Annotated in this window: 47 protein-coding genes and 1 riboswitch (2 of these 48 only partly in view); of the genes, 31 read left to right on the plus strand and 16 right to left on the minus strand. The window is 71.1% G+C overall.

Annotated elements, in window-relative coordinates:
- The 5 genes from sdhA to trpS form a co-directional block, all read left to right on the plus strand.
- Positions 1–931 carry the 3' portion of a succinate dehydrogenase flavoprotein subunit gene (gene sdhA / locus ACFVR6_RS09515; protein WP_386961844.1) on the plus strand. 875 nt of this gene lie to the left of the window's left edge, so the window shows 931 of its 1806 coding nt (coding positions 876–1806); its start codon lies off the left edge, out of view; it ends in the stop codon at positions 929–931.
- Positions 932–933: 2 nt separating this feature from the next.
- Positions 934–1710, plus strand: a complete 777-nt coding sequence (locus ACFVR6_RS09520; protein WP_386961846.1) for a succinate dehydrogenase iron-sulfur subunit — start codon at positions 934–936, stop codon at positions 1708–1710.
- Between the two features lie 68 nt (positions 1711–1778).
- Positions 1779–2978, plus strand: a complete 1200-nt coding sequence (locus tag ACFVR6_RS09525; protein ID WP_386961849.1) for a YihY/virulence factor BrkB family protein — start codon at positions 1779–1781, stop codon at positions 2976–2978.
- A 57-nt stretch (positions 2979–3035) separates the two neighbouring features.
- Positions 3036–3884, plus strand: coding sequence for an exodeoxyribonuclease III (locus ACFVR6_RS09530; protein ID WP_386961852.1), 849 nt, complete (start codon positions 3036–3038; stop codon positions 3882–3884).
- 44 nt (positions 3885–3928) lie between these two features.
- Positions 3929–4933: a tryptophan--tRNA ligase gene (gene trpS / locus ACFVR6_RS09535; RefSeq protein ID WP_386961855.1), complete on the plus strand. Its 1005-nt coding sequence runs from the start codon at positions 3929–3931 to the stop codon at positions 4931–4933.
- A gap of 383 nt (positions 4934–5316) precedes the next feature.
- Here trpS and ACFVR6_RS09540 read toward each other — a convergent pair whose 3' ends face one another.
- On the minus strand, positions 5317–6177 hold the full coding sequence (locus ACFVR6_RS09540) for an endonuclease domain-containing protein (RefSeq protein WP_386961856.1): 861 nt from the start codon (positions 6175–6177) through the stop codon (positions 5317–5319).
- Positions 6178–6385: 208 nt separating this feature from the next.
- Here ACFVR6_RS09540 and ACFVR6_RS09545 point away from each other — a divergent pair, with 208 nt between their 5' ends.
- Positions 6386–6949 carry a GNAT family N-acetyltransferase gene (locus tag ACFVR6_RS09545; protein ID WP_386961858.1) on the plus strand — a complete coding sequence of 188 codons (564 nt, stop codon included), beginning with the start codon at positions 6386–6388 and terminating at the stop codon, positions 6947–6949.
- 67 nt (positions 6950–7016) lie between these two features.
- A complete protein-coding gene (locus ACFVR6_RS09550) occupies positions 7017–7889 on the plus strand; it encodes an Fpg/Nei family DNA glycosylase (protein ID WP_386961861.1) in 873 nt (290 codons plus the stop codon).
- Positions 7890–7895: 6 nt separating this feature from the next.
- Here the strand turns inward: ACFVR6_RS09550 and glpK are convergent, their stop codons facing one another.
- The 6 genes from glpK to ACFVR6_RS09580 form a co-directional block, all read right to left on the minus strand.
- Positions 7896–9437, minus strand: coding sequence for a glycerol kinase GlpK (gene glpK, locus ACFVR6_RS09555; RefSeq protein WP_386961863.1), 1542 nt, complete (start codon positions 9435–9437; stop codon positions 7896–7898).
- Positions 9422–11146, minus strand: coding sequence for a glycerol-3-phosphate dehydrogenase/oxidase (locus tag ACFVR6_RS09560; protein ID WP_386961866.1), 1725 nt, complete (start codon positions 11144–11146; stop codon positions 9422–9424). The genes glpK and ACFVR6_RS09560 overlap by 16 nt, the downstream gene beginning before the upstream one ends.
- A gap of 2 nt (positions 11147–11148) precedes the next feature.
- Positions 11149–13842 (minus strand): glycoside hydrolase family 2 protein, encoded by a 2694-nt coding sequence (locus ACFVR6_RS09565; RefSeq protein WP_386961869.1) that lies wholly within the window; start codon positions 13840–13842, stop codon positions 11149–11151.
- A gap of 76 nt (positions 13843–13918) precedes the next feature.
- Positions 13919–15292 carry an extracellular solute-binding protein gene (locus ACFVR6_RS09570; protein WP_386961871.1) on the minus strand — a complete coding sequence of 458 codons (1374 nt, stop codon included), beginning with the start codon at positions 15290–15292 and terminating at the stop codon, positions 13919–13921.
- An 83-nt stretch (positions 15293–15375) separates the two neighbouring features.
- The gene (locus ACFVR6_RS09575; RefSeq protein ID WP_386961873.1) at positions 15376–16287 is read right to left on the minus strand and encodes a carbohydrate ABC transporter permease; all 912 of its coding nucleotides are present in this window, start codon (positions 16285–16287) and stop codon (positions 15376–15378) included.
- Positions 16284–17396, minus strand: a complete 1113-nt coding sequence (locus ACFVR6_RS09580; protein WP_386961876.1) for a carbohydrate ABC transporter permease — start codon at positions 17394–17396, stop codon at positions 16284–16286. The genes ACFVR6_RS09575 and ACFVR6_RS09580 overlap by 4 nt, the downstream gene beginning before the upstream one ends.
- 128 nt (positions 17397–17524) lie before the next feature.
- Here ACFVR6_RS09580 and ACFVR6_RS09585 point away from each other — a divergent pair, with 128 nt between their 5' ends.
- The 7 genes from ACFVR6_RS09585 (at position 17525) to ACFVR6_RS09615 (ending at position 24282) form a co-directional block, all read left to right on the plus strand.
- Positions 17525–18547: a LacI family DNA-binding transcriptional regulator gene (locus tag ACFVR6_RS09585; RefSeq protein WP_386961879.1), complete on the plus strand. Its 1023-nt coding sequence runs from the start codon at positions 17525–17527 to the stop codon at positions 18545–18547.
- 240 nt (positions 18548–18787) lie between these two features.
- Entirely contained in the window at positions 18788–19858 is a 1071-nt protein-coding gene (gene ribD / locus ACFVR6_RS09590) for a bifunctional diaminohydroxyphosphoribosylaminopyrimidine deaminase/5-amino-6-(5-phosphoribosylamino)uracil reductase RibD (RefSeq protein ID WP_386961881.1), read from the plus strand.
- Complete coding sequence (locus tag ACFVR6_RS09595) at positions 19858–20496, plus strand: riboflavin synthase (protein WP_386961884.1); 639 nt, start codon at positions 19858–19860, stop codon at positions 20494–20496. The genes ribD and ACFVR6_RS09595 overlap by 1 nt, the downstream gene beginning before the upstream one ends.
- The gene (ribA, locus tag ACFVR6_RS09600) at positions 20493–21767 is read left to right on the plus strand and encodes a GTP cyclohydrolase II (protein ID WP_386961886.1); all 1275 of its coding nucleotides are present in this window, start codon (positions 20493–20495) and stop codon (positions 21765–21767) included. The genes ACFVR6_RS09595 and ribA overlap by 4 nt, the downstream gene beginning before the upstream one ends.
- Entirely contained in the window at positions 21764–22240 is a 477-nt protein-coding gene (gene ribH / locus ACFVR6_RS09605) for a 6,7-dimethyl-8-ribityllumazine synthase (RefSeq protein ID WP_386961889.1), read from the plus strand. The genes ribA and ribH overlap by 4 nt, the downstream gene beginning before the upstream one ends.
- Positions 22241–22289: 49 nt before the next feature.
- Positions 22290–22643 (plus strand): Fe-S protein, encoded by a 354-nt coding sequence (locus ACFVR6_RS09610; protein ID WP_386961892.1) that lies wholly within the window; start codon positions 22290–22292, stop codon positions 22641–22643.
- Between the two features lie 193 nt (positions 22644–22836).
- Positions 22837–24282: an MFS transporter gene (locus ACFVR6_RS09615; protein WP_386961894.1), complete on the plus strand. Its 1446-nt coding sequence runs from the start codon at positions 22837–22839 to the stop codon at positions 24280–24282.
- A 60-nt stretch (positions 24283–24342) separates the two neighbouring features.
- Here the strand turns inward: ACFVR6_RS09615 and ACFVR6_RS09620 are convergent, their stop codons facing one another.
- Genes ACFVR6_RS09620 through ACFVR6_RS09630 form a run of 3 tightly spaced genes read right to left on the minus strand, consistent with a single transcriptional unit; the run spans position 24343 to position 27007 of the window.
- Complete coding sequence (locus ACFVR6_RS09620; protein WP_386961898.1) at positions 24343–25173, minus strand: ABC transporter permease; 831 nt, start codon at positions 25171–25173, stop codon at positions 24343–24345.
- Positions 25170–26069, minus strand: a complete 900-nt coding sequence (locus ACFVR6_RS09625) for an ABC transporter permease (RefSeq protein ID WP_386961901.1) — start codon at positions 26067–26069, stop codon at positions 25170–25172. Before ACFVR6_RS09625 ends, ACFVR6_RS09620 begins: the two co-directional genes overlap by 4 nt.
- On the minus strand, positions 26066–27007 hold the full coding sequence (locus tag ACFVR6_RS09630; RefSeq protein WP_386961904.1) for an ABC transporter ATP-binding protein: 942 nt from the start codon (positions 27005–27007) through the stop codon (positions 26066–26068). The genes ACFVR6_RS09625 and ACFVR6_RS09630 overlap by 4 nt, the downstream gene beginning before the upstream one ends.
- Before the next feature lie 115 nt (positions 27008–27122).
- Here ACFVR6_RS09630 and ACFVR6_RS09635 point away from each other — a divergent pair, with 115 nt between their 5' ends.
- Complete coding sequence (locus ACFVR6_RS09635; protein ID WP_386961907.1) at positions 27123–27338, plus strand: AsnC family protein; 216 nt, start codon at positions 27123–27125, stop codon at positions 27336–27338.
- A 27-nt stretch (positions 27339–27365) separates the two neighbouring features.
- On the plus strand, positions 27366–29270 hold the full coding sequence (locus tag ACFVR6_RS09640; RefSeq protein ID WP_386961910.1) for an ABC transporter ATP-binding protein: 1905 nt from the start codon (positions 27366–27368) through the stop codon (positions 29268–29270).
- Between the two features lie 68 nt (positions 29271–29338).
- Here ACFVR6_RS09640 and ACFVR6_RS09645 read toward each other — a convergent pair whose 3' ends face one another.
- On the minus strand, positions 29339–31228 hold the full coding sequence (locus tag ACFVR6_RS09645; protein ID WP_386961913.1) for a phosphoenolpyruvate carboxykinase (GTP): 1890 nt from the start codon (positions 31226–31228) through the stop codon (positions 29339–29341).
- Between the two features lie 104 nt (positions 31229–31332).
- Here ACFVR6_RS09645 and ACFVR6_RS09650 point away from each other — a divergent pair, with 104 nt between their 5' ends.
- Positions 31333–32775, plus strand: a complete 1443-nt coding sequence (locus ACFVR6_RS09650; protein ID WP_386961916.1) for a helix-turn-helix domain-containing protein — start codon at positions 31333–31335, stop codon at positions 32773–32775.
- Between the two features lie 116 nt (positions 32776–32891).
- Here ACFVR6_RS09650 and ACFVR6_RS09655 read toward each other — a convergent pair whose 3' ends face one another.
- On the minus strand, positions 32892–34364 hold the full coding sequence (locus tag ACFVR6_RS09655; protein ID WP_386961919.1) for an NAD-dependent succinate-semialdehyde dehydrogenase: 1473 nt from the start codon (positions 34362–34364) through the stop codon (positions 32892–32894).
- Between the two features lie 209 nt (positions 34365–34573).
- On the opposite strand from ACFVR6_RS09655, the gene ACFVR6_RS09660 reads away from it, so the two are divergent.
- The gene (locus ACFVR6_RS09660; RefSeq protein ID WP_386961922.1) at positions 34574–36226 is read left to right on the plus strand and encodes a thiamine pyrophosphate-binding protein; all 1653 of its coding nucleotides are present in this window, start codon (positions 34574–34576) and stop codon (positions 36224–36226) included.
- A 276-nt stretch (positions 36227–36502) separates the two neighbouring features.
- On the opposite strand, the gene ACFVR6_RS09665 is transcribed toward ACFVR6_RS09660, so the two are convergent.
- Entirely contained in the window at positions 36503–38386 is a 1884-nt protein-coding gene (locus ACFVR6_RS09665; protein ID WP_386961925.1) for an FAD-binding monooxygenase, read from the minus strand.
- A gap of 139 nt (positions 38387–38525) precedes the next feature.
- Here ACFVR6_RS09665 and ACFVR6_RS09670 point away from each other — a divergent pair, with 139 nt between their 5' ends.
- A complete protein-coding gene (locus tag ACFVR6_RS09670) occupies positions 38526–39233 on the plus strand; it encodes an IclR family transcriptional regulator (protein ID WP_386961928.1) in 708 nt (235 codons plus the stop codon).
- Between the two features lie 49 nt (positions 39234–39282).
- Here the strand turns inward: ACFVR6_RS09670 and ACFVR6_RS09675 are convergent, their stop codons facing one another.
- A complete protein-coding gene (locus tag ACFVR6_RS09675) occupies positions 39283–40674 on the minus strand; it encodes an MFS transporter (protein ID WP_386961931.1) in 1392 nt (463 codons plus the stop codon).
- Positions 40675–40787: 113 nt separating this feature from the next.
- On the opposite strand from ACFVR6_RS09675, the gene ACFVR6_RS09680 reads away from it, so the two are divergent.
- The 8 genes from ACFVR6_RS09680 to ACFVR6_RS09715 all read left to right on the plus strand — a co-directional run bounded on the left by ACFVR6_RS09680 (position 40788) and on the right by ACFVR6_RS09715 (position 51693).
- Positions 40788–42263, plus strand: a complete 1476-nt coding sequence (locus ACFVR6_RS09680) for a fumarylacetoacetate hydrolase family protein (protein ID WP_386961934.1) — start codon at positions 40788–40790, stop codon at positions 42261–42263.
- Positions 42260–42943, plus strand: a complete 684-nt coding sequence (locus ACFVR6_RS09685) for a GntR family transcriptional regulator (protein WP_386962848.1) — start codon at positions 42260–42262, stop codon at positions 42941–42943. The genes ACFVR6_RS09680 and ACFVR6_RS09685 overlap by 4 nt, the downstream gene beginning before the upstream one ends.
- 31 nt (positions 42944–42974) lie before the next feature.
- Complete coding sequence (gene hpaE / locus ACFVR6_RS09690) at positions 42975–44492, plus strand: 5-carboxymethyl-2-hydroxymuconate semialdehyde dehydrogenase (protein ID WP_386961937.1); 1518 nt, start codon at positions 42975–42977, stop codon at positions 44490–44492.
- A gap of 33 nt (positions 44493–44525) precedes the next feature.
- On the plus strand, positions 44526–45686 hold the full coding sequence (gene hpaD / locus ACFVR6_RS09695) for a 3,4-dihydroxyphenylacetate 2,3-dioxygenase (protein WP_386961940.1): 1161 nt from the start codon (positions 44526–44528) through the stop codon (positions 45684–45686).
- Positions 45687–45724: 38 nt separating this feature from the next.
- On the plus strand, positions 45725–46510 hold the full coding sequence (locus ACFVR6_RS09700) for a 2-keto-4-pentenoate hydratase (protein ID WP_386961943.1): 786 nt from the start codon (positions 45725–45727) through the stop codon (positions 46508–46510).
- Positions 46495–47298, plus strand: coding sequence for an HpcH/HpaI aldolase family protein (locus ACFVR6_RS09705; RefSeq protein WP_386961946.1), 804 nt, complete (start codon positions 46495–46497; stop codon positions 47296–47298). Before ACFVR6_RS09700 ends, ACFVR6_RS09705 begins: the two co-directional genes overlap by 16 nt.
- A 127-nt stretch (positions 47299–47425) precedes the next feature.
- The gene (locus tag ACFVR6_RS09710) at positions 47426–50992 is read left to right on the plus strand and encodes a S8 family serine peptidase (RefSeq protein WP_386961949.1); all 3567 of its coding nucleotides are present in this window, start codon (positions 47426–47428) and stop codon (positions 50990–50992) included.
- 116 nt (positions 50993–51108) lie between these two features.
- Complete coding sequence (locus tag ACFVR6_RS09715) at positions 51109–51693, plus strand: hypothetical protein (RefSeq protein WP_386961952.1); 585 nt, start codon at positions 51109–51111, stop codon at positions 51691–51693.
- A 205-nt stretch (positions 51694–51898) separates the two neighbouring features.
- Here ACFVR6_RS09715 and ACFVR6_RS09720 read toward each other — a convergent pair whose 3' ends face one another.
- Complete coding sequence (locus tag ACFVR6_RS09720) at positions 51899–52783, minus strand: bifunctional methylenetetrahydrofolate dehydrogenase/methenyltetrahydrofolate cyclohydrolase (RefSeq protein ID WP_386961955.1); 885 nt, start codon at positions 52781–52783, stop codon at positions 51899–51901.
- Positions 52780–54054 (minus strand): serine hydroxymethyltransferase, encoded by a 1275-nt coding sequence (gene glyA / locus ACFVR6_RS09725; RefSeq protein WP_386961958.1) that lies wholly within the window; start codon positions 54052–54054, stop codon positions 52780–52782. Before glyA ends, ACFVR6_RS09720 begins: the two co-directional genes overlap by 4 nt.
- Positions 54055–54116: 62 nt before the next feature.
- A riboswitch (ZMP/ZTP riboswitch) is annotated at positions 54117–54200 on the minus strand.
- Between the two features lie 127 nt (positions 54201–54327).
- On the opposite strand from glyA, the gene ACFVR6_RS09730 reads away from it, so the two are divergent.
- The 4 genes from ACFVR6_RS09730 to ACFVR6_RS09745 form a co-directional block, all read left to right on the plus strand.
- Complete coding sequence (locus ACFVR6_RS09730) at positions 54328–55872, plus strand: family 20 glycosylhydrolase (RefSeq protein ID WP_386961961.1); 1545 nt, start codon at positions 54328–54330, stop codon at positions 55870–55872.
- Entirely contained in the window at positions 55869–57011 is a 1143-nt protein-coding gene (gene nagA / locus ACFVR6_RS09735) for an N-acetylglucosamine-6-phosphate deacetylase (RefSeq protein ID WP_386961964.1), read from the plus strand. Before ACFVR6_RS09730 ends, nagA begins: the two co-directional genes overlap by 4 nt.
- A gap of 135 nt (positions 57012–57146) precedes the next feature.
- Positions 57147–57545 carry a YrdB family protein gene (locus ACFVR6_RS09740; protein ID WP_386961967.1) on the plus strand — a complete coding sequence of 133 codons (399 nt, stop codon included), beginning with the start codon at positions 57147–57149 and terminating at the stop codon, positions 57543–57545.
- Positions 57542–57671 carry the beginning of an FAD-binding oxidoreductase gene (locus ACFVR6_RS09745; protein WP_386961970.1) on the plus strand. Its footprint extends 1280 nt past the window's final position, so only the first 130 of its 1410 coding nucleotides appear in the window; it begins with the start codon at positions 57542–57544; its stop codon lies beyond the right edge, outside the window. Before ACFVR6_RS09740 ends, ACFVR6_RS09745 begins: the two co-directional genes overlap by 4 nt.

The raw sequence follows: 57671 nt of genomic DNA on the forward strand, positions 1-57671 counted from the left end.
CACCATCAAGGACCTCGCCCCGCGCGACATCGTCAGCCGCTGCATGGTGCAGGAGGTGGCCGAGGGCCGCGGCGCGGGCCCCCACCGCGACTACGTGCTGCTGGACTGCACGCACCTGGGCGCCGAGGTGCTGGAGACCAAGCTCCCCGACATCACCGAGTTCGCCCGCACCTACCTCGGTGTCGACCCGGTCGTCGAGCCCGTCCCGGTCATGCCGACCGCGCACTACGCGATGGGCGGCATCCCCACCAACGTCAAGGCCGAGGTGCTCGCCGACAACACCACGGTCGTCCCCGGCCTCTACGCCGCCGGCGAATGCGCGTGCGTCTCGGTGCACGGCTCCAACCGCCTCGGCACCAACTCGCTGCTGGACATCAACGTGTTCGGCAAGCGCGCCGGGCGCAACGCCGTCGAGTACGTGCAGACGGCCGACTTCGTGCCGCTGCCCGAAGACCCCGCCAAGGATGTGCGGGAGATGCTCGAGAGCCTGCGCAACAACCCCGGCACCGAGCGGATCGCGGTGCTGCGCAAGACGCTGCAGGACGAGATGGACCGCAAGGCCCAGGTGTTCCGCACCGACGAGTCGCTCGCCGAGGTCATGGACGTCATCGCAGACCTGCGCGAGCGCTACCGCAACGTCCACGTCGACGACAAGGGCAAGCGGTTCAACACCGACCTGCTCGAGGCGGTCGAGCTGGGCTTCCTGCTCGACCTGGCCGAGGTCGTCGTCGTCACCGCCCGCAACCGCAAGGAGAGCCGCGGCGGCCACATGCGCGACGACTACCCCAAGCGCGACGACGAGAACTACATGAAGCACACGATGGCCTACCTCTCGGGTGACCCGCACTCCTCGCACCCGGAGGACCACATCCGGCTGGACTGGAAGCCCGTCGTCATCACCCGGTACCAGCCGATGGAGAGGAAGTACTAGGCATGGCCGCAACAGCGATCGCCGCGTCGGACGCTCCGGTGGCCGAGGAGGCCGCCCCCGACACCGGCATCCAGTCGTTCCTCGTCACTTTCATCATCCGGCGTTTCGACCCCGAGAAGGACACCGAGCCGCGCTGGGTGGACTACGACGTGGAGCTGTACTCCACCGACCGCGTCCTCGACGCCCTCCACAAGATCAAGTGGGAGGTCGACGGGTCGCTGAGCTTCCGTCGCTCCTGCGCGCACGGCATCTGCGGCTCCGACGCGATGCGCATCAACGGCCGTAACCGCCTGGCCTGCAAGACGCTCATCAAGGACCTCGACATCTCCAAGCCGATCTACGTGGAGGCCATCAAGGGCCTGCCGCTGGAGAAGGACCTCATCGTCGACATGGAGCCGTTCTTCGCGTCGTACCGCGAGGTGCAGCCCTTCCTCATCGCCGGCACCAAGGCGGAGCCCGGCAAGGAGCGCATCCAGACGATCGCGAACCGCGAGATCTTCGACGACACCACCAAGTGCATCCTCTGCGCCGCGTGCACGTCGTCGTGCCCGGTGTTCTGGACCGACGGGCAGTACTTCGGCCCCGCCGCCATCGTCAACGCGCACCGGTTCATCTTCGACTCGCGCGACGACGCCGGCGACGCGCGTCTGGACATCCTCAACGACAAGGAAGGCGTGTGGCGCTGCCGCACCACCTTCAACTGCACCGAGGCGTGCCCCCGTGGCATCGAGGTCACCAAGGCCATCGCCGAGGTCAAGCAGGCGATCCTGCGCAAGTAGTCCCACCGCGCGCTGTACGAGGGCGGATGCTGCGACCTGCGGCATCCGCCCTCGGTACGCTGGGGCGCGTGAGCGACTCCGACCGGGACCGGCCCGCCGACGAAGCGCGCGACACGTCGTGGCGCGCGCGGTGGGACGACTCCGCGCTGCGGGGCCGACTGGACGAGCCGATCGAGCACGCCACCGCCCTCACCCGGCGGACGATGAAATGGTTCCCCGTGCGGGTGTGGCGCCACTTCCTGCGGCACAACGGGTTCCTGCTGGCGGCGAGCATCAGCTACCAGTCGCTGTTCGCCATGTTCGCGGTGCTGTACTCCGCGTTCGCGATCATCGGCATCTGGCTGGGGGGCAGCAAGCGCGCCATCGACGCGCTCATCGCGGTCGTCAACTCCTACATCCCCGACCTCATCTCCGCCGAGGGCCTCGTCACCCCGGAGGAGGTCACCGATGTCGCCCGCTCCAGCGCCAGCGCCCTCGCGGTGACCGGTTCCGTCGCGCTGCTGGTGGCGATCTGGACCGCGATCGGCTTCGTCACCTACACCCGCCGCGCCGTACGCGACATCTTCGGGCTCCCCTTCGACAGCCGCAGCTACCTGCTGCTGAAGGCGCGCGACTTCCTGGCGGCGGCCGGCTTCGGCATCTCACTGGTGCTCGGCGCGGGTCTGGGCGCACTGGCATCCGGTGCCGTGAATCTGCTGTTCGAGGTGATCGGGTGGGACACGTCGACCTGGGTCTCGGTGGCGAGCCGCGTGGGGTCGATCCTGGTGGCCTTCGTGATCAACTCCACCGCGCTCGCGCTGCTGTTCCGCTTCCTCGCCGGCGCCTCGGTGCCCTGGCGGACCATCTGGCCCGGGGCGCTCCTGGGCGGCGCCGCGATCGGCGTGCTGCAGCTGGGTGCCGGTCTGCTGCTGGTGTACACCCCCTCCAACCCGCTGCTGGCGACCTTCTCGGCCTTCATCGCGTTCCTCGTGTGGTTCCGGATGATCGCGATCGTGATCCTCGTCGCGGCGTCGTGGATCGCGGTGGTCGCCGCCGACCAGGACATCCCCCTCACCCACACCACCGAGGAGCAGCGCCGCGCGGCGGAAGCGCGGGCGCTGGTGGTCGCCGCCGAGGTGCGGCTGCGCGAAGCGGTCGCCGCGCGCGAGAAGGCGCCGTGGTGGCAGGTGTGGCGGGCCGACCGCAATGTGCGGGCCGCCGAGGACGACCTCGCCCGCGCCCAGGCGGGGGCGACCGCCGACCCGGAACGGCCCCGCCTGCTGGACTGAGCACCGGCGTCGCGGCCGAGTCGGTCGGTGTCGGTGCGGCTGGTTAGGCTTTTCGTCGTGCCCCGAACCCTCCGCATCGCCTCCGTCAACGTCAACGGCATCCGCGCCGCCGCACGCAAGGGCATGCAGCCCTGGCTCGAGACGGCGGGGGTGGACGTGCTGACCCTGCAGGAGGTGCGCGCGGAGGCCGCCGACCTCGCCGCTGCACTGCCGGGCTGGCACGTCGTGAACGACGAGGCGCTGGCCAAGGGCCGCGCCGGCGTCGCGATCGCCGCCCGCTCGCCGCTGGAGGTGTGGCGCACCGACCTCGGCGACGACACCCTGGATTCCAAGGGCCGCTGGGTCGAGGCCGAGATCGACATCGACGGCGAGCGGCTCACCGTCGTCAGCGCCTACGTGTTCACCGGCGAGGCCGACACCGACAAGCAGGTCGCGAAGTACGCCTTCCTCGACGCGATGGAAGCGCGCATGCCCGCACTGGCATCCGACGGCTCCCTCGCCGTCATCACCGGTGACCTCAACGTCGGGCATCGCGAGTTCGACATCCGCAACTGGAAGGGCAACGTCAAGAAGGCGGGCTTCCTCCCCCGAGAGCGGGCGTACTTCGACCGATTCGTGGGCCCCGCGGGTCGGCCGGTGACCGGAGTCGACGGCTCCACCGGGACGGGGCTCGGGTGGGTCGACGTGGGGCGCACCTTCCACGGCGAGGTGGACGGCCCGTACACGTGGTGGTCCAACCGCGGCAAGGCGTTCGACAACGACACCGGGTGGCGCATCGACTACCACCTGGCCTCCCCCGCCCTCGCGGAGCGGGTCGTGGACTACCGCGTCGTCCGGGCACCCTCGTGGGACACGCGCTGGAGCGACCACGCGCCGGTGATCGCCGACTACACGATCGGGTCCTGACGGCGGCGGCGGGAGCGGTGGCATCCGCTCCCTAGACTGGAGGGGTGACCAAACCCCGCCTCTACTCCGGAATGCAGCCCTCCGCCGATTCGCTCCAGATCGGCAACTACATCGGCGCGCTCATGCAGTGGCGCGATCTGCAGGAGTCGTACGAGGCGTTCTTCTCGGTCGTCGACCTCCACGCCCTCACTCAGCCCAACAACCCGTCGGAGCTGCGTGAGAAGACCCGCCGCACCGCGGCCCAGTACATCGCCGCGGGCATCGAGCCGTCGCGGTCGACGCTGTACGTGCAGTCGCACGTGCGCGCGCACGCGGAGCTCGCCTGGATCCTCTCCACCATCACCGGGTTCGGCGAGGCGGGGCGGATGACGCAGTTCAAGGACAAGTCGCAGCGCTACGGTGCCGACTCGGCCTCGGTGGGCCTGTTCACCTACCCGATTCTCATGGCGGCGGACATCCTGCTGTACCAGACCGACATCGTGCCGGTCGGCGATGACCAGAAGCAGCACGTCGAGCTCACGCGCGACCTGGCCGAGCGGTTCAATTCGCGGTACGGCGAGACGTTCCAGGTGCCGATGCCGGTGATCCAGAAGGACACCGCCCGCATCTTCGACCTGCAGAACCCGACGGCGAAGATGTCGAAGTCGGCGGAGTCCGACGCGGGCGTGCTGTGGCTGCTGGATGACCCTGCCGTCTCGGCGAAGAAGATCATGCGGGCCGTCACCGACAGCGAGGGCGCGGTGCGCTACGACCGCGAGAACAAGCCGGGTGTGTCTAACCTGCTCGTGATCTATGCGGCTCTCACCGGCCGGCAGATCGCGTCGATCGAGGACGAGTACGCCGGGCGCGGCTACGGCGACTTCAAGAAGGGTCTCGCCGAGGTCGTGGTGAACGAGTTCGGTCCGGTGCGCGAGCGCGCGCTGGAGCTGCTCGACGACCCCGCCGAACTCGACCGGGTGCTCGCAGCGAACGCGGCGCGCGCCGACGAGGTCGCCGACCGTACGCTCGCCGACGTCTACGACAAGATGGGCCTGCTCCGCCGGGTCTGACCGCCGTCGCCGCCGCCCTCGACACTGCGCCGCCCCGGGGCGCGGTGTCGGGGGACGGTGTTCGGCGTGTCACAACTCAGCCCGCCGCGACCCGCGTCGTCCGCGTGCGCGCGCGATCCCGGGCCCGCGCGCGCACGCATCCGGCTGGCGGACTGAGTTACGGCACGCGCCACCGCGGCTGCCGAACGGGCCGGAATCCACCTCCCCGGACCGGAACTCCGCCTCCCCCGGCCCTTCCCTTCCACCCCGGCCGGGACCGCGGCCGCGGCCCTCAACCCGAGAGACCCGGCCCAGCGGGTCACAACTCAGTCCGTTAGCGCGGACGCGGCCCTCTCGCCCGCCACGACGGCCTTAGCGCGCGGGCGGACTGAATTGCGGCACGTCTATCGCGCGCATCCCGCATGCGCGGCGAGCAGCCCTCGCAGTGCGGCCACCACCTCTTCCGGGTGGTACAGGATCTGCGCCGCGGTGAATCGCGTGCAGACATAGCCGAGCGTCGCCAGCCTCAGGTCTCTCCGGCGGTCGGTGACCTGCTGCGCCCACCCCTCGTGGAACTCCTTGCCGTCGCACTCGACGACCAACCAGCCGTCCAGCAGCAGGTCGACATATCCCACGCCGTCGAAACGCACCTGCAGTTCCACCCGGCATCCGAGCGACCGCGCCATCAACCGAACGAGGGTTTCCGGCCCCGATTGCGCGCGCCCGTCCACGAGGTCGCGAAGGACGCCGAACCGGGCAGGCAGCGCGCCGAACACCTCCGCGAGGTCGGCGACGGCGATCACCCCCGTGTTGAGCGCGCTGTCGATGGAGGCGACGGCATGGCGAGCCGGCTGGCATCTGATGGCCTGGACGAGCGCGTCGACCACCCCGACGCACGCCCGGTTCGCCTCCTCGGCCTGCAGCAGTGGATGCCAGTGGAGACGAGCACGTCGCACGCCCGGTGGCCCCAGCCGACGGCCAGGATCCTCGGGCGATCGCAGCCGGCTCGACCCTCTCGCGATGTGCACGTGCGTGACGGCATTGGCCAGGACGAAGACTCCGAGGAGCTGCAGCAGGCTCACGCAGGCGAGGCGACCGCCGACGCGGACCGCCTCACGCAGCGCCGGCGGCGCGTCTGAGCGCAGGTATCGGTCGCGCCGCGCCCGGATCAATCGCCCGGCTGCGACCTCGCCGCGCAGCCCTCGCCGCGACATCCCTGCAGCCAGCAGCTCCGCGCGCGTCGCGCACTCCCAGACTCCGAACATGCCGACACCGTGGCAGCCCGGCCGCATCGCCCGCGGAACCGATACGGGCATCCGTGGACGGATCGGGGCCTGTCGGCGGGTGGGGAGGAGTCGGCAGCCCGTGCCGTAACTCCGCCGGGACCGCCGGGGCGGCACGACCGCGTGCCCGGCGCCGCTCGGCGCGGGGCCGCGGGACTGAGTTGCGGCACGGCGCGGTTAGGCTCGAATGATGCAACCGGTCACCCTCCGCACGTCCCGCCTCGAGCTGTCGCTTCCCACTCCCGCGGATGCCGACGCCGTCACCGCGGCCGCGCAGGACCCGGAGGTCCCCCGCTGGACCACCCTGCCCTCCCCCTACGAGCGCGCGCACGCCGATGACTTCATCACCAAGGCCGCCCAGTGGTGGGAGGCCGAGACCGAGCTGACGTGGGCGATCCGCCTCGACGGCCGCTGGATCGGCATGGTCGGGCTGCAGCACCTCCACATGCGCGGCGACGCCGAGATCGGGTTCTGGATGGCCGCAGAAGCACGCGGCGCCGGCTACCTCGGCGAGGCCGCGCGCGCCGTCATCGACTTCGCGTTCAGCGATGCGGTGGGCCTGAAGCGCCTGGAGTGGCAGGCGATCGTCGGCAACATCCCCTCCGCCCGCACCGCGCGCTCGCTCGGCTTCCGCTACGAGGGACTGATGCGCCAGAAGCTCGTCGACCCGCGCGGCCGCCACGACGGCTGGGTCGCCGGCCTCCTCTCGACCGACGACCGCACTCCGGTGGACTGGCCGATCCTGGCCGTCTGACCCGCACGGCGCCCGGCGCACCGCGCCCACCCGCGCCGGCCCGACCGGTTCGTGCCAGGATGCCGGTATGCCCGAGATGCCGGAGGTGCAGGGACTGGTCGACTTCCTCGGCCGGCGCACGCGCGGGCTGCGCGTGACGAAGGCGACGGTGACGAACATCGCCGCGCTGAAGACGTACGACCCGCCCGTGGAGGCGCTGAAGGGCGCCGAGATCCTCGGCGTCACCCGCCACGGCAAGTTCGTCGACCTCACCGCCCGTGCCGACGACGACGAGCTGCACCTCGTGTTCCACCTCGCCAAGGCCGGCTGGCTGCGCTGGTACGACGCACTGCCGGCCACCGTGATCAAGCCCGGCCGCACCCCGATCGCGCTGCGGGTCGGCTTCGACGACGGTTCCGGCTTCGACCTCACCGAGGCGGGCACCAAGAAGTCGCTCGCGGTGTACGTCGTGCGCACGCCCGCCGATGTCCCCGGCGTCGCGCGCCTGGGGCCGGACCCACTGGATCCCACGTTCGACCGCGACGCGTTCGCCGCCCTGCTGGCCGGCCGCCGCACCCAGATCAAGGGGGTGCTGCGCGATCAGTCGATCATCGCGGGGGTGGGAAACGCCTACTCGGACGAGATCCTGCACGCCGCGCGCATGTCGCCCTACGCCCTCGCGGCGGGCCTGGACGACGCCGAGGTCGACAGCCTGTACCGGGCGCTGCGGGAGACGATCGCGGATGCCGTGGCGACGGCATCCGGAAAGCCGCCCGCCGACCTGAAGGATGCCAAGCGTCGCGGGATGCAGGTGCACGGTCGGCGCGGCGAGGCCTGCCCCGTGTGCGGCGACGAGGTGCGGTCGGTGTTCTTCGCCGACAACTCGCTGGAGTACTGCCCGACGTGTCAGACGGGCGGCAAGATCCTCGCCGACCGGCGCCTGTCGCGCCTGCTCAAGTGACCGCGGTCACTCGTCGGTGCCCATGAGGATGCGCGCGTCCTCATCGACCCAGTCGAACGACTTCGTCACGGCCTTGCGCCACAGCCGGTAGCGACGCTCCCGGTCGTCGGGGTCCATGCGCGGCTCGAACCGCACGTCCTCGCGCCAGTGCTCGCGCAGCCGGTCGCGATCGGACCACACCCCGGTGGCGAGGCCCGCGGCGTACGCCGCACCCAGGGCCGTCGTCTCGACGATCTGCGGGCGGACCACGGGGATTCCGAGGATGTCGGCCTGGAACTGCATCAGCAGGTCGTTGCGGGTCATGCCGCCGTCCACCCGCAGCTCCTCCGGCGTGACGCCGGTGTCGGCGGCGACCGCCTCGACGATGTCGCGCGTCTGGAAGGCGGTGGACTCCAGCGCCGCCCGGGCGATGTGGCCGGCCGTGATGTAGCGGGTCATCCCGACCAGGGCGCCCCGGGCGTCGGAGCGCCAGTACGGCGCGAACAGTCCGGAGAAGGCGGGGACGAAGTAGGCGCCGCCGTTGTCGTCCACGGATGCCGCGAGGCGCTCGACGTCCTTGGAGCGTTTGATGAGCCCGAGGTTGTCACGCAGCCACTGCACGAGCGAGCCGGTCACCGCGATGGAGCCCTCCAGCGCGTACCGGGCCGGCTCGTCGCCGCACCGGTAGGCGACGGTGGTGATGAGGCCGTGCTGGGAGCGGACGAGCTCGGTGCCGGAGTTGACCAGCAGGAAGTTGCCGGTGCCGTAGGTGTTCTTCGACTCGCCCGCGTCGAACGCTGCCTGGCCGAAGGTCGCGGCCTGCTGGTCGCCGAGGATGCCGGCGATGCGCACACCGCGGGCGATGGCGGGCACGGAGACCTCGCCGACGACCTCGGACGAGGAGCGGATCTCGGGGAGGATGGCGCGCGGGATGTCCCACACCGCCAGCAGCTCGTCGGACCAGTCGAGGGTGCCGAGGTCCATGAGCAGCGTGCGGCTGGCGTTGGTGACGTCGGTGACGTGGATGCCGCCGCTGCTGCCGCCGGTGAGGTTCCAGATGAGCCAGGTGTCGGGCGTGCCGAACATGACGTCGCCGGCCTCGGCCGCCGCCCGCACGCCCGGGACGTGCTCGAGGATCCAGGCGATCTTCGACGCCGAGAAGTAGGTCGCCAGCGGCAGTCCGGTCTGATCGGCGAAGCGCTGGCTGCCGGCGTCGGACTGCGCGGCGAGCTCGTCGATGCGCCGCTGCGTGCGCGTGTCCTGCCAGACGATCGCGTTCGCCACCGGACGCCCGGTGCGGCGGTCCCAGAGCATCGCCGTCTCGCGCTGGTTGGTGATGCCGATCGCCGCGATGTCGCGGGCGCTCAGCCCGGCACGGAACATCGCCGAGGACAGCACCCATTCGGTGTTGGTCCAGATCTCCATCGGATCGTGCTCGACCCAGCCCGCGCGCGGGAAGATCTGCTCGTGTTCGCGCTGGGCGGTGGTGACGATGGCACCGGCACCGTCGAACACGATCGCCCTGGTCGAGGTGGTCCCCTGGTCGATCGCGATCACATGGTCGGCCACGGCGTCTCCTCGCTCTGGGCTGCGGGCTCGGCGGCGCGGACGGCCGCCAGGCCGCGTTCGGTCTCGTGCGCCGTGCGCTCGGCGTCCCAGCCGAGCACGGGCGCGATGGTCTCGGCCACCTCCCGCGCGGCATCCGGGGTGACGGCGCCGACGAAGGCGAGGCTCGTGCGACGCAGGAGCACGTCGTCGAGGTGACGGACGTCTTCGGATGCCGCGAGGTGGCGCAGCTCCGCCGTGCTGTACTGCGGGGCGCCGTCGAGCGGCCTGTCGTCGGGATCGGCGAGGATCGCCTCGATCACGTCCGTCGCCACCGTGCCGTAGCGCGACAGCAGCCGGTCGACCCGGTCGGTCGGCAGGGTGCGGGCGTGACCGTCGACCCACTGCACGCGGGCTCGCTGGGTGCTCGGGAAGCCGGCGCCGCCGCCGATGGGGACGCCGCGGGTGGAGCGACGGCGCGACGAGCCGAGGTGGCTCAGCACGGTGTCCGCGAGACGCTCCGCCGATGCGCGGAACGTGGTCCACTTGCCGCCGACGAGGCTGAGGACCACGGCGCGGGTGCCCGGGACCTCGGTGGCGTCGATGCGGTAGTCGCGTGACACGAATCCGGGGGCGACGTCGTCGTGGCGCGGCAGCGGGCGCACGCCCGAGAACCGGTAGACGATCTGCGAGCGGTCGACCCGGATGTCGGGCAGCACCTGGCGGACGAGGCCGATGAAGTAGTCGACCTCCGCCTCGGTGCACACGATCGGCTCGCGCATGTCGTGCTCGAGGTCGGTCGTGCCGATGAGCACGCGTCCCTTCAGCGGGTAGATGAGCACGATGCGCCCGTCCTCGTTCTCGAAGAACAGCTCGCGCCCGCCGGTGGCCTCCAGCAGCCGGGGGTTGTCCACCACGATGTGCGACCCCTTGGTGCCTCCCATCCGCAGGGCGACGTCGCCCAGCGCGGCGTTGGTGAGATCGACCCAGGGCCCCGTGGCGTTGACGATGACGGATGCCGTGAAGCGGAGCTCCTCGCCCCCCATCTCGTCGCGCAGGATCACGGCGCCGTCGGCCGCGCCGACCGCGGCGGTGTAGTTGGCCGCGCGCGCCCGGTCGCCCCCGGCCCGCGTGCCGTCGCGCAGCACGTCGATCGCGAGCCGTTCCGGGTCGTGCACCGAGGCATCCCAGTAGGTCGCGGTGTACTTCACCTTCGGGTTCAGATCCGGCAGCTCCGCCAGCGACCGCGTGCGGCCGAGGAAGGCGTGACGCGGCACCTGTCCCCCGCCGCGCGAGAACGAGTCGTAGATGACCAGGCCGATCTTGATGAGGGCGGCGCCGCGCTCGCGCGGCTTGCCCTTGCCGTGGCGGAGGAACCGCAGCGGCGCCGACAGCAGCCCCGAAAAGGTGGTGAAGATCGGGATGGTCGTCTGCAGTGGGCGTACGTAGTGCGGTGCGATCTTCAGCAGCGAGTTGCGCTCGGTGACCGCCTCGTGCACGAGCCGGAACTCGCCGTTCTCGAGGTACCGCACGCCGCCGTGGATCATGTGCGACGACGCCGCCGACGCCCCGCTGATGTAATCGGCGCGCTCGACGAGGGCGACATCGACGCCCTGCATGGCGAGGTCACGGAACGTCGCCAGTCCGTTGATCCCTCCGCCGAGGATGAGGACGTCGGCGTGGGGCCGCGCGGCGAGCGCGGCGAATCCGATGTTTCCGTCTGCCCGAGTCATGCTCACGTCTCCTCTTCGTCGGCGCTCTGTCCACCCTCGCATGGTTCGCCGCGGCCGGTCGCGTGTGCGCCGGCCGCCGCGCCGAGCATCGCCCGGCCGACCGCCGTTGCAACGGGTACGGCTGCGGCCTCACGCAACCGGAGGGTCGTGACGGTGACGGCGCCCTCGCTCCATCGGATCGTCACGGTGCTGGCAGCGGTGCCGCGCAGCCAGCCGGAGAAGATGCCGGAGTGCACCACCGCCGGGCGCAGCGGGCCGGGGATGCCGCTGATGACCCGGTCGCCGAGCAGGTCCTCGAACGCGATGCCGAGCACCGCGTCGCCCGGGACCTCACCGAACGCACCCGTGCGGTCGAGCCACTCGGTGCGCGGCACCCAGTCGCCGTCGCCGGCGCGCGGGACCAGCCGCGCGGAGGGGAGGTAGTCGAACGCGTCGTCCAGGGCGTCGTCATCCTCCGCGAGGAGGAGCACCCGACCACCGGCGGCGGCGTGGTGGCGCGCCGGCGCGGTGAAGCGGCGCGTGACGTGCAGGGCGTCCGGGTCGCCTGGGTCCGCGAGGTCGCCGACGCCGAGTCCCGCCAACCACGCCGCGACGGCAGGGTCGTCGGTCGTGCAGCGCACCCCGGGGGCCGCCGGGGGCGCGACGACGATCAGCTCTGCGCTGTCGCGGGCGACCACGGTGCCGCCCACGACGAGCTCGACCGCGATCTCGTACGCGCCGGGCTCCGCCGGGAGCGCGACGTCCGCCTCGATCACGGCGCGTCCGTCGCCCACCTCGCCGAGGTCGCGGGGGGCGGAGGCGCCCACCGTCAGGCGAAGCCGGCCGCTGCCGAGGCCCTGCGGGCCGGGCACCGTCGTGACGGCGACCTGCACCGTCTCACCCGTGAACGCGCTGTAGGCGGCCGGGCGCAGCGCGACCGCGTGCTCACCGTTGACGAGGGCGTAGTCCGCGGTGTGGAGCTTCGGCCGCCGGTTCATGTCGAACAACCCGTTCGCCTCCCACTGCACGTCGCTGAGCTGGGTGAGCACGTAGCCGCGGATCTCGGGGTGGAGGCGGATGCTGGTGGTCTGGTACCGGTTGGCGACGGACTGCGCCCGCTGCAGCTGGGCGACCAGGCCCTCCCACGACCCGAACACGGCCGCAAGGCCCAGCGAGGCGAAGCGCTCGCGCAGCCCGGTGGCATCCGCCGCACCGAAGGCCCACCCGCTTCCGAGCGAGAACCACCACGGCTCGCGGCCATCGACGTATTGGTCGTGCGCGTGAGGGAGACCCCAGTTGCCGAACTCCGACAGCATGAGGGGCTCGGCGCCGGTGCGCACCGCGTCGCCGTGCGGGGAGAAGGTCCAGTCCGGACGGCCCGCGAACTCGGCGATCTTGTCGTCCCATTCGCGCCGGGACTCCGGGATGCCGCGGTAGAGGTGGTAGTCGTCGACGTCGGTCTGCAGGTGGAAGTTGGGTGCGCAGGCGGAGTTGTCCACGACGACCGATCCGGCGAGCTCCGCGCGGAACTCCTCGAACATCCCCCGCAGCCAGGTGCGCTGCACACGCTCGGCCAGATCGATCCCCCACGACTCGTTCATGATCGTCCACATGACGATGGCGGGGTGGTGGCCGTCTTCGGCGATGATGTCGTGCAGCAGGGCACGCCCTTCCGCCGCGACCTCCCGGGTCCATGTCATCCAGCTGGGAAGCTCCGTCCACACCAGCATCCCGAGCCGGTCGGCGATGTCGTAGTAGCGCGGGTCGGGTCGTTTGATGTGCACGCGCAGCATGTTGAAGCCCAGTGCCCGGGTCCCGCGCAGCAACTGCTCCCACGCGGCCAGATCCGCTGCCGCCGGTTGCGAGCCGGGGTGGTAGTCCTGGTCGAGCACGCCGCGCACATAGATCTCACGGCCGTTCAGCCGGAAGACGCCGGCCTCGGCGGTGAACTCGCGGAAGCCGGTCCGGCGCTCCACGGCATCGACCACGTGGCCGTCCTCGCGCACCTCGATCCGCACGTCGTAGAGCACCGGATCGTCGATGTCCCACCGCACGACCTCGGCGATCGGCACGACCGTGCGGTAGCCGCCGACCGAGCGCTCGAGCTGCGCGGCCGCAACCTTCTGCCCGTCCCGGGAGATGACCGCGTGCACATCGGCGTGGTCGTGGACCGCCGGGGAGACCGCCGCCGCGACGGTGATCGTCGCCGCCGCGACGTCCGCGCGCACGCTCACGCGACCGAGGTGCGCCTCGTGGCGGTCCTCGATGGCGACCGACTGCCAGATGCCCGCGGTCGTTCCGTACCAGGACTGCTTGCCCAGCGGCCGCTCCAGGAAGCCCCACTCGCCGCCGTCACCGACCCGCGGGGGGTACGACACCGTCACCTCGAGGGTGTTCTCCCCCGGCCGGAGGGCCTCGGTGGCGTCGAGTTCGAACGGCAGCCAGGCACCTTCGTGCGCACCGAGCTCGACGCCGTTGAGCACCACGACGGCGCGATGGTTCACCGCGTCGAACCGCAGCACGTACCGGCGGGCGGGTCCGCCGAGGGGATGCCAGTCGAACCGCCGCTCGTAGCGCACCGTCTCGTGGGAGTCGCCGAAGCCGGGGATCTGCGCCGTCCAGGCGCCGGGCACGGACACCTCCGAGGTGCCGCCGCCGGGCAGGTGGAGTGTCCACGTGCCGTCCAGGCTGGCGCGGCGACGAGGGTGCGATGACATGGGGGTCCTTCCGGGAAGATGAGGGATGCGGGGCCCGCCAGGGCGGACCCCGCATCGGGACGGGCGTCGAGGCCCGTCAGTCCAGCTGCTGCTCCACGCGGCTCTGCGCCTCGCCGAGGGCTGCGGCGACGTCCTTGCCGTTGAACCAGACCTCCTCGAGCTGCGTGTGGATGAGGTCCTTCACGGCCGTCCAGTTGTCGATCTGCGGCACGAAGCGGATGGCATCCAGCGCAGTCGACGTGTAGAACTCGCGGTTGGGCGCTGCCTGGTAGGCCGCCGACTCGACGACCGAGACGCGCGGGGCGATGTGGCCGGTCGCCACCGCCCAGACGTCGGTGTTGTCGTACAGGAACGAGGCGAACTCAAGGGCTGCCCGGTAGGCCACCGGGTCGTCGTCACGCTGACGCGGGAGCACCCACATGTGCGACGAGGCCCAGACTGCCGGCTCGCCCATGAGCGCCGGGAAGTCGGCGACGGCATAGCCGAACGGCGCCGTGGCAGCGTACTCGTTGACGACCCACGTGCCGTTGACGAGGATCGCGGACTTGCCGTCCTTCCACTCGTCGATGGAGCCGGCGTAGTCGGCGTCGGTGTGGATGTAGCCGCCCTCGATGAGCTCGTTCATCAGCTCCAAGGCCGCAGCGGCCTCGGGGGTGTCGATCTGCGCTTCGCCGTCGGCAGAGACGACGTCCGACCCCTGCTGACGCACGAGCGAGTAGAACATGCGCCAGGCCATGTCGTCGTTCGCGACGCCCAGTGAGAACAGGTAGGTGCCGGTCTTCTCCTTGACCGCGGCCGCCATCTCCAGCAGCTCGTCGGCGGAGGTGGGCATGATCGGTCGCCCGTCCTCGCCCATGTACCCGGCGGCGCCGAGGATGTCGGTGTTGATGTGGGCGAGGATCGCGTGCGAGTCGAACGGCACCGCGTAGGTGTCGCCGTCGTAGACCACCGAGGACTGCGCCTGGGTCGTGCTGTCGGACAGGTCGATGCCGACCGCCTCGGCGTCGAAGGCCAGCAGCTGGTCGCGCTGGGCGTAGTCCGACATCGAGTAGTCGTGCAGGTTGGCGATGTCGGCGGGCTCGCCGCCGGCGACGGAGGCGTTGAAGGCGTCGTAGTAGGAGTGCCAGTCCGCCCCGCCGAGACGCTCGACGGTGATGCCGTACTCGTTCTCGTCGTTGAACTGGTTGGTGAGGATCTGGATGGCCTCGCACTCGCTCGCGGCCAGCGAGGGGTCGGTCACGCCCTGCGTGGTCTCCTCGCAGTCGCCGAACATCCGCGACATGGTGATCGTGACGCCGTCGAGCTGGTCGTCTGTGACCGCCGCGATCTGCTCGGTGAGGTCTGCGGCCGCGTTGCCGCCCTCGGTGCCGGTGCCGGTGCCGCACGCCGTCAGCAGCAGCGCCGCTGCCGTCAGCGACGCGGCAGCGCCGGCGATCTTCTTCTTGTGCATGTGTTTCCTCTCTGTGGTGGACGTGGTGTCCAGGACGGCCGCGAGCGCGGCCGGGTTCGGGTTCCCGGTGAGCGCCGGACGGGTCATTTGCCGCCGGAGGTCATCGAGATGCCGCGGATCAGGTGCCGCTGGAACAGCAGGAAGATGATCAGCAGCGGCAGGGAGCCGACGAGACCTCGGGCCATGAGGCTGCCGAGCTCCGTCGCCTGGGCGAAGTTGCCCTGCAGCGAGGCGAGACCGGTGGTGATGGTGAACATCTCCGCCCTCGTCGCGGACACCAGCGGCCACAGGTAGTCGTTCCAGGTCTGCACGAAAGTGAAGATGGCCAGCGCGATCATCGCCGGGCGCGCGAGCGGCAGCATGATGAAGAAGAAGGTGCGCCAAGGCCCTGCTCCGTCGATGCGTGCAGCCTCCTCCACCTCCTGGGGGACCTGGGAGAAGAACTGGGTCATGAGGAAGACCCCGAGCGGGGCGGCGATGCGCGGCAGGATGAGCGCGGCGTACGTGTTGTGCATCTGCACGTCGGCGACCATCGTGAACAGCGGGACGAACATCGCCTCCTTGGGGATCATCAGCCCCGCCAGCACGCTGCCGTAGACGATCGCCTTGCCGCGGAAGTCGATGCGGGCGAAGGCGTACCCGGCCATCGCGCAGAGCAGCACCGTGACGACGGTGGTGAGGATGCTGACGATCGCGCTGTTGAGGAACCAGCGCGAAGTGAGCCCGACGGAGAAGACGCCGAGGAGATTGTCGAGCGTGAAATCGCGCGGGATGAGGAACTGCGTCTCCTGCGCAAGGGCGGCGTTGTCACTGAGCGCGAGAGAAGTCATCCAGATCATCGGAAGCAGCCACACGAGGGTGGCTGCGATCATCGCCACGTGGTACCACGACGTGGCCGTCGCGCGGCGGAGCCCAGGGACCTGCTGTCGGCCGTCCTTGCGGGGGCGTGCGGCGCCGGGGGCGATGAGGGCGCGGGTCTGCGAGACGGCGGTCATTTGGTTGCGTCCTTGCCGAGGAACTTCATCTGGATGACGGAGACGACGAGCATGATGGCGAACAGCACCAGCGACATCGCCGAGGCGTAGCCCAGCTCGAAGTCGCGGAAGCCGGTCTGGTAGATGTGCCGGATGACGACGTCGGTGGAGCTTCCCGGTCCGCCGCCGGTCATGATGTTGACCTGGCCGAACACCTGGAACGACGCGATCACCTGCATCACCATGACCAGCAGCAGCACGTGACGTATGCCGGGGAGGGTCACGTGCACGAACTTGCCCCAGGGCCCCGCGCCGTCGAGTGAGGCCGCTTCGTACAGCGACGCGTCGACGTCCTGCAGCCCGGCTGCGAACAGCACGAGGTTGAACCCGACCGTCCACCACACCGTGGTCGCGATGATCGCGATCATGGCGGTGTCGGTGTTGGACAGCCACGGGATCGGCGCGATCCCCAGCGGCTCCAACAGCGCGGCCAGCAGCCCTTGGTTGGGCGAGAGGAAGTACGTCCAGATGAGGGTGACGACCGAGACGGGGAGGATGTAGGGCAGGAAGAACGCCATCTGGTACCAGCGCACGCCTCGGCGTCCGCCCTGCAGCGCCAGCGCCATCGCGAGGCCGAGTCCGGCGATGAGCGGAGTGGACACCGCGGTGAACAGCAGCGTGTTCTGCATCGCCGTCCAGAAGCGGGGGTCGAACCAGAATCCGGTCTCGGCGGGGTGGAAGCCGAGGGCGAACGCGACGGCGATGAGTGCGAGCAGTCCGGCGGTGCGCCAGAGCGTGATCCGGCGGCGGCGCGCCGGCCCCACCAGCAGCACGGCGGCGAGCACGAGGATCGCCATGCGCCACCAGAACAGATGCCCCATGCTCCACGTGATGTCCACGCCCCAGAGCATGCGCACATAGTTGTCCAGCCCGATGAACTCGCGGGTCGCCCCGAGCAGATCCCAGTCGTGCACGCTCATGACGACGGCCTGTGCCACCGGCACCAGGACGAACACGACGTAGAGCGCGACGAAGGGTGCTATGAAGGCGATGCCGTACCGCAGCCCGGCCTTGCCGTTTCGCCTCGGGCGGGGGGTCCGCACACGTCTGTCGGCCTGGATCGTCACCATGTGCTCCCACTTCTTGCCACGTTGCAAATTGCGCGATCAGTCTGACGAGGCGACATACTCGTTGTCAACTCCACGCCGACACCGACGGCCGGAGACGTGCCGAAACGGGGCCAGGAGAGGGGGTCGACATGAGCGCGAGCCTGCGCGATGTGGCCAAGCTCGCCGGCGTCTCCCCCCGCACGGTCTCCAACGTCGTCAACGACTTCGAATACGTCCGCGACACGACCCGCGAGCGGGTGCTGCGCGCCATCGAGGAGCTGAACTACAAGCCCAACATCTCCGCCCGCCGGCTGCGCCAGGGGCGCACCCGGATGCTCGGGTTCGCGGTCCCCGAGTTGTCGCAGCCCTACTTCGCGGAGCTGTCCGAACTCGTCGAATCCGCCGCACAGAGCCGTGGCTACACCGTGATCGCGACGCAGACGGGCGGCCGCAAGGACAGTGAAGTGCGGATGCTGCGCGATTTCACCTCCCACCTGGTCGACGGCCTCATCTTCAGCCCGTTCACCCTGACGCAGGATGAGTTCGCCGCCGCCGCCCCGAGCGTTCCCACCGTGCTCATCGGAGAGCAGATCTCCAGCCCCGGCCACACCGGCATCGCGATCGACAACGTGCGCGCCACCACCGACATCACCCGCCATCTGCTCGAACGCGGCCGGCGCCGCATCGCGGTGCTCGGCGCCTACCACTCCGATCTCTACCGCAGCGCGCGGCTGCGACTGCAGGGCTATCGCGACGCGCTCGAGACCGCGGGCGTCGCGTTCGACCCGGCGCTCGTGCTGTACACCGACAGGTTCGGCCGGCAGGCGGGACGCGACGGTGTGGCTGCCGCGCTTGCCGACGGCGTGCGCTTCGACGCCCTCGTCTGCTTCACCGACATGCTGGCCTTCGGCGCGGTGCGCGCGTTCGCCGATGCCCGTGTACGGGTGCCCGACGATGTCGCTATCGCGTCGATCGACGATGTGCAGGAGGCGGAATTCTCCGTCCCCTCCCTCACCTCGATCGCACCCGACAAGCGCGCCATCGCGGAGACGGCCGTCGACCAGCTGATCGCGCTCGTGGAGCAGTCTTCGCCGTCGCCGTCGCCGTCGCAGATCGAGGTCGCCTATCGCCTGGCCGAGCGGGAGAGTTCCGGCCCGCCTCGCGGGGAATGAAAGCCCCGACCGCGCGTTGAGTACACTCGAGAGCAATACGTGCTCCGGGGTCGGTGGGAATCCGAACCGGCGGTGACAGTCCGCGAACCCGCGCCGAAAGGCAGAGGTTGACCCGGTGGAATTCCGGGACCGACGGTGATGCGACGCAAGTCGCTAGTCCGGATGGGAGGCAGCACGAGGAGACGCCTTGGGCGTCGCCTGCGGCCACCCTTCCCCGGAGTCCCGACCGGAGGGCGACGGATGACCGCGACAGACCGCGAACGCGATGCGATGCGGCGCGCACTGTCGCTCGCGCGACGCGGACCCCGCGGACTGAACCCGCAGGTGGGCGCGGTGCTGCTGTCCCCCACCGGCGACGTCGTCGCCGAGGGCTGGCACCGCGGAGCCGGCACCGCCCACGCCGAGGTGGCCGCGCTCGCCCAACTCGCCCCCGGCGCCGCCGCGGGCACGACCGCCGTCGTCACCCTCGAACCCTGCAACCACACCGGCCGCACCGGCCCCTGCGCCGAGGCCCTCATCGCCGCCGGCGTCGCCCGCGTCGTGTACGCCGTCGATGACCCGGGCGAGCGCTCCTCCGGTGGTGCCGAGCGCCTGCGCGCCGCCGGCGTCGACGTCGAGGGCGGCGTGCTCGCCGACGAGGCCCACGCACTGCTGGATTCCTGGCTCACCGCGCAGCGCCTCGGGCGCCCCCACGTGACGGTCAAGTGGGCGCAGTCCCTCGACGGCCGCGCCGCCGCCGCCGACGGCACCAGCCAGTGGATCACGGGACCTGCCGCGCGCGAAGACGTCCACCGTCGTCGTGCCGAGGCCGACGCCATCGTCGTGGGCACGGGCACACTGCTCGCCGACGACCCGGCCCTCACCGCCCGCCGCCCCGACGGCACGCTGTACGACGAGCAGCCGATGCCGGTGGTGCTCGGCGCCCGCGGCATCCCCGACGATGCCCGAGTGCGCCGGCACCCCCGCCCCGTCCTGCACCGGGCCGGAAACCACCTGTTCGACGAGTGGGGCGATCCCGACGGCTCGCTGCTGGCAGAACTGCGCGACCTCGGCGTGCACCGGGTGTTCGTCGAGGGCGGTCCCACCATCGCGAGCGCCTTCCTGCGTGCGGGCCTGGCCGACGACGTGCTCGCGTACATCGCCCCGACCCTCCTCGGCGGCCCCATCCTCGCCCTCGGCGAGCTGGGCGTGCCGACCATCACCGCGCAGCGGCGGCTCGACGTGGCATCCATCGAACGACTCGGCGACGACCTGCTGATCGTCGCCCACCCCCGGCCCGCCAGCGGGCCGACCCAGGAAGGAACCCCCTGATGTTCACCGGAATCGTCGAAGAGCAGGGCGAGATCGCCGCCGTCACCCCCTCCGGAGACGGTGTGCGCCTGACGGTGCGCGCGCCGCTGGCGGTATCGGATGCCGCGCACGGCGACTCCATCTCGATCGGCGGGGTCTGCCTCACGGTCGTCGACCGCGACGGTGACGCCTTCACCGCCGACGTCATGCGCCAGACCCTCGACATGTCGACGCTCGGCCACGCCGCCGTCGGCAGCCGGGTGAACGTCGAGCGGGCGATGGCCGCCCACGGGCGCCTGGGCGGCCACATCGTGCAGGGCCACATCGACGGCACCGGCGAGGTGCTCGAGGTGCGCCCCGGTGAGCAGTGGCGAGTGCTGCGCATCGGCCTGTCCCCCGCGCTGGCGCCGCTGGTCGTGGACAAGGGCTCGATCGCCGTCGACGGCGTCTCGCTCACCGTCAGCGCGGTGAGCGCCGCCGAGGCTGCGGAGCCGTGGTTCGAGGTGTCGCTCATCCCCGAGACCCTCACCGCCACGACGCTCGGCGACCTGGCGCCGGGGCACCGCGTCAACCTCGAGACCGACATCCTCGCGCGCCACGTGCAGCGCCTGCTCGCTTTCCCCCCGACCACCGTTTCCCACGAAGGAGGCTCCCGATGAGCCTTTCCACCATCCCCGAAGCCCTCGAGGCGCTGCGCGCCGGACGGCCCGTCATCGTCGCCGACGACGAGAACCGCGAGAACGAGGGCGACGTCGTCATCTCCGCCCAGCTGGCGACCCCCGAATGGATCGCGTGGACGGTGCGCCACTCCAGCGGTTTCATCTGCGCTCCCATGCCCTCCGAATGGGCTGACCGGCTCGACCTGCCGCCGATGGTGGAGGTCAACGAAGACGCCCGCGGCACCGCGTACACGGTCAGTGTCGATGCCGCCACGCGCGTGAGCACCGGCATCAGCGCGAGCGACCGCTCGCACACGCTCAACGTGCTCGCCGACCCCGGGTCGACCCCCGCCAGCGTCATCCGCCCCGGCCACATCCTGCCGCTGCGCGCGGTGGACGGTGGCGTGCGCGAACGCAGCGGCCACACCGAGGCATCCGTCGACCTCATGCGCCTCGCAGGACTCGAGCCGGTCGCGGCGATCTGCGAGATCGTCGCCGAGGACGGCTCCATGATGCGCCTGCCCGGGCTGCTCGAGCTCGGCGAGCGCGACGGCCTGCACGTCATCACGATCGAGCAGCTCATCGCCTACCTCGACGAGCACGAGCCCGTCACGATCGGGGAGAGCGCCGTGCACCGCCGGCGGGTGAGCCTGCGCGCCGAATCGCAGGTGCCCACGCGTCACGGCTCCTTCCGCTTCCTCGCGTACAAGGACCGCGTGACCGGAACCGACCACCTCGCGGTCATCTCCGGCGACCTCACCGCCGACGCGCCCCTCGTGCGCGTGCACTCGGAGTGCCTCACCGGCGAGGCGTTCGGCTCGCTCAAGTGCGAGTGCGGCCCCCAGTTGGATGCCGCGCTGGACGCGATCGCCGAGGCCGGCGGGGTCGTCATCTACATGCGCGGCCACGAGGGTCGCGGCATCGGACTCATCAACAAGCTCCGTGCCTACTCGCTGCAGGAGACGGGCCTGGACACGGTCGATGCGAACCTGGCCCTGGGGCTTCCCGCCGACGCGCGCGACTACGCCGCCGCCGCCGGCATCCTCGACGACCTGGGAGTGACGAAGATCCGCCTGCTCACGAACAACACCGACAAGGTCACCCAACTGCAGACCCTGGGGCTGAACATCGTCGAGCAGGTGCCGCTGCTGGTCGGCGTGGGACCCAACAACCACCAGTACCTCGCCACGAAGGCCGAGCGCATGGGGCACCTCATCGCCTCCGACGACCTCGACGGCGCCCTCGCCCGCACGAAGGAGGCCCGCGCATGAGCGGCACCGGTTCCCCCCAGGCCCACGAGCCCATCGACGGCACGGGCCTTTCCGTCGTCGTGATCGCCGGCACCTGGCACGACGCCATCACCGACGGGCTCATCGCCGGCGCACAGCGCACGCTCGACGCCGCGGGGGCGACCTGGTCGCTCGTGCGCGTGGCCGGCGCGTTCGAGCTGCCGGTGGTGTCCCGCGCGGCGCTCGACGGCGGCGCCGACGCGGTCGTGGCGCTCGGGGTCATCATCCGCGGCGGCACGCCGCACTTCGAGTACATCTCCGCCGCGGCCACCGACGGGCTCACCCGCGTCGCGCTGGACACCGGCAAGCCGGTCGGCTTCGGCGTGCTCACCCTCGACGACGAGCAGCAGGGCCTCGACCGCGCAGGCCTGGCGGGCTCGAAGGAGGACAAGGGCGCCGAGGCCGCGGATGCGGCGCTGCGCACCGCCCTCACACTGCGGGCACTGCGCGCCTGACCGTCGCGGCGACCATCAGAGATACTGAAGGTCGGGCTAGACTGGACGCATGGAAATCCTGCGGCACGTCGTCGTCTTCATCCACCTGATCGGTTTCGCGGTGCTTTTCGGCGCCTGGGCCGTGGAAGCCTTCGGCGGGCGCCGCCGGTTCACCCGCCTGATGACCATCGGCATGACGATCGCCGCGGTCGCCGGGCTCGCTCTCGCCGCGCCGTGGGGCATCGAGTACGAGCTCAACTACGTCAAGCTCGGCGTCAAGCTCGGTGTGCTGCTGGTGATCGGCGCGCTGCTGGGCATCGGCACCGGCCGCCAGCGCAAGACCGGGTCCGTCCCCACGGCCATGTTCTGGGCGGTGGGCGTGCTGACCCTCCTCAACGCAGGTATCGCCGTCATCTGGCGCTGATCCCCCTCCGCCGACGCCGGGACGCTGCGCCCGGCGTCGGCATAGGATGGTTGTTCTGCCCCCGCCACCGCGCGGGCGCTGCCCCGGTGACTCAGCGCTGTGACGCCCGCCGCACCACCCCTGCTCCGGACGCCTGCCACCGGAACGTCCCCACCCGGACGGTTTCCCTCTCATCTGACAGGCACTCCACCTCATGTCCTCAGCACCCGCGGCCCCCACCGCTCCCGCCAATCCCCGTTCGCGCGTCATCGCCGCGAGCCTGGTCGGCACGACGATCGAGTTCTACGACTTCTACGTCTACGCGACCGCCGCCGTCCTGGTCTTCCCCATCCTCTTCTTCCCCACCGGCGATGAGACGACAGCACTGCTGTCGTCGTTCGCCGTCTTCGGGGCCGCGATGATTGCCCGCCCCATCGGCGCCGTGATCTTCGGCCACTTCGGCGACCGGTTCGGGCGCAAGGCCACCCTCGTCGCCTCGCTGCTCACGATGGGCATCGCGACGTTCATCATCGGCCTGCTCCCCACCTACGACGCCATCGGGTGGTGGGCGGCGCTGCTGCTGCTGGTGCTGCGCCTCGCGCAGGGCTTCGCGCTCGGCGGCGAATGGTCCGGTGCCGCGCTCGTGGCCACCGAGAACGCCCCCAAGGGCAAGCGCGCCTGGTACGGCACGTTCCCGCAGCTGGGGGCACCGATCGGCTTCATCATCGCCAACGGCGTGTTCCTCATCATCAACTTCGCCCTGCCGCACCCCGACGGCCCCGCGCAGCGCTCCGAGGAGTTCCTGGAGTGGGGCTGGCGCGTGCCCTTCCTCTTCTCGGCGGTCATGGTGATCGTGGGCCTGTGGGTGCGCCTCAAGCTCGTCGAGTCCGCCACCTTCGCCAAGGCGGAGAAGACCGGCGCGATCCGCAAATTCCCGCTGGGCGAGGTCGTCCGCCGGCACTGGCGCCCGCTCATCCTCGGCACGTTCATCATGCTGGCGACCTATGTGCTGTTCTACCTGATGACCAGCTTCACCCTCTCCTACGGCACCAAGGCCACCACCGAAACCGCGCGCGCCGCCGCCGAGGCCGCCGGTCAGCCCTTCGACGCCGCGACGTATGTGGCCGGGCTCGGGTTCGGGTACACCGACTTCGTCATCATGCAGATCATCGGTGTCGTGTTCTTCGGCATCTTCACGCTGCTGTCGGGGCCCCTCGCGGACTCGATCGGCCGGCGCAAGCTCCTCATCTGGGTCACCGCGGCGATCGCGGTGTTCGGCCTGATGTTCAACGTGTTCCTCGTGCCGTACGCCGACCCGATGTTCACCGGTGCGCTCACGCAGGCCTTCCTCATCCTCGGGTTCATGCTGATGGGCGCGACCTTCGGCCCCATGGGCGCCGTGCTGCCGGAGCTGTTCCCCACGAACGTCCGCTACACCGGCTCGGCCATCTCCTACAACGTCTCGTCGATCCTCGGCGCGGCCCTGGCCCCCATCGTCGCGGTGGCGCTGTGGGCGGCGGCGGGCGGCGAGCCGTGGCTGGTGGGCGTGTACCTCACCGCGATGAGCGTGCTGACCCTCATCGCGCTCCTGCTGTCGAAGGAGACGAAGGACGTCGACTACGAGACCAACATCGGTCTCGGTGCGACCGGCTCGCTCTGACACAGGCGACAGACGGATGCCGCGGGGTGATCGCCCCGCGGCATCCGTCGTCTTCGGCGTTCAGTCCAGGAACAGGGTGCGCAGCCGCCGGGTGGTGAACACCAGCCCCACGACGATCATCACGACGTAGTAGAGGATGTGCCAGCCCACGTCGGGGCTCATCGCACCGGTGGTGAACCCGCGGATGAGCTCCACCCCGTGCCAGAGCGGGAACGCCTTGACGATCCACTGCACGACCTCGGGATACACCGTGATCGGGTACAGCGTCGAGGAGAACAGGAACATCGGCAGCAGCACGAAGTTGATCCAGTCCATGTGCTGGAACGTCTTCATGTAGCTCGTGATCGCCATGCCGAGGCTCGCGAAGCCGAAGGCGATCAGCAGCACCGCGGGGATGGCGAGGATGGCGGTGGGCGCGAGGTTCAGGCCCAGGATCTGCATGATCGTGAGGAAGCCGGTCGCATAGACGAGCCCCCGCAGCAGCGCGTAGAGGATCTCGCCGAGGGCGACATCGAGCGGGCCGAGCGAGGTCGCCAGCATCCCCTCGTACAACTTGCCGTAGTTGAGCTTGAAGAACACGTTCCAGGTGGAGTCGTAGATCGCTCCGTTCATCGCCGACACCGCCAGCAGCGCGGGCGCGATGAAGGCGGCGTAGGAGACCGCGACCCCGGCGCTGGTCTGCACGTCGCCGACGAGGGCGCCGAGCCCGATGCCCATCGAGGCGAGGTAGAACACCGGCTCGAAGAACCCCGAGAGCACCACCACCCAGCTCGACGAGCGCGCGGCGATGAGCCCTCGCTGCACGACCGCCTGCGGGTTGCCCGCCCACAGTGCCCGCACTCCCCCGGCGCGGCGGGGCGCGGGGGCGGTCTGCGTCGACGCGAGCGTCATTTCGCGAGCCTGTGTTCGAAGATGCGGCGGGCCGCCAGATAGCCGGCGACCGCGAGCACCACGAGATATGCGGTGTGGCCGAGCACGATGCCCCATTCCACCGGCGTGCCGTAGGTGAGGATGCGACCGGCCTGGGTGGCGTGCCAGAGCGGGGAGATCCAGCCGATCCACTCCAGCCAGTCGGGCAGGTTCGACAGTGGATAGAAGGTGCCCGAGAACAGGAACATCGGCATGAAGACGAACCGCTGCACGAGGGCGAACTGCCCCTTGTCGTCCTCGATCGACGCCGCGTACGCCATCAGCGGGATGCCGAAGGCGAGCCCGGCCAGCACACCGAGGACGATCGACAGCCACGCCGTCGCCGGATGCGGCACGCCGCCGCCGCCGACGGCGAAGAAGATCCAGATGAAGCCGTAGTACGCCGCGACCCCCACCAGCATGCGGGCGGCGGCGCCCGCGATGACGCCGTGGGCGATCTGCGCCGAGGACAGCGGGGAGGCGTTGAACCCGTAGAAGTAGCGCCGCCACTTGAAGCCCGCCATCACGGGGTACGTGAACTCCTCGGTCGCCACGGCGATGGCTGCGGTCATGAGCAGCGCCGGGGCGACGAACAGGAGGTAGGACACCTCGGTACCGGCATCCTCCACCGGCGCGTCGATGAGCGCGGCCAGCCCGATGCCCAGGCCCAGCAGGTAGATGATCGGCTGCCCGAGCGCGCCCACGACGATCGTCCAGCCGTAGGCGCGCATGGCGCGCACCATGTGCTCGGTGGTGTACCAGGAGCCGCGGGCGCGGGGCCTGCGCCCCCAGGCGAGGGCTTCGGCCCGCAGCTCGTCGAGCGACGGGGGTGCGGTGCCGGCAGCGACCGGCGCACCGGTGTCGTCGGACGGGGTCATTCGATCAGCGACCTTCCCGTCAGGCGCAGGAACACGTCCTCGAGCGACGAGCGGCGCACGAGGCTCGTGATGGGCTGCAGCCCCAGCGCGCTCACCCGTTCGAGCGCGGCTTCGCCGTCGTGGGCGTAGATGAGCACGCGGTCCGGCAGCACCTCCACCCGCTCGCCGATGCCGTGCAGCTGCCCGGCGACCTGCTCGTTGCGCTCCGAGCCGAAGCGCACCTCGAGCACCTCGCGGGACGAGTGCTGGCGGATGAGGGATGCCGGCGTCCCCTCGGCCATGATGCGGCCCTCGTCCACGACGATGAGCCGATCGCACAGCTGCTCGGCCTCGTCCATGTAGTGGGTCGTCAGCACGAGCGTCGTGCCGCGTTCCTTGAGCCGGAACAGCCGATCCCACAGCACGTGGCGCGCCTGCGGGTCGAGCCCCGTCGTCGGTTCGTCCAGCAGCAGGATGCGCGGGTCGTTGATGAGACCGCGGGCGATGGTCAGCCGCCGCTTCATACCGCCGGAGAGCTGGTCGACCTTGCTCTTGGCCTTGTCCTGCAACTGCGCGAAAGCCAGCAGCTCGTCGGCCTTCTCCGCGCACACGCGCCCCGGGAGCCCGAAATAGCGGCCGTAGATGTAGAGGTTCTCGCGCGCATTGAGCTCGCCGTCGAGGTTGTCCTGCTGCGGAACGACCCCGAGTCGCGAGCGGATCTCGGGCCCGTGCCGATCGGGGTCCAATCCCAGGATCTGCAGGTCCCCCGCGGTGCGCGTGGAGACGGCCCCGACCATCTTCATCGTCGTGGACTTGCCGGCGCCGTTGGGACCGAGCAGGCCGAAGGACTCGCCGGGCGCAACCTCGAACGACAGATCGTCGACGGCGAGGAAATCGGGCTTGCCCTTGACCTTGTAGGCCTTGACGAGGTTGCGGGCGGAGATGACCGGTTCAGGCACCGCCCCACAGTAGCGCCGCCCGGCGACGGCGTCAGCCCACGGCGATCGCTGTCAACCTGCATTGACACGCGGATGCCACGTCAACTACCGTTGACGCATTGCGAAGGAGGCTCCCGTGAGCGCAGATGACATCCGCACCCTCGTCGGCACGCCCGGCGAGCGCGAGCCCATCGCCGAGCTGCGACGGCTGGCGCTGGTGCGCCGCGAGCTCTCCCGCGCCGAGGAGACCCAGGTGCGGCGGGCCCGCAACCTGGGCTTCTCCTGGCAGGCGATCGCCGACGGCCTCGGCGTGAGCCGACAGGCCGTGCACAAGAAGTACGGTCGAAGGTGATCCCCCCGCAAGAACGAGGTAACACCCATGTCCTCCCCCTTCTCCTCCCGCGGCCGCCGCGGTAAGCGCGCCGCCGACGACGGCCCCCGCGCGAGCCTCACGCAGCTGCTGCCGTTCCTGTTCGAGCACCGCGGCGTACTCGTGGGCATCGCCGTCCTCAGCGTGATCGAGGCCGTGGCGACCCTCGGGCAGCCGCTCGTGGTCGGCCAGCTCATCGAGCGGGTGCAGGCCGGCGAGATGCTCGGCATGCTCGTCTGGGCGCTCATCGCGCTGGTCGTGGCATCCTCGCTGATCGGCGGCTGGCAGCACTACCTGCTGCAGCGCACCGGCACGGCGGTGGTGTACTCGAGCCGCAAGCGCCTGATCGCGCGTCTCCTGCACCTGCCGGTGCGCGAGTTCGATGCGCGCCGCACCGGCGACCTCGTCTCGCGGGTCGGGACGGACACCACCCTGCTGTACGCCGTGCTCACGCAGGGCCTCGCCGACTCGCTCGGCGGCGCCTTGATCTTCGTCGGCGCCATCGTCGCCATGGCGCTCATCGACCCGGTGCTGCTGCTGCTCATCCTCGTCGTGATCGGCGTCTCCGCCACCGTCGTGGCGCTGCTGAGCGGGCGCATCCGCAAGGCCACCCAGGCCCAGCAGGAGAAGGTCGGCGAGCTCGCCTCAGGTGTGGAGCGCGCCATCGGCTCGATCCGCACCATCCGCGCCGCGGGGGCGGCCGAGCGTGAGCAGCAGGCGATCGGCGAGACCGCGCGGGGCGCCTACGACGCCGGCGTGCGGGTGGCCAAGGCCTCGGCGCTGGTCGTCCCGGTGGCCGGGGTCGCCCTGCAGGTGTCGCTGCTGGTCGTGCTCGGGGTGGGCGGGTTCCGCGTGGCATCCGGAGCCATCTCCATCGCGGACCTCGTGACGTTCGTGATGTTCCTGTTCTTCCTGGTGGGTCCGCTCGGGTCGTTCTTCGGCGCCATCAGCTCGGTCAACCAGGCCCTCGGGGCGCTGGGGCGCATCCAGGAGGTGCTCGACCTGCCGACCGAGGCCGACGACGACGCCGCGATCGCGGCGCGGGTCGCCGCCGAGCAGTCCCCGACCGATGCCACGGCGGCCCCCGCGATCGAGTTCCGCGGCGTCCGCTTCCGCTACCCCGAGGCGGTCATCGCCGCCCGCCGCACCGCCGAGACCGAGGCCATGCGCACCCTCGCCGACGCGCACGTGGAGCCGACCACGATGGTCGTGGAGGAGGATGCCACCCCCGACGACGACGTGCTGCGGGGCGTCTCGTTCACCGTCCCGGCGGGCGCGCGCGTGGCCCTGGTCGGCCCGTCCGGGGCCGGCAAGAGCACGACGCTCGCACTCATCGAGCGGTTCTACGACCCCACCAGCGGGGCGATCCTGCTGCACGGCCGCGACATCCGCACGCTCGAGCGAGACGAGCTGCGCTCCCAGCTCGGTTACGTCGAGCAGGACGCACCGACCCTCGCCGGCACCATCGCCGAGAACCTGCGCCTCGCATCCCCCGATGCCACCGACGAGCAGTGCGAGCGGGTGCTGCGCGACGTCAACCTCGGCGAGGTGCTCGAGCGCAGCCCGCTCGGGCTCGACGCCCCCGTCGGGGAGAGCGGAGTGATGCTGTCCGGCGGCGAGCGCCAGCGTCTCGCGATCGCGCGAGCGCTGCTCGCCGCTCCCCCGATCCTGCTGCTGGACGAGTCGACGTCGTCACTGGACGGCCTCAACGAGCAGCGGATGCGCGAGGCGTTCGACGCCGTCGCGACCGGGCGCACGCTCGTGGTCATCGCCCACCGCCTGTCGACGGTCGTCGACAGCGATCACATCGTCGTCATCGACCACGGCGAGGTCGTCGGCCAGGGCACGCACTCCGAGCTCGTGGCATCGACCCCGTTGTACCGCGACCTCGCGAAGCACCAGCTGCTGGTGTGACCCGCGCGCAGACGACGGATGCCGCAGCTGAGCGCCGCGGCATCCGTCTCTGAGACTCCCCCGGCGCCTCAGCCCTGCTGGGCGCGTGTGAGGCGGTAGCGCAGCGCCGCGAGCTCGGCCTGCAGCGTCGCCGGCACCCGCCCGTCGAACGTCTCGTAGAACTCCTCGGTGAGGTCGGCCTCGCGCAGCCACGAGTCGGGGTCGATCGCGAAGAGCTGCTCGAGGTCTTCGTCGGTCACGTCGATGCCGTCGAGGTTGAGGTCCGCGACGCGCGGAAGGCGCCCGATGGGGCTGTCGTCGGCGGCCACCTCGCCCTGCACGCGGCGGATGATCCAGTCGATGACGCGCGAGTTGTCGCCGAATCCGGGCCAGAGGAACCGGCCGTCGTCGCCCTTTCGGAACCAGTTGACCTGGAACACGCGCGGGGCGCGGTCGAAGCGCAGCCCTTCGCCGACCTTGAGCCAGTGCGCGAAGTAGTCGGCCATGTTGTAGCCGCAGAACGGCAGCATGGCGAACGGGTCGCGGCGGAGTTCCCCGACCGTGCCCTCGGCGGCGGCCGTGCGCTCGGAGGAGATGTTCGACCCGATGAACACCCCGTGCGCCCAGTCGGTGGCCTCGACCACGAGCGGCACGTTGGTGGCGCGGCGGCCGCCGAAGAGGATCGCGTCCAGCGGCACACCCTGCGGCGCGTCCCAGTCGGCCGCGATCTGCGGGCACTGGCTCGCCGACACGGTGAAGCGGGAGTTCGGGTGGGCGGCGGGACGGCCGGAGTCGGGCGTCCACGGGTTGCCCTCCCAGTCGGTGAGGCTCTCGGGAGCCTCGTCGGTGAGGCCCTCCCACCACACGTCGCCGTCGGGACGCAGCGCCACGTTGGTGAAGATCGTGTTGCCCCACAGCGTCTCCACGGCGGTGACGTTCGTGGACTCCCCCGTGCCGGGCGCGACGCCGAAGAAGCCGGCCTCGGGGTTGATCGCCCACAGGCGCCCGTCCTCACCGGGGCGGATCCACGTGATGTCGTCGCCGAGCGTCTCGACCCGGTAGCCCGCAATCGTGGGGCGGAGCATCGCGAGGTTGGTCTTGCCGCAGGCCGAGGGGAACGCCGCGGCGATGTGGAACGCCTTGCCCTTCGGGTCGATCACGCGGATGAGGAGCATGTGCTCGGCGAGCCAGCCCTCGTCGCGACCGATGACCGAGGCGATGCGCAGCGCGAAGCACTTCTTCGCCAGGATCGCGTTGCCGCCGTAGCCGGAGCCGTACGACCACACCTCGAGGGTGTCGGGGAAGTGCACGATGTACTTCTCGTCGTTGCAGGGCCATGCGACGTCCGCCTCACCGGGGGCGAGGGGCGCCCCGACCGAGTGCACGGTCTTGACCCAGGGCTTGCCGGCGGCGATCTCCTCGGTGACGGCCTGGCCGACGCGGGTCATGATGCCGATGGATGCCACGGCGTAGGCACTGTCGGTGACCTGCACGCCGATCTGCGACAGCGGTCCGCCCACGGGGCCCATCGAGAAGGGGACGACGTACATCGTCCGCCCGCGCATCGACCCCTCGAACAGCGGGGTGATGGTGGCGCGGATCTCGTCGGGTGCGACCCAGTTGTTCGTCGGGCCGGCATCCTCCTCACGCTCCGAGGCGATGAACGTGCGCCCCTCGGTGCGGGCGACGTCGCTCGGGTGCGAGCGTGCCAGGTACGACCCGGGCCGCCACTCCGGATTCAGCTTGATGAGCTTTCCCTCGTCGACCATCTCGCGCAGCAGCGTCTCATTCTCGGCCGCTGAGCCGTCGACCCAGTGGATGCGGGCGGGCTGGGTGAGCGCGGCGATCTCGTCGACCCACGCCAGCAGCGCCTCGGCGCCTTCGCCGGACATCTGCGGACGAGCGCCGGATGCCAGGGCGCGCGGCCGGGCTGCGGCCGGAGCGGTGGACGGGCGGGTGAAGATGTCGGCGAGGGCCATGATCTCTCCTTCAGGCGGGAACATGACCAGAATGCGCCCCTTCGGGGGTGTCTTTCCCGGATTCACGCGCGCAAGAAGTCCACTTCTTTCGCTACCATCAAGGAATGGCCGCCTCATCGCTGGAATTGACCACCCTCGGCCACCGCATCCGGCATCACCGGCTGGCGAAGGGGTTCACGCTCGACGAACTGGGCGCGGTCGTCGGCGTCGCGGGCAGCCAGCTCAGCCTCATCGAGAACGGCAAGCGCGAGCCGAAGCTGTCGCTGCTGCAGGCGATCGCGACGGCGACGGGCACCGAGGTCGCCGAGCTCCTCTCCGCCGAGCCGCCCAACCGGCGTGCGGCACTGGAGATCGAACTCGAGCGCGCTCAGGCGAGCACCGTCTTCCGGCGGCTGGGGGTGCCGCCGGTGAAGATCACGAAGGGCATGCCCGACGAGACGATCGAGTCGGTGCTGGGCCTGCACCGCGAACTGCAGCGCCGCGAGCGGGAAGCCATCGCGACGCCCGAGGAGGCCCGGCGCGCCAACACCGAGCTGCGTCTGGGGATGCGCACGCGTGACAACCACCTGCCCGAGATCGAGGCACTCGCGGAGAAGCAGCTGAAGGCGGCCGGTCACGTCGCCGGCGCCCTCACCCACCGCACCGTCAGCATCATGGCCTCGCAGCTCGGGTTCGAGCTGATCTTCGCCAATGATCTGCCGCATTCGGTGCGGTCGGTCTCCGACCTCGAGAACGGCCGCATCTACCTGCCGCCGGCATCCATCCCCGGCGGACACGGCCTGCGGTCGATGGCGCTCCAGGCGATGGCCCACCGGCTGCTCGGCCACCGCCCGCCGACCGATTACGCCGACTTCCTCCAGCAGCGATTGGAGATCAACTACTACGCCGCGTGCTGCCTCATGCCGCAGGCGGCATCCGTCGCCTTCCTGCAGCAGGCCAAGCGCGATCGCAACCTCGCCGTGGAGGACTTCCGCGACGCGTTCGGGGTGACCCACGAGGCCGCCGGCATGCGCATGACCAACCTCCTCACGACCCACCTCGACATCCCGCTGCACTTCCTGCGCGTCGACGGCAACGGGGCGATCTCGCGCGTGTACGAGAACGACGGGCTGCCGCTGCCGATGGATGTGACCGGCGCCGTGGAAGGGCAGATCGTGTGCCGGCGGTTCCTGGCGCGGTCGGCCTTCGAGGAGCACAACCGCACGACCGAGCACTACCAGTACACCGACACCCCGGCGGGCACGTTCTGGTGCTCGACGCAGACCGGCACGACCGCCGACGGGGAGTTCTCGATCACGGTCGGGGTGCCCTTCGACGACGCGCGATGGTTCCGCGGGCGCGAGAGCGCCAAGCGCGCCACCTCCACCTGCCCCGACGAGGCCTGCTGCCGCCGCCCACCGGCGGAGGTCACCGCCCGCTGGGAGGGGAAGGCTTGGCCGAGCGCCCGCGTGCACATGCAGATGTTCTCCCCGCTGCCGCGCGGCGCCTTCCCGGGCGTCGACGACAACGAGGTGTACGACTTCCTGGAGCGTCACGCCGAGGGCTGAGCTCGCTCCCCTCGTCGGCGCGCGCACAACGTCGCTACGACGTGGGCGCCGGGGCCGTGCGACCGCCCACGCGGGGCAGTGGCAGGTGTTTCGGCGACGTTGTGCGCGCGGGGTCGTCAGGCGAACGGGTTGGCGGTGAGCGTGTACTTCGTCTGCAGGTACTCGTGGATGCCTTCGGCCCCACCCTCGCGGCCGAGGCCGGAGAACTTCCAGCCACCGAAGGGCGCGGCGGCGTTGGAGACCACACCGATGTTCAGGCCCATCATCCCGGTCTGCAGGCGCTCGATCATGCGCTGGCCGCGCGCGAGGTTCTCGGTGAAGACGTAGGACACCAGGCCGTACTCGGTGTCGTTCGCGAGCCGCACCGCCTCGTCCTCATCGTCGAACGGCACGATGGCCAGCACCGGGCCGAAGATCTCCTCACGGAGGATCTCGCTGCCGGCCTGCACGTCGCTGAGCACCGTGGCCTGGTAGAAGGAGCCCGGGCCATCGATGGCGCTGCCACCGGCGCGCAGCGTGGCACCGCGTCCGACGGCATCCTTCACCAGCGCGTCGGCCTTGGCCACGGCACGGTCGTCGATGAGCGGGCCGACGACGACCCCCTCCTCGGTGCCGCGGCCCACACGGAACGCCTCGACCCGTTCGGTGACCCGACGGGCGAAGTCCTCGGCGACCGAGCGGTGCACGATGAAGCGGTTCGCCGCGGTGCAGGCCTGGCCGATGTTGCGGAACTTCGCCGCGATCGCGCCATCGACGGCCTTGTCGAGGTCGGCGTCGTCGAACACGACGAACGGCGCGTTGCCACCGAGTTCCATCGACGTGCGCAGCACGCCCTTCGCGGCCTTCTCCAGCAGGGACACCCCCACCGGCGTCGAGCCGGTGAACGACAGCTTCCGCAGCCGCGGGTCGGCGATGATGGCGTCGGACATCGGTCCCGACGAGGCCGTGGTCACGACGTTGACGACCCCCGCCGGCACGCCGGCATCCTCCAACAGCTTCGCGAAGTAGAGGGTCGTCAGGGGGGTGAGGGCGGCGGGCTTGACCACGACGGTGCAGCCTGCGGCGAGCGCGGGGGCGATCTTGCGGGTCGCCATCGCGAGCGGGAAGTTCCACGGCGTGATGAGGAAGCAGGGGCCGACGGGGTGCTGAGTCACGATCATGCGCCCGGTGCCCTCGGGGTTCGCGCCGTAGCGGCCCTGCACGTGGGCGGTCTCCTCGCTGAACCAGCGGAGGAACTCTCCCCCGTATGCCACCTCGCCCCGGGCCTCGGCGAGGGGCTTGCCCATCTCGATCGTCATGAGCAGCGCGAAGTCCTCCTTGCGCTCCTGCAGCAGGTCGAAGGCACGGCGCAGGATCTCGGCCCGCTCGCGGGCGGGGGTCGCCGCCCACGCGGGGAAGGCGGCATCGGCGGCATCCAGTGCGGCCACACCGTCGGCGACCGAAGCGCTGGCGATGGTCTTGACGACGTCGCCGGTCGCGGGATCGGACACCGTGAGCGTCGCGCCACCCTCGGCTGCGCGCCACTGCCCGCCGATGTACAAGCCGTCCGGAACGTCGGACAGCAGCTGGGTTTCACGGTTCTCGGTCATGGGGACTCCCTCGTCGTTCGATGCCGGCACTCCCGATCGATCGTATATGATTCCTGGCCGGTCGCGGCTTCCCTATACTCGGATCGTCCGGCGGCCACGCCCGCCGGTGCTCGAAAAATGGGCACGCAGCCGCCCGGCACAGACGCCGGGCACGGCGAGACACATACGGCATCCTTTCCGTCTCTGTCTCTGTCTCCCGGGAGTCCCCCATGCCCACCGTCTCCGCGCACGTCGCCCAGACCCTCGCCGGCCACATCGACCACGTCTTCGGGGTGATGGGAAACGGCAACGCCCACTTCCTCGATGCGCTCGAGCGCTCGACGGACGTGTCCTTCACGGCCGTGCGGCATGAGGCGGGCGGCGTCGTCGCCGCCGATGCCTACCACCGCGCCGGCGGCGGGCTGGCCGCCGCGACCGCCACCTACGGCGCCGGGTTCACCAACACCCTCACCGCCCTCGCGGAGGCCGTGCAGGCGCACGTTCCGCTCGTGCTCGTCGTCGGCGACGAGCCCACCTCGGGCCCGCGGCCGTGGGACGTCGACCAGATCGCGCTGGCATCCGCCGTCGGCGCCCGCACCTACACCGTGGGGCGGGCCGATGCCGCGGCCACGACCGTCATCGCGATCGAGCACGCCCTGTCGTATCGCGTGCCCACCGTGCTCGCGATCCCGTACGACGTCGCCAAGCTCGAGGCGGGGCCCGTGCCCGCGGCGCCCGAGCCGCGGCTGCCTACTCCCCTGGCGCCGACGAGCCCGTTCGCCCGGGCCGCCGTCGACGACCTCGCCGGCGTGCTGGCCGCGGCGGAGCGTCCGCTGCTCCTGGCCGGGCGCGGTGCCTGGGTGGCCGGTGCCGCGTCGGCACTCGGCGAACTGGCCGATGCCACCGGCGCGCTGACGGCGACGACGGCGCTGGGCCGCGGCGTCTTCCCCCGCCCGGAGTACGACCTGGGCGTGACCGGCGGCTTCGGCGCGGAGGGCGCGATGGCGCGCATCCGCGAAGCCGACGTCGCGGTGGTCTTCGGCGCGTCGCTCAACCAGTTCACGATGCGCTTCGGCGAGCTGTTCGCCCCGGGGACGCGGGTCGTGCAGATCGACACGGCGCCCGCAGCGACGCACCCCCACGTGGGGGGATTCCTGCGCGCCGATGCCGCATCGGCCGCGCGCGCTCTCGTCGACGCCCTCCGCAGTCGCGGGGCGAGCGCGTCGGGCTGGCGCGAGAGCGTGGACGTCGCGGGGCTCCGCGCCCGCGACGACGGGGACGGTGTGGCATCCGACGGGCGCCTGGATCCCCGCACGGTCGCAGCGCGCATCGGGGAGCTGCTGCCGGCGGACCGCGTCGTCGTCTCGGACGGCGGCCACTTCATCGGCTGGGCGAACATGTACTGGCCGGTGGCGTCGCCCGATCGCATGATGATGGTGGGCACGGCCTACCAGTCGATCGGGCTCGGATTCCCCTCTGTCCCGGGTGCGGCGCTGGCCAAGCCCACCTCGACGGTCGTGCTCACGACGGGCGACGGCGGCGGACTCATGGCGCTGGCGGACCTCGAGTCGGCGGTGCGGGTGGCCGGCGGCCGCGGGCTCGCCGTGGTGTGGAACGACCGCGCCTACGGCGCCGAGGTGCATCTGTACGGGCTGCAGGGTCTCGCCCGCGCGCCCATGCTCATCCCCGAGGTCGACTTCGCCGGCCTCGCCCGTGCCGTGGGCGCCGAAGGCGTCGTGGTGCGCGGGCTCGAGGATCTCGACGCGCTCGCCCGATGGGCGTCGCTGCCGGCATCCGACCGCCCCTTCCTGCTGCTGGACGTGCGCATCTCCGCCACGGTCGTGGCCCCGTACCAGGAGGAGATCATCCGCGTGAACTCCTGACCCCGCGGCGCCCCTCCTCGGTGCGGGGCTGCTCCGGTGTCACGAATGGCGGATGCCACGCGGCAACATCGTGCGCAAGTGACACCGGAACAGCGCCGGTCGTGTCCCCGCGCTGCCCGGGACCTCGGAACCGCGCCACCGCACCGCGCGCGGGCACCCGGACCGTTCCGGTGTCACGAATGGCGGGTACGGCGCGCGAACACCGTGCGCGAGTGACACCGGAGCAGCTCGCAGCGCGGGCGCGTACGCGGGCGCGACCCGCCGGGCCGGCGCGCGTCAGGCCGGCACGGACGCGGGCGCGGCGGCGGGGGCCAGCATGTGCTGCGCGAAGAAGTCGGTCAGCTCGGCCCGCGCCGACAGCGGCAGCACATGCGCCACGTACTGGTCGGGACGCACCACCACGATCGCGCCGTCGCGGTCGATACCGCGCGCCTCGAAGATGTCGTCCCCGGCCTCGGCGGCGTAGATCTTCTCGTAGTCGATGAGCCCGAACGGCCCCACCCGCGGCAGGAACACCTCCGGGATGTCGGCCATCTCCACTTCGGAGTGATCCTGCTGGTAGATCGCCTTCACGTCGAACACACTATCGAGGTCGGTGCCGGCGGGGGTGAAGCGCACGACGGGCGAATCGGATGCCGTCGCCAGCCATCCGGCGAAGTCGCGCAGCGCGGTGGCGTCGCGATCGGCGAAGGCGTAGATGCGCCACCGTCCGTCGGCCTTCGCGTGGTGCCCGAGGTGGGCGGGCACGGCGTCGCCGATGCGCACGACGGGCGCCGAGGTGAACCGCTTGCCGATCGGGTATCCGATCGCGCGGGCCTGGTGCGTGGCCTCCCCGACGATCATCGACGGCGGGTACTGCGTCATGAACCCCGCGGGGAACTCCGCGGTCGAGGTGTAGAACTGCGCAAGCTCCTCGGGGCTGTCGAACTCCTCGGGCTTCTTGGCCATGAGGCCCGACCACTCCTTGTCGAAGTCGATCAGGTTCTGCGCGATCTCCTGCCGCTCGGCCGAGTACGTCGACAGCAGCGACGCCGGCGCCCGGCCGGTGAGCACCGAGCCGAGCTTCCACCCCAGGTTGAAGCCGTCCTGCATCGACACATTCATGCCCTGTCCGGCCTTCGCGCTGTGCGTGTGGCACGCGTCGCCGCAGATGAAGACGCGCGGATCACGGTCGGCACCGACCTCGACGTCGTCGAACTTGTCGGTCACGCGGTGGCCGACCTCGTACACCGACCACCAGGCGACGTCCTTCACATCCAGCGTGTACTGGCCGAGGATCGCGTTCGCCTTGGCGATGATGGTCTCCAGCGGTGTCGTGCGCACCTTGCCGTTGTCATCCTCGGGGACCTCCCCGAGGTCCACGTACATGCGGAACAGGTGCCCGCCCTCGCGCGGGATGTGCAGGATGCTGCCGTGCTCGGACTGGATGGCGCACTTGATGCGGATGTCGGGGAAGTCGGTGACGGCCAGCACGTCCATGACGCCCCACGCGTGCTTGGACTGCCCGCCGATGTGCTTGCGGCCGATCGCCTCGCGCACGCGGCTGCGCGCGCCGTCGCACCCCACGACGTACTTCGCGCGCACGGTGCGCGTCGCGTCTTCGCCCGCGCGCGCGAGCGTCACGGTGACCGGGTACTCCCCCTCGCCCACCTCGAGCGTGACGAACTCGTACCCGTAATCGGGCGTGATGCGTGCCGGGGACTGCGCTGCCACTTCGGCGAAGTAGTCCAGCACGCGCGCCTGGTTGACGATGAGGTGCGGGAACTCGCTGATGCCACGGGGATCATCGTCGGCCCGAGCGGTGCGCACGATGCGCGAGGGGTCGGCGGTGTCGGGCGCCCAGAAGTTCATCTCGGAGATGCGATAGGCCTCGGCGATGATGCGCTCGGCGAACCCGAAGGCCTGGAACGTCTCGACGCTGCGCGCCTGGATGCCGTCGGCCTGCCCGATCGCGAGGCGCTCGGGGCGACGCTCGACGAGGCGTGTCGTGAGGGTCGGGTACTGGGCCAGCTGCGCCGCCAGCAGCATGCCGGCGGGTCCGGAGCCGACGATGAGCACGTCGACCTCGTCGGGGACGTCGGCGGGGCGATCCACGCCGGTGCCGGCGGCGGGGAGCACACGCGGGTCGGTGGAGACGTATCCGTGGTGGTGGAACTGCATCGGCGTCGATCCTTCCTCGGGCGGCGACGTCGAATCGTTGACGCCGTCGTCATGCGTGTTCTATATTCGAACACGTCGTTCTACTATTGAACAGATCGTATACGACCGGATGCTGCGCAGCAAGCATCCGGTGGAGAGGATGCCCGTGTCCGAGGCCCCCGCATCGCAGACCCTGAGTCGTGGCATCCGCATTCTGGAGCTCCTGGCCGACGCGCGCGAACCCCTGACGATCGACGAGATCGCGCGCCGACTCGAGGTGCATCGCTCCGTCGCCTACCGGCTGCTGCGCACGCTCGAGGACCACGGGCTCGTGGTGCGCGACGCGTCGGGGCGCCTGACCCTCGGCGCCCGCATGGCTGCGCTCGCGGCCGGCGTCGCCCATGATCTGCAGGCCGAGGCCCTCCCCGAACTCACCGCCGTGGCCAACGAGCTCGGCATGACCTGCTTCCTGGCCGTGCTCGACCACGACCAGTGCGTCACGCTCGTCAGCGTCGAACCGCGGCATGCGGTGGCCTCGGTGGCGCAGCGCCCCGGCGCCCGGCATCCGATCTCGGTCGGCGCGCCCAGCAAGGCGATCCTGTCGACCCTCGCCCCCGACCAGTGGCCGGTCCCCCTGCCTGCGGCACTCGCCGACGAGGTGGCGGCGGCCGCAGCGCACGGTTACGCCACGAGCGCCGACGAAGTCATCCCGACGGTGCAGTCCGTCGCGGTGCCGCTGCGGCTGCGCGCGCCCGCGCGCCCCGCCGCGATTGCGGTTGTGCACGTGGGCGGCCACGCCGACCCCGCCGCCGTCGCCCGGCGCCTGCAGCGCTCGGCCGACACGATCCGCGACGCCCTCGACGGCTGACGACGAAGAGCCCGGATGCACGCGGCATCCGGGCTCCATCAGCCTCGGGTCAGGCCTTGGACAGCCCGTAGATCGGGCTCTTCGCCTGCTCTTGCTCATGGTCAGGACCCAGCGGAATGCCGCTGCGATCGCGCAGCAGCAGCGTGGCGAGAAGCCCCAGCAAGGTCATGCCGGCGAGGTAGAACGTCACGGCATCCGTCGACCCCGTCGCCTGCACGAGGGCCTGCGCGATGGTCGGAGCGAATGCGCCACCGAGGATCGCGCCGATCGCGTACGAGATCGACACCCCCGAGAAGCGGATGGACGCGGGGAACAACTCGGCGTACAGCGCCGCCTGCGGCCCGTAGGTGAAGCCGAGGCCGGCCGTCAGCAGCACGAGGCCGAGGGTGAGCATGCCGATGCTGCCGGTGTTCACGAGCGGGAACAGCGCGAACACGCCCGCCAGCTGCAGCACCCAGCCGATGAGGTAGGTGTTGCGGCGGCCGATCTTGTCGCCGGCCCAGCCCGCGATCCAGGTGAAGACGAGCCACGAGACCGCCGAGATCGTCACCGCACCCAGCACGTCGGCCGTCTGCAGGCCCACGGGACCCTCGGGGTCGGTGGAGTACCGCTGGATGTAGCCACCGGTGGTCATGTAGCCCACGGCGTTGTTGCCGGCGAAGACGAGCGCGGCGATGACCACGAGCAGCGCATGCTTGCGGAACAGCTGCACGATCGGCATGCGGGTCTGCTCCTTGCGCTCGGCCAGCTCGGTGAACACCGGGCTCTCCTCGACCTTCCGGCGCACGTAGTAGCCGATGAGGATCAGCACGAACGACAGCAGGAACGGCACGCGCCAGCCCCACTCGAGGAACGCATCCCCCGGTGCGATGACGGCCATGAGCCCGAGCATGCCGCTGGCCAGCAGCAGGCCGAGCGGCACGCCGATCTGCGGCGCGGCGCCGAAGAGGCTGCGCTTGGCCTTGGGTGCGTGCTCGACGGCCATGAGCACCGCGCCGCCCCACTCGCCGCCGGCGGAGATGCCCTGCAGGATGCGCAGGACGATCAGCAGGATCGGGGCCGCGATGCCGATGGCCGCGTACGTCGGCAGCAGACCGACGAGGGTCGTGGCCACGCCCATGAGCATGAGCGTGAGCATGAGCACGAGGCGGCGGCCGTACTTGTCGCCCAGATGGCCCGCCAGGAACGCGCCGAAGGGGCGGAACAGGAAGCTGATGCCGACCGTGATGAACGACAGGATCTGCGCGAACTCCTCGCCCGCGGGCGCGAAGAACAGCTGCCCGAAGACGAGGCCGGCAGCCGAGGCGTAGAGGAAGAAGTCGTACCACTCGACGGTCGTGCCGACGACGGTGGCGAAGACGACCCGTTTACGGTCGGTGCGGGTGGCGATCGTGCCGGTGGGCGTGAAGCCCCCGGGCACGGTGGAAGGGGATGAGCTCATCGTGGTGACTCCCAGTGGTTGACGTCGCTGTCGGAGGCGGTGCGGGTGCGGTGGTTGCCTCTCCGCGGACGATCATATACGATTTCGAATACGACGCAAGGGCGAGGGAGCTCATGACCATCGAAACCACCACCGATCCGCGGTTCGCCGGCCTTCCCGGCCGGCCGGGCAAGATCATCGCCGTGCACCTGAGCTACGAATCCCGTGCCGCTCAGCGCGGCCGACGGCCGGCAGCGCCGTCGTATTTCTTCAAGGCGTCCAGCTCGGTCGCCGCCACCGGCGGCACGGTCGAGCGGCCCGCGGGCACCGAGCTGCTGGCGTTCGAGGGCGAGATCGCGCTCGTGATCGGCACCGCCGCCCGCCACGTCGCGCTCGCCACGGCGTGGGAGCACGTCGGCTGGGTGACCGCCGCCGACGACCTGGGCCTGTACGACCTGCGCGAGAACGACAAGGGCTCCAATGTCCGCTCGAAGGGCGGCGACGGGTTCACCCCCATCGGCCCCCGACTGATCGACGCGCGCACGATCGATCCCACGGGTCTCCGGGTGCGCGCCTGGGTCAACGGCGCGCTGCGCCAGGAGGGCACGACGGCGGACCTCATCTTCCCGCTCGCCCAGTTCGTCGCCGACCTCTCCCAGCACTTCACCCTCGAACCCGGCGACGTCATCCTCACCGGCACACCCGCCGGCTCCTCGGTCGTCGAACCGGGCGACGTGGTGGAGGTCGAGGTCGACGCCCCCGAGACGGGTGCCACCTCCGGCCGCCTCACCACGACGGTCGTCGCCGGCTCCGGCACCTCCTTCGACCCGGCCCTCGGCTCGCTGCCGGCCGTCAACGACACCCAGCGCGAAGAAGCATGGGGATCCCGCGAGGCCGCGGGGCTCGCCCCGCTCGGGCTCGACCCGGCGCTGCGCGAGAAGCTCGAGCGGGTCCCCGTCGCCGGGCTCTCCCAGCAGCTGCGCAAACGCGGTCTCAACAACGTCACGATCGACGGCGTCCGCCCCCTGCATCCGGAGCGCAAGCTCGTCGGCACCGCGAAGACGCTGCGCTTCGTGCCGGGCCGCGAAGACCTGTTCGCGAGCCACGGCGGCGGATACAACGCGCAGAAGCGCGCGTTCGACGCCGTGGGCGAAGGCGAGGTCATCGTCATCGGAGCCCGCGGCGAGGCGGGCTCCGGCACCCTCGGCGACATCCTCGCCATCCGCGCCCACGCCCGCGGCGCCGCCGGCATCGTCACCGACGGCGGCGTGCGCGACGCCGACGCGGTCACCGCCGTCGGCATCCCGGTGTACACCGTGGGCGCCCACCCGGCCGTCCTCGGCCGTCGTCACGTGCCATGGGAGACCGACGTGGCCGTCGCCTGCGGCGGCACCACGGTGCAGCCCGGCGACATCATCGTCGGCGACGCCGACGGCGTGATCGTCCTTCCCCCGGACATCGCCGAAGAAGTCGCCGACGCCGCCCTCGCCCAGGAGGACGAGGATGCCTGGGTCGCAGCCCAGGTCGCCGCGGGGAACCCCGTGCAGGGCCTTTTCCCGATGAACGCGCAGTGGCGCGCCCGCTACGACGCCGAACGCGCAGGGAGCTGAGCACCGTGGACGGCCTCAGCAAGTCGCAGCAGGCGTACCAGTGGATCAAGGCCCGCATCGCCGACCACGAGTTCACACCCGGCTACCGGCTCGTGCTCGGTACCATCGCGAACGAGTTGGACATGAGCGTCGTGCCGGTGCGCGAGGCGATCCGCCAGCTCGAGGCGGAGGGGCTGGTCACCTTCGAGCGCAACGTCGGCGCCCACGTGTCGATGGTCGACGACTCGCAGTACCGCTCGAGCATGCAGGCGCTCAGCATCCTCGAGGGGGCCGCCACCGCGCTCTCGGCCCGCCGCCTCACCCCCGACGACGTGCGCGCAGCCCGCGAGATCAACCAGCGCATGATCGCCCGCCTCGAGGACTTCGATCCGCGCGCGTTCACCGCACTGAACCAGCAGTTCCACGCCGCCCTGTTCGCCAAGTGCGCGAACCCCCGGATGCTGGAACTGGTCGAGGGCGAGTGGGGGCGTCTGGGGAACCTCCGCGACTCGACCTTCGCCTTCATCCCCGGCCGCGCCCAGGAGTCGGTGCGCGAGCACGAGAACATCCTGGTCCTCATCGAGACCGGCGCGCCGCTGGGCGAGATCGAGAAGGCGGCCCGCCGTCACCGCTCGGCGACCCTCGACGCCTACATGATCCACGAACACCCCGACGAGGCCCTCGGCCTCCCGGCCTTCTGACCTTTTTTCTGCAACCTCTGGAGGAACCGACATGACCGACAGCACTGCGGCGCTTGACCGCCGCCACGTTCCGGCCGATCTGCCCGACCGCATCCGCCACTACATCGACGGCGCCTTCGTCGACTCGGTCGACGGCGGCACCTTCGACGTGCTCGAGCCGGTCTCCAACGAGACGTACGTGCAGGCGGCCGCCGGCAAGAAGGCCGACATCGACCTGGCCGTCGCCGCCGCCAAGCGCGCGTTCGACGAGGGCCCCTGGCCGCGCATGCTCCCCCGCGAGCGCTCCCGCATCCTGCATCGCATCGCCGACCTCGTCGAGGCGCGCGATCAGCGCCTGGCAGAGCTGGAGTCCTTCGACTCCGGACTGCCGATCACGCAGGCCCTCGGCCAGGCCCGCCGCGCGGCCGAGAACTTCCGGTTCTTCGCCGACCTGATCGTGGCGCAGGCCGACGACACCTACAAGGTGCCCGGCCGCCAGATCAACTACGTCAACCGCAAGCCCATCGGCGTGGCCGGACTGATCACCCCGTGGAACACCCCGTTCATGCTCGAGTCGTGGAAGCTGGGCCCGGCGCTTGCCACCGGCAACACGGTCGTGCTCAAGCCCGCCGAGTTCACGCCGCTGTCGGCGTCGCTGTGGGCGGGCATCTTCGAGGAGGCAGGACTGCCGCAGGGTGTGTTCAACCTCGTCAACGGTCTCGGGGAGGATGCCGGCGACGCGCTCGTGAAGCACCCCGACGTGCCGCTCATCTCTTTCACCGGTGAGAGCTCCACCGGCCAGCTGATCTTCGCCAACGCCGCGCCGTACCTCAAGGGACTGTCGATGGAGCTCGGCGGCAAGTCCCCCGCGATCGTCTTCGCCGACGCCGACCTCGAGGCGGCGGTGGATGCCACGATCTTCGGTGTCTTCTCCCTCAACGGCGAGCGCTGCACCGCCGGGAGCCGCATCCTCGTCGAGCGGGCGATCTACGACGAGTTCGTCGAGCGCTACGCGGCGCAGGCTCAGCGCGTGAAGGTCGGCTACCCGCACGACCCGGCCACCGAAGTCGGCGCCCTCGTGCACCCCGAGCACTTCGAGAAGGTCATGGGCTACGTCGAGATCGGCAAGACCGAGGGCCGCCTCGTCGCCGGCGGCGGCCGGCCCGAGGGGTTCGAGACCGGCAACTTCGTCGCCCCCACCGTGTTCGCCGACGTCGCCCCCGACGCCCGCATCTTCCAGGAGGAGATCTTCGGCCCCGTCGTCGCGATCACGCCGTTCGACACCGAGGACGAAGCGCTGGCGCTGGCCAACAACACCAAGTACGGGCTCGCCGCCTATGTCTGGACCAACGACCTCAAGCGGGCCCACAACTTCTCGCAGGCCGTCGACGCCGGGATGGTGTGGCTCAACTCCAACAACGTCCGCGACCTCCGCACCCCCTTCGGCGGGGTGAAGGCCTCGGGCCTCGGGCACGAGGGCGGCTACCGCTCGATCGACTTCTACACCGACCAGCAGGCCGTGCACATCACCCTCGGGAAGGTGCACAACCCCACCTTCGGCAAGCACTGACCGACCACCATTCACACAAGCAAGGACGCTGACATGACCCACCGCGACGACATGACCCTCACCTCGTCGGGCTTCTTCGTCTCCCAGGAGGCGCCGATCCACACCGCCGACCCGGTGCCGACCCCCTCGGTGCCCGCACCGGACATCCTGCGCTGCGCGTACATGGAGCTCGTGGTCACCGACCTCGCGGCATCCCGCACGTTCTACGTCGACGTGCTGGGCCTGTACGTGACCGAGGAGGACGACGAGGCGATCTACCTGCGCTCGACGGAGGAGTTCATCCACCACAACCTGGTGCTGCGCCGCGGCGACGTGGCGGCGGTCGCGGCGTTCTCGTACCGGGTGCGCTCGGCGGAGGACCTCGACAAGGCGGTCGCGTTCTACACCGAGTTGGGATGCCGCGTCGAGCGCCGCCCCGAGGGCTTCGTCAAGGGCATCGGCGACTCGGTGCGCGTGGAGGACCCGCTCGGCTTCCCGTACGAGTTCTTCTTCCAGACCGACCACGTCGAGCGCCTCGCGTGGCGCTACGACCTGCACACCCCCGGCGAGCTCGTGCGCCTGGACCACTTCAACCAGGTCACCCCCGACGTGCCGCGCGCCGTGAAGTTCATGCAGGACCTCGGCTTCCGCGTGACCGAGGACATCCAGGACGACGAGGGCACCGTCTACGCCGCCTGGATGCGCCGCAAGCCCACCGTGCACGACACCGCCATGACCGGCGGCGACGGTCCCCGCATGCACCACGTGGCCTTCGCGACGCACGAGAAGCACAACATCCTCGCGATCTGCGACAAGCTCGGGGCGCTGCGTCGATCGGATGCCATCGAGCGCGGCCCCGGCCGGCACGGCGTCTCCAACGCGTTCTACCTGTACCTGCGCGACCCCGACGGGCACCGCGTGGAGATCTACACGCAGGACTACTACACCGGCGACCCCGACAACCCGGTGATCACGTGGGACGTGCACGACAACCAGCGCCGCGACTGGTGGGGCAACCCCGTCGTGCCGTCCTGGTACACCGAGGCCTCCCTCGTGCTCGACCTCGACGGCAACCCGCGGCCGGTCGTCGCCCGCACCGACAACAGCGAGATGGCCGTGACGATCGGCGCCGACGGGTTCTCGTACACGCGTCCCGGCGACGACTCGCTGCCGGAGTACAAGCAGGGCGAGTACAAGCTCGGTCACCAGCTCTAGCCGTGGTGCCCTAGCCTGACCGAGACCGAAGGAGACCCATGCTCGCCCCCGACGTGATCGCGGCACTGGCCGCGGAGCTCGCCGAAGCCGACCGCACGCACAGCGTGATCCCCCGCATCACCGCCCGCCACCCGCAGGCGACGGTCGAGGACTCGTACGCGATCCAGGGGGTCTGGCGCGATGAGAACCTCGCCGCGGGACGGCGCCTGGTGGGCCGCAAGATCGGGCTGACCTCCAAGGCCATGCAGCAGGCGACGGGGATCACCGAGCCCGACTACGGGGTCATGTTCGACGACACGGTCTTCCACACCGGCGCCGAGATCCCCGTCGACCATTTCTCCAACGTGCGCATCGAGGTGGAGCTGGCGTTCGTGCTCAAGCGCCCGCTCTCCGGCCCCGACTGCACGCTGGCGGACGCCCTCGATGCGATCGACTACGCCGTTCCGGCGCTGGAGGTGCTCAACTCCCACATCGAGCTGGAGGGGCGGACGATCGTCGACACGATCTCGGACAACGCCGCGTACGGGGCGATGGTGCTCGGCGACGTGCACAAGCGCCCCGATGAGATCGACCTGCGGTGGGTGCCCGGCGTGCTCTCGCGCAACGGCGAGATCGAGGAGACCGGTGTCGCGGCGGGTGTGCTCGGGCACCCCGCGACCGGGGTGGCGTGGCTGGCGAACAAGTTCCACCAGCACGGCGCCCGCCTGGAGGCGGGCGAGATCATCCTGGCCGGGTCGTTCACCAGGCCCATGTGGGTCAACCGCGGCGACGACGTGCGCTGCGATTTCGGGCCGATGGGAGTCATCGAATGCCGCTTCATCTGACGCCGACGTTCCGCGACGATCTCGCCGCGGCATCCCGTCCCCTCGCCGGCATCTGGGTGTGCTCGGGCTCGGCGCTGGTCGCCGAGATCTGCGCCGGGTCGGGCATGGACTGGCTCCTCATCGACATGGAGCACTCCCCCAACGGGTTGGAATCCGTCCTCGCGCAGCTGCACGCGGTCGCGGGCTCTCCGATCACCCCCGTCGTGCGGGTGCCCGCCGGTGACCCGGTGACGATCAAGCAGGTGCTCGATCTCGGCGCGCAGAACATCCTGGTGCCGATGGTGTCCTCCGCCGACGAGGCGCGGGCCGTCGTCGCGGCGGCGCACTATCCGCCGCGTGGCATCCGCGGTGTCGGGTCGGCGCTGGCCCGCTCGGCGCGCTGGAACCGGGTGCCCGACTACCTCGAGCAGGCAGCGAGGCACGTGTCGGTGTTCGTGCAGATCGAGACGGCCGCGGGCGTGGACGCTGCCGCCGAGATCGCCGCGGTCGACGGTGTCGACGGCGTCTTCGTCGGCCCGTCCGACCTCGCCGCGTCGCTCGGGCTGCTCGGCCGGCAGACGCATCCCGACGTCACCGACGCGGTGATCCGCACCTTCGCGGCCGTGCGCGGGGCGGGCAAGCCCGTCGGCGTCAACGCCTTCGATCCGGCGGTGGCGCAGACGTATCTGGATGCCGGTGCCTCGTTCGCGCTCGTGGGCGCCGACGTGGCGCTGCTGGCGCGGGGTTCGGAGGCCCTGGCATCCCGCTGGTGCGCCCCGGACGCCGAGGGGCCGACCTCCTCCTACTGAGGCGGCGCGGGGTGGCGCGCTCCCGGCGGGCTTCATGAGAGTTCTCGAACAATCCGTGCGTTCGCTCTCAGCGGACGTTTAGGTTTCTCGTACCGAACACTCAGGTTCGCCGACGGAGGCCCCCCGGATGACTCGATCGCTGTCGTTCCCGCGCATTCTGCAACTTCTCGCCGCGCTGGGGGTGACAGCCCTCGTCCTCCTCGCGCTCGCGCCACCCGCGCGGGCGGCCACGACCGATTTCAGTGCGACCCCCGTCGCCCCCGACGCTCCCGCGAGCTCCCTCGCGCGCTCGGCAACGGGCAAGCTCGCCGAGAGCGACCCCGGCGTGCTCGCCCGCACCGACGGGGCGCGCACGGCGATCATGATCAAGGTCGACGTCGACCCGGTGGCTTCCTACGCCGGCGGCATCGACGGCTACGCCGCGACGAGCCCCGCCGTCACCGGTCGCGACCTCGCCGACTCCGACGTCGCGGCCTACACCCGTTACGTCGAGGACAGCCTGGATGCCGCTTTCGCAGACATCCAGGCATCCGTCCCCTCCGCCGCGCTGCTCTCCCGCCACGTCGTCGTGTACGGCGGGCTGTCGGTGCTGATCCCCGCCAACCGGGCGAAGGACATCGCCGCGCTCGAGGGCGTCGCCGCCGTGCACGACAACGCGCTGCGCCAGACCGCTTCCCCTGCCGAGACCCCGGCGCCTGCGCCCGCACCCGGGGACACCGCGGCGCCCGAGGAGACCCCGGCGCCCGACGAGTCGCCCGCCCCGGAGGAGACCGCGCCCCCGGAGGAGGCCCCCGCACCCGAGGAGACCGAGGCTCCCGAGGAGAGCCCTGCCCCGGAGGAGACCGAGGCTCCGGAGGAGACCCCGGCGCCCGAGGAGACCCCGGCGCTCGAGACCTACGACACCGGCGGGATCGACAACGATGCGACGACCTTCGTCGGCGCGGATGCCGTGTGGCCGAGCCTCGGCGGACGCGACCAGGCCGGCGCCGGCGTCATCGTCGGCGTGATCGACACGGGCATCTGGCCCGAGCACCCGATGCTCGCCGACAACGGCATCCCCACGCCCGACGGCGGCCCCTGGGCGTGCGAGTTCGGTGACGGCTCGGCCGGCGACGCGTTCGAGTGCAACGACAAGCTCGTCGGCGCCCACGCCTTCCTCGACGCCTACCAGCAGCTCGCCGAAGAGCCCGCCGGCGCGATCGACTTCTGCTCCGCCACCGGCTGCTCGGCGCGCGACTCCGACGGGCACGGTACGCACACCGCGACCACCGCCGCCGGCAGCGCCGTCGACAGCTCGCCCGTGCTGGGCGTCGACCACGGCGCCATCAGCGGTGTCGCCCCCGGCGCCTCGGTCATCGCGTACCGCGCGCTCGGCCCGGGCGGCGGGTACAACTCCGACCTCGTCGCGGCCGTCGAGCAGACGATCGCCGACGGCGTGGACGTCATCAACTACTCCGTCAGCGGCTCGGCGAACATCTACACCGACCCGGTGGAGATGGCCTTCCTCGACGCGTACGCGGCGGGGGTCGCGGTGCACGCCTCGGCCGGCAACTCCGGCCCCGGCGCCTCGACCGCGAACCACGCCGGCCCCTGGACCACGACGGTCGCCGCATCCACCTTCGACCGCGCGTTCACCACGACGCTGGAACTGGCATCCACCGACGGCGGCACGCTCGCCAAGACCGGCGCGACCGTCACGCAGGGCGTCACCGACGCCCCCGTCGTGCGCGCCGACGCGGTCGCCGGCTACACCGGCGGCATCCGCTGCGAGCAGCCCTTCGCCGCCGGGAGCCTCACCGGCACCGTCGTCGTCTGCGAGCGCGGCGGCAACGGCCGCGTGGAGAAGGGCTACTTCGCCTCCCTCGGGGGCGCGGCGGGCATGATCCTCTACAACCCGACGACGATGGAGACCAACACCGACAACCACTTCCTGCCGACCATCCACCTCGAGGGCCCCAACGACGAGGTGCTCGCCTTCCTCACCCGTCCCGGCGTCACAGCCACGTGGGGTTCGGGACGCGCGAGCGCAGCCCCGGGCGATGTGATGGCGAGCTTCAGCTCGCGCGGACCCATCGGGGAGTTCCTCAAGCCCGACATCACGGCCCCCGGCATCCAGGTGCTCGCCGGCCACACCCCTGCCCCGAGCGGCTACGAGTCGGGTCCGACCGGCCAGTACTACCAGGCCATCGCGGGCACCTCGATGTCGTCGCCGCACGCGGCGGGCGTCGCGGCGCTCGTCATCGCCGCCCGGCCGGACTTCACCCCCGGCCAGGTCAAGTCGGCCCTCATGACCTCGTCGCTGCAAGAGGTCGTCAACGCCGACGGGACGCCCGCGGGCGTGTTCGACCGCGGCGCGGGCAGCATCCGCGCCGACCGGGCGGTCGCCCCGGTGCTCACCATCGCCGAGACGGCGGAGCACTTCGCCGCGAGCGCGGCCGACGCCCTGGGACGAGTGGATCTCAACATCCCGAGCATCTACGTCGACCCCATGCCCGGCGCCATCGAGACCTCGCGCACCGTCACGAACGTCACCGACCGCCGGCAGACGTTCCGGGTGACCACCGAGGCCACCGGAGGGCTCCGGGTGACGGTGCTGCAGTCGCGGTTCACCCTCGCACCCGGCGCGTCGAAGGACCTTTCGGTGATCATCGACGGGCTCGAGTCCGCCGAGGGCTGGCAGCAGGGCGAGATCACCCTGACCCCGACCGGTGGTGCCACACCCGTCGTGGTGCCGGTGGCCGCCAACGTGCGCGAGGCCGAGGTCTCGCTCGGCCAGTCGTGCGAGCCCGACACCATCCGCCGCGGCGCCAGCACCACCTGCACGGTGACGGCGACCAACTTCCTGCCGGTGGAGGTGCCCGCCTCGATCCGCGTGGCGGCGCATCCGTTCCTGAACATCCGCAACGTCACGGCCCCCGCGACGCGCCAGTTCCTCGGGGCGAAGTGGGACGGCACGCTGAGCCCGGCGATCGCCCCGACCATCGAGTCGGTGGGTGCGGATGCCGGCACGCACCCCGGGGGCGGCTACCTGCCGCTGTCGGCCTTCGGCATCGCGCCGCTGGGCGGACTCGGCGACGAGGCGTTCGCGAACTTCACGCTGCCGAGCTTCATGTACGGCGGTGAGGTGTACGACAGCCTCGGAATCGTCTCCAACGGCTACGTCGTGGTCGGCGGCGCGGCGGCATCCGATGTGTCGTGGCAGTCCACCGGCATCCCCGACCCCACCGCGCCGAACAACGTGCTCGCGCCGCTGTGGACCGACCTCGACCCCACCGCCGGCGGTGCGGTGCGCATCGGCATCCTCGGTGACGGGGTGAGCGATTTCCTCGTGGTCGAGTGGGAGGACGTGCCCACCTTCAGCGGCAACGGCACCAACTCGTTCCAGGTGTGGATCGCGCTCGGGGCCACCGAGGGCATGTGGTTCGCGTACGACGGCACGCCGGTGCCGGATGCCGCGTCGGGCGCGGAGACGGGTGCGGAGAACCGGGACGGCACGAGCGGCATCCTCGCCGACCCGCCGACGGACGGTGCGGTCTATGCGATCACCACGGCGCCGCCCACCGCGGGCGGAACCGTGACGTTCGACTACAGCGCCACCGGAGTGCTGCGTGGCACGTGGGACACGTGGGCGACGCTCACGAGCCCGCTGCTGCGTGCCATCCCCGCCGAGCAGACGACGGTCACGGTGCGCTGACCCCGGGCGCCGCGCCCGATCGCTGAGACGACAGCCGGCGGCCGAGACAGTGGGAAACACCCATTGTCTCGGCCGCCGGTTGTCGTCTCACGGGTGGGGCGTGTCACAGTGAGGGGATGAAGACCTGGGTCGTGAGGTTCGTCTCGCTGTATGCGTTCAACGTCGTCGTGCTGTTCGTGCTGGGGGCGCTGCTGCCGCGGGTGTCGGTCGGCTGGGCGGCACTGTGGGCGGCGATCGTGCTCACCGCGGGGACGATCTGGCTGAAGCCCCTCATCGCCAAGGCGTTCCGTGGCATGGCCGCGAAGTCCGCCGACCAGCGCACACGCATCGGCGAGAAGCTCGTACAGGCGGGCCTGGTGTTCATCGTCGAGCTGATCGTGTGGGTGCTCGTCGTCGTGCTCTCGTCGGTGCATGTGAGCGGTCTGTTCTGGGGCTGGGTCGTCCCGCCGCTCGCGCTGCTGGTGGCCTGGCTCATCTACGACGCGGTCGACGACCGCATCGAGGCGCGCGCCGGCGGGCTCTACGATCGTGCGCTCGGCGGGCGCGGCAAGCCCGCGGCATCCGCTGCCCCGGCCTCACCCTTCGGCCCGCCGCCTACCGCGACATCCGGACGTCCGGAGGCCGCGCAGCGGCCCGCTGCGCACGACGACGGCCTCACCGACGAGCAGCGCCGCATGTTCGACGATCTGGGCCGGGGCTGACCGCCCGCCGCTCGTTCCGGTTCCAGGAGATCCCCCCGGCACAGGACCGATGCCGAGGTGATCGTCCTGTTGCGGTGAGATCTCCTGTACCGGGGAGATGGATGCCGGGCGGAGGCGCCGCGCGACCCCGCCTGCGCGCGAGTGCTCACTCGGCAGCGCGAATGCTCACTCGGCAGCGCGAGTACTCACTCGGCGGCGAGAATGCTCACTCGGCGGCGGCGCGCTCGGCGGCCTCGACCACGTTCGTCATCAGGAGGGCGACGGTCATCGGGCCCACGCCGCCGGGGTTCGGCGAGAGGTAGCCGGCCACCGACGCGACGTCGGGGTGCACGTCGCCGTAGACCCGGCTCTTGCCGGTCTCCGGGTCGACCTCGCGCGTGACGCCGACATCGAGCACGGCCGCGCCGGGTCGCACATCCTCGGCGCGCACGAGGTGCTTGACCCCCGCGGCCGCGACGATCACGTCGGCCTCGCGCAGGTAGCGCGGCAGATCCACCGTCCCGGTGTGGGTGAGGGTGACCGTCGCGTTGAGGTCCCGGCGGGTCAGCAACAGCCCGACCGACCGACCGATCGTGACCCCGCGGCCCACGACCACGACGTGCTTGCCGCGCAGGTCGTACCCGTTGCGGGTCAGCAGCTCGATGACCCCCCGCGGCGTGCACGGCAGCGGCGTCGTGATCGGCGTGTTCACGTTGAGCACGAGGCGGCCGAGGTTGGTCGGATGCAGGCCGTCGGCATCCTTCGCCGGGTCGATCCGCTCGAGGATCGCGTCGGTGTCCAGGTGCTTCGGCAGCGGCAGCTGCACGATGTAGCCGTGGCAGTCAGGGTCGGCGTTGAGCTCGTCGATCAGCGCCTCGACCTGCTGCTGCGTCGCGTCGGCGGGCAGCTCCCGCTGGATCGAGTTCATCCCGATGGCCTCGGACTGCTTGTGCTTCATGCCGACGTACAGCTGGGATGCCGGATCCGCACCCACCAGCACGGTCGCGATGCCGGGGACGATCCCCCGCTCCGCCAGCGCTGCCACGCGCACCCGCAGTTCGTCCTTGATGGCCGCCGCCGTGGCGACCCCGTCGAGGCGGACCGCGGTCACTGCTGCAGACCGGGGTACAGCGGGAAGGCGGCCGTGAGCGCGGCGACGCGCGTGCGCAGCGGCTCGAGGTCGGCCCCGGGCTGCAGCGCGAGCGCGATGACGTCGGCCACCTCAGTGAACTCGGCGTCGCCGAAGCCGCGGGTCGCCAGCGCCGGCGTGCCGATGCGCAGACCCGAGGTCACCATCGGCGGACGCGGGTCGTTGGGGACGGCGTTGCGGTTCACGGTGATGTGGATCTCGTGCAGCAGGTCTTCGGCCTGCTTGCCGTCGATGGCGGCGTCGCGCAGGTCCACGAGCACCAGGTGCACGTCGGTGCCGCCCGAGCGCACCGCGATGCCGGCATCCTTCACGTCCTGCTGCGTGAGGCGCTCGGCGAGGATCGCCGCGCCCCGCAGCACGCGCTCCTGACGCTCGGCGAACTCCGGCGTCGCGGCGAGCTTGAACGCCGTCGCCTTGGCGGCGATGACGTGCATGAGCGGCCCGCCCTGCTGACCCGGGAAGACGGCGGTGTTGATCTTCTTGGCGATGTCGGCGTCATTGCTCAGGATGAAGCCCGAGCGGGGACCGCCGATGGTCTTGTGCACCGTCGAGGACACCACGTGCGCGTGCGGCACCGGGTTCGGGTGCAGGCCCGCGGCGACGAGTCCGGCGAAGTGGGCCATGTCGACCCACAGGAGAGCCCCGACCTCGTCGGCGATCGCACGGAACGCCGCGAAATCGAGCTGACGCGGGTAGGCCGACCAGCCGGCGATGATCACCTTCGGCTTGTGCTCGACGGCGAGGCGGCGCACCTCGGCCATGTCGATGATCGAGGTCTCGGGGTCGACGCCGTAGGCGACGATGTTGTACAGCCGGCCGGAGAAGTTGATCTTCATGCCGTGCGTGAGGTGGCCACCCTGGTCCAGCGACAGACCCAGCAGCGTGTCACCGGGGCGGGCGATGGCGTGCAGCACCGCCGCGTTGGCCGATGCACCGGAGTGGGGCTGCACGTTGGCGAACTCGGCGCCGAACAGTGCCTTCGCCCGCTCGATGGCGAGCTCCTCGGCGACGTCGACCTCTTCGCAGCCGCCGTAGTAGCGACGCCCCGGGTACCCCTCGGCGTACTTGTTCGTCAGCACCGAGCCCTGCGACTGCAGCACCGAGACGGGCACGAAGTTCTCGGAGGCGATCATCTCGAGGTACCCGCGCTGACGCTCGAGCTCGCGCTCGAGGACCTGGGCGATCTCGGGATCGACCTCGGAGAGAGGGGCGTTGAACACGGCATCGGTCATGACGATCTCCTGACTGCACTGCTACACGGACTCGGGTCGCACAGCCCGCACGGGGCGTGTCGAGACCCGGCCCAGGCGTGCGGTCGATGCCTTCATCAGTCGCTCCCCGGTGGTCCCCCACCTCAACGCCAGTCGCGACACCCCGAGCATAGCGGATGCCCCCTCCACCGCCACGAGCGCGCGTCACGATCGGCAACACGATCACAGACGCTCCGCCGCATTTTCCCGACGCGGCGCCCCCCGAGTGGATGCCGCACGCGACACAATGGCAGTGTGCCGCACTCCCCTCTCCCTCTCGTCCCCCTGCCCGCTTCCGCCGCCGCCCGCGAGGGTGCCGGCCTGCGGATCGGCGACGCCACGCATCTCACCGGCGATCTCGACGCCGCCGCCGCGTTCGCCGACCTGCTGGCGGTGCGCACCGGCATCCGCCTCGCCGCCCCGGGCGCCGCTCCGGCAGAGGGCGCCGACACGATCGAGTTCCGACTGGAGCCGACTCGCGCCGCCGGGCGCGAGTCGTACGCGATCACGGTGGACGCGGCATCCGCCGTCGTCGCCGCCCCCGACGAAGCGGGCCTCTACTACGGCGCGCAGACCCTCGCGCAGCTGGTCACCGGCGACGGCGAGGGCGGCCGGCGGATCCCGTCCGTCGAGATCGCCGACGCCCCGCGGTTCGCGTACCGCGGCGTCATGCTCGACGTCTCCCGCCACTTCTTCCCCGTCGAGACGGTGTGCGCCTTCATCGACCGCGCCGCGGCACTGAAGCTCAACCACCTGCACCTGCACCTCACCGACGACCAGGGCTGGCGCATCGAGCTGGCCTCCCGGCCCGAGCTGACCGCGCGGGCGTCGTCCACCGCCATCGGCGGCGACGCCGGGGGCTTCTACACCCGCGCCGACTACGCGGCCATCGTCGCCCACGCCGCGTCCCGCCACATGACCGTGGTCCCCGAAGTCGACGTGCCCAGCCACACCCACGCCATCGGCCTGGCCTACCCCGACCTCGCCGAGGCGCCGGTCATCACCGACACCGTCCGCGAGATCGCGGCGCAGTTCGGCGGCGGTCTCCCCGCCGCCGGCACCCCGTACACCGGCTTCGCGGTCGGCTTCTCGTCACTGAAGACCCGCGACGAGGCGACCTACGACTTCCTCGCCGACGTGCTCGGCGAGCTCGCCGCGATGACCCCCGGGCCCTACCTGCACATCGGCGGCGACGAGTGCCTGGGCACCGACCCGGCCGACTTCGCCGAGTTCATCGCTCGGGTGACCGAGATGGTCGCCAACCTCGGCAAGACCCCTATCGCGTGGCACGAGGCCGGCGCCGTCCGTGAGATCGCGCCGTCCACGATCGGCCAGTACTGGGGGCTCGTCTCCCCCACCGCCGACAGCGCGGCCGCGGCCCAGGCGCTCGTGCGCGGCGGGTCGCAGCTGATCATGTCGCCCGCCGATGCGGTCTACCTCGACATGAAGCGCGACCCGGAGGGCCCGCTCGGGCTCCTCTGGGCCAACGGCGCCACCAGCGTGCAGCGCGCCTACGAGTGGGAGCCGACGGCGGTCATCGACGGCGTCGGGGAGGCGGACATCCTGGGCGTCGAGGCGCCGCTGTGGACCGAGACGGTCAGGACCCTCGCCGACATCGACGCGCTCGTGTTCCCCCGCATCGCGGCGGCCGCCGAAGCCGCGTGGTCGCCCGCCACCGGCACCGACCCCGACCGCACGTGGGAGTCGTTCCGCGTCCGGCTGGCCGCGCAGGGTGCGGCTTGGGAGGCCGCCGGCATCGGCTTCGACCGCTCGCCGGAGATCGACTGGTCGGCCGCATGAGCGTCGCCCGCGTCGTCCACGACGTCCGCCTCGTCGACGCCGGTCGCATCGAGGATGCCGCCTGGGTCGCCTTCGACGCCGGCCGCGTCGTCGCCACCGGGCACGGCGACTCCTGGCGGGAGCTCGCCCCGCGCGAGGCCCACGACGGCGGCGACGCATGGCTGACCCCGGGTTTCGTGGACATCCACGGCCACGGCGGCGCGGGCTGCGCGTTCGACGACGGCGACGACGCGATCGCGACCGCCAGGGCGATGCACCGGGCCCACGGCACGACGCGCGCCGTGCTGTCGCTCGTGACCGCGTCGGTCGACGACCTCGTCGCGCGCGTCGCGACCGTCGCGCGGCTCGCACACGCGGATGCCACGATCCTGGGCTCGCACCTGGAGGGACCCTTCCTCGACGTGGGACACAAGGGCGCCCACACCGCGAGCCTGCTGCGCGCGCCCGACGCGGCATCCGTCGACCGACTGCTGCAAGCCGCCGACGGCACGCTGCGCCAGGTGACGCTCGCCCCCGAGCTTCCCGGCGCGACCGACGCGATCGCCCGGTTCGTCGCGGCGGGCGTCGCCGTGGCCGTCGGGCACACCGATGCCGACGCCGATGCCGCGCGGCGTGCGTTCGACGCCGGCGCGACCATCCTCACGCATGCCTTCAACGGCATGCGCGGCATCCACCACCGCGCGCCGGGTCCGGTCGTCGCCGCGATGGGGGACGACCGCGTGACGCTCGAGCTCATCGCCGACGGCGCGCACGTGCACCCCGATGTCATGCGGCTGGCCTTCGCCGGGGCACCCGGACGCATCGCGCTCATCACCGACGCGATGGCCGCCGCCGGCTCCGCCGACGGGGCCTACACGCTCGGCGGCCTCGCCGTGACGGTGACCGACGGCGTCGCCCGCCTCGACGACGGCGGCTCGATCGCCGGGTCGACGCTGACACAGGATGCCGCGCTGCGGCTCGTCACCGCCGAGTGCGGCGTGCCCGTCGCCGACGCGGTGGCGGCCCTCACGACCGTGCCCGCGCACGCGATCGGCGCCGCCGCGGGGTCCCTCGCCGTCGGGGCGACCGCCGACGCCGTCCTGCTGGATGCGGGGCTGAACGTGCGCGAGGTGTGGGTCGACGGCGAGCCCCCGGCCTGACCGCTCCCGGCCGTGTGCCGAGCGCAGGAGATGTCGCGGAGGTAGGACCAATCCGCGGCATCCCTCCTACATCCGCCCCTTCTCCTACGCTCGGCACGGGGCGGGGTCGCCCGGGGCCGCGCGTAGACTGGGATCATGTCCGACCTGCCTTCCGTGCGTCCCGCGCCCCCCGCCGAGCCGCAGCCGCAGCCGGGCATGCGCCCGGCGCTGAACGTGCTCGACGTGCTGTCGGTGCTGTGCGGCGTCTTCGCCTTCGGCACGCTGGCGTTCTGGGGCTTCGTGGCCTGGGACTGGCCGTGGAACCTCGTCGTCGGCATCGGGGCACCGGTGGTCGCCATCCTGCTGTGGGCGCTGTTCGTGTCGCCGCGCGCCGTGCTGGCGGTGCACCCGTTCGTGCGCGCGCTGGTGGAGCTGTTCGTCTACGCCGCCGCGACCATCGCGTGGTGGGCCCTCGGCCACACCTGGGTGGGTCTGGGCTTCGCCGTCGTCGCCGTCACCGTCGGCGTGATCGTCGGACGCCGCCGCTTGGCATGACCGGACACGCAGGTCCTCGGGCGTCAGCGGCGACGCCGACCAGCGGGACCGACGTCGTCGCACTGCTGCGCGCTGCCCTCGGCGACCGCGTGGACACCTCCCCTGCCGCCCTCGACGACGCCCGAG

The sequence above is a fragment of the Microbacterium sp. NPDC058021 genome, from assembly GCF_042885955.1.
GTDB lineage: Bacteria > Actinomycetota > Actinomycetes > Actinomycetales > Microbacteriaceae > Microbacterium.

What these genes read in the sequence shown, in the direction of transcription:
- ACFVR6_RS09520 (WP_386961846.1), top strand. Translation starts at nt 934, where the DNA reads ATGGCCGCAACAGCGATCGCCGCGTCGGACGCTCCGGTGGCCGAGGAG.
- ACFVR6_RS09540 (WP_386961856.1), bottom strand. Translation starts at nt 6,177, where the DNA reads ATGTTCGGAGTCTGGGAGTGCGCGACGCGCGCGGAGCTGCTGGCTGCA.
- ACFVR6_RS09545 (WP_386961858.1), top strand. Translation starts at nt 6,386, where the DNA reads ATGCAACCGGTCACCCTCCGCACGTCCCGCCTCGAGCTGTCGCTTCCC.
- ACFVR6_RS09550 (WP_386961861.1), top strand. Translation starts at nt 7,017, where the DNA reads ATGCCCGAGATGCCGGAGGTGCAGGGACTGGTCGACTTCCTCGGCCGG.
- ACFVR6_RS09560 (WP_386961866.1), bottom strand. Translation starts at nt 11,146, where the DNA reads ATGACTCGGGCAGACGGAAACATCGGATTCGCCGCGCTCGCCGCGCGG.
- ACFVR6_RS09565 (WP_386961869.1), bottom strand. Translation starts at nt 13,842, where the DNA reads ATGTCATCGCACCCTCGTCGCCGCGCCAGCCTGGACGGCACGTGGACA.
- ACFVR6_RS09570 (WP_386961871.1), bottom strand. Translation starts at nt 15,292, where the DNA reads ATGCACAAGAAGAAGATCGCCGGCGCTGCCGCGTCGCTGACGGCAGCG.
- ACFVR6_RS09575 (WP_386961873.1), bottom strand. Translation starts at nt 16,287, where the DNA reads ATGACCGCCGTCTCGCAGACCCGCGCCCTCATCGCCCCCGGCGCCGCA.
- ACFVR6_RS09580 (WP_386961876.1), bottom strand. Translation starts at nt 17,396, where the DNA reads ATGGTGACGATCCAGGCCGACAGACGTGTGCGGACCCCCCGCCCGAGG.
- ACFVR6_RS09585 (WP_386961879.1), top strand. Translation starts at nt 17,525, where the DNA reads ATGAGCGCGAGCCTGCGCGATGTGGCCAAGCTCGCCGGCGTCTCCCCC.
- ribD (WP_386961881.1), top strand. Translation starts at nt 18,788, where the DNA reads ATGACCGCGACAGACCGCGAACGCGATGCGATGCGGCGCGCACTGTCG.
- ACFVR6_RS09595 (WP_386961884.1), top strand. Translation starts at nt 19,858, where the DNA reads ATGTTCACCGGAATCGTCGAAGAGCAGGGCGAGATCGCCGCCGTCACC.
- ribA (WP_386961886.1), top strand. Translation starts at nt 20,493, where the DNA reads ATGAGCCTTTCCACCATCCCCGAAGCCCTCGAGGCGCTGCGCGCCGGA.
- ribH (WP_386961889.1), top strand. Translation starts at nt 21,764, where the DNA reads ATGAGCGGCACCGGTTCCCCCCAGGCCCACGAGCCCATCGACGGCACG.
- ACFVR6_RS09610 (WP_386961892.1), top strand. Translation starts at nt 22,290, where the DNA reads ATGGAAATCCTGCGGCACGTCGTCGTCTTCATCCACCTGATCGGTTTC.
- ACFVR6_RS09615 (WP_386961894.1), top strand. Translation starts at nt 22,837, where the DNA reads ATGTCCTCAGCACCCGCGGCCCCCACCGCTCCCGCCAATCCCCGTTCG.
- ACFVR6_RS09620 (WP_386961898.1), bottom strand. Translation starts at nt 25,173, where the DNA reads ATGACGCTCGCGTCGACGCAGACCGCCCCCGCGCCCCGCCGCGCCGGG.
- ACFVR6_RS09625 (WP_386961901.1), bottom strand. Translation starts at nt 26,069, where the DNA reads ATGACCCCGTCCGACGACACCGGTGCGCCGGTCGCTGCCGGCACCGCA.
- ACFVR6_RS09640 (WP_386961910.1), top strand. Translation starts at nt 27,366, where the DNA reads ATGTCCTCCCCCTTCTCCTCCCGCGGCCGCCGCGGTAAGCGCGCCGCC.
- ACFVR6_RS09645 (WP_386961913.1), bottom strand. Translation starts at nt 31,228, where the DNA reads ATGGCCCTCGCCGACATCTTCACCCGCCCGTCCACCGCTCCGGCCGCA.
- ACFVR6_RS09650 (WP_386961916.1), top strand. Translation starts at nt 31,333, where the DNA reads ATGGCCGCCTCATCGCTGGAATTGACCACCCTCGGCCACCGCATCCGG.
- ACFVR6_RS09655 (WP_386961919.1), bottom strand. Translation starts at nt 34,364, where the DNA reads ATGACCGAGAACCGTGAAACCCAGCTGCTGTCCGACGTTCCGGACGGC.
- ACFVR6_RS09660 (WP_386961922.1), top strand. Translation starts at nt 34,574, where the DNA reads ATGCCCACCGTCTCCGCGCACGTCGCCCAGACCCTCGCCGGCCACATC.
- ACFVR6_RS09665 (WP_386961925.1), bottom strand. Translation starts at nt 38,386, where the DNA reads ATGCAGTTCCACCACCACGGATACGTCTCCACCGACCCGCGTGTGCTC.
- ACFVR6_RS09670 (WP_386961928.1), top strand. Translation starts at nt 38,526, where the DNA reads ATGCCCGTGTCCGAGGCCCCCGCATCGCAGACCCTGAGTCGTGGCATC.
- ACFVR6_RS09675 (WP_386961931.1), bottom strand. Translation starts at nt 40,674, where the DNA reads ATGAGCTCATCCCCTTCCACCGTGCCCGGGGGCTTCACGCCCACCGGC.
- ACFVR6_RS09680 (WP_386961934.1), top strand. Translation starts at nt 40,788, where the DNA reads ATGACCATCGAAACCACCACCGATCCGCGGTTCGCCGGCCTTCCCGGC.
- hpaE (WP_386961937.1), top strand. Translation starts at nt 42,975, where the DNA reads ATGACCGACAGCACTGCGGCGCTTGACCGCCGCCACGTTCCGGCCGAT.
- hpaD (WP_386961940.1), top strand. Translation starts at nt 44,526, where the DNA reads ATGACCCACCGCGACGACATGACCCTCACCTCGTCGGGCTTCTTCGTC.
- ACFVR6_RS09700 (WP_386961943.1), top strand. Translation starts at nt 45,725, where the DNA reads ATGCTCGCCCCCGACGTGATCGCGGCACTGGCCGCGGAGCTCGCCGAA.
- ACFVR6_RS09705 (WP_386961946.1), top strand. Translation starts at nt 46,495, where the DNA reads ATGCCGCTTCATCTGACGCCGACGTTCCGCGACGATCTCGCCGCGGCA.
- ACFVR6_RS09710 (WP_386961949.1), top strand. Translation starts at nt 47,426, where the DNA reads ATGACTCGATCGCTGTCGTTCCCGCGCATTCTGCAACTTCTCGCCGCG.
- ACFVR6_RS09715 (WP_386961952.1), top strand. Translation starts at nt 51,109, where the DNA reads ATGAAGACCTGGGTCGTGAGGTTCGTCTCGCTGTATGCGTTCAACGTC.
- glyA (WP_386961958.1), bottom strand. Translation starts at nt 54,054, where the DNA reads ATGACCGATGCCGTGTTCAACGCCCCTCTCTCCGAGGTCGATCCCGAG.
- nagA (WP_386961964.1), top strand. Translation starts at nt 55,869, where the DNA reads ATGAGCGTCGCCCGCGTCGTCCACGACGTCCGCCTCGTCGACGCCGGT.
- ACFVR6_RS09740 (WP_386961967.1), top strand. Translation starts at nt 57,147, where the DNA reads ATGTCCGACCTGCCTTCCGTGCGTCCCGCGCCCCCCGCCGAGCCGCAG.